The sequence below is a fragment of the Telluria sp. ZB2R32 genome (assembly GCF_059685715.1).
The window spans coordinates 1-57,671 of sequence record NZ_JCASIG010000010.1 but is presented as its reverse complement, the minus strand read 5'-3'; the positions used below and the strand labels follow the sequence as shown (position 1 = coordinate 57,671).

Annotated in this window: 47 protein-coding genes and 1 rRNA gene (1 of these 48 running past the window's edge); 25 read left to right on the top strand and 23 right to left on the bottom strand. The window is 65.3% G+C overall.

Annotated elements, in window-relative coordinates:
- The 5 genes in view from AC56LG_RS23145 to AC56LG_RS23125 are tightly spaced (at most 3 nt apart) and all read right to left on the bottom strand, a layout consistent with a single transcriptional unit that may run on beyond the window.
- Nucleotides 1–1,753, bottom strand: partial view of a T6SS phospholipase effector Tle1-like catalytic domain-containing protein gene (locus AC56LG_RS23145; protein ID WP_497168384.1) — the 5' portion only. It extends 362 nt beyond the left edge of the window; only the first 1,753 of its 2,115 coding nucleotides appear in the window; the start codon lies at nt 1,751–1,753; the stop codon falls past the left edge of the window.
- The gene (locus tag AC56LG_RS23140) at nt 1,750–2,511 is read right to left on the bottom strand and encodes a DUF3304 domain-containing protein (RefSeq protein ID WP_497168383.1); all 762 of its coding nucleotides are present in this window, start codon (nt 2,509–2,511) and stop codon (nt 1,750–1,752) included. Before AC56LG_RS23140 ends, AC56LG_RS23145 begins: the two co-directional genes overlap by 4 nt.
- Nucleotides 2,486–3,331, bottom strand: a complete 846-nt coding sequence (locus AC56LG_RS23135; RefSeq protein WP_497168382.1) for a DUF4123 domain-containing protein — start codon at nt 3,329–3,331, stop codon at nt 2,486–2,488. The genes AC56LG_RS23140 and AC56LG_RS23135 overlap by 26 nt, the downstream gene beginning before the upstream one ends.
- 3 nt (nt 3,332–3,334) lie before the next feature.
- On the bottom strand, nt 3,335–6,205 hold the full coding sequence (locus AC56LG_RS23130) for a type VI secretion system Vgr family protein (RefSeq protein ID WP_497168381.1): 2,871 nt from the start codon (nt 6,203–6,205) through the stop codon (nt 3,335–3,337).
- Between the two features lie 2 nt (nt 6,206–6,207).
- The gene (locus AC56LG_RS23125) at nt 6,208–7,029 is read right to left on the bottom strand and encodes a hypothetical protein (RefSeq protein WP_497168380.1); all 822 of its coding nucleotides are present in this window, start codon (nt 7,027–7,029) and stop codon (nt 6,208–6,210) included.
- Between the two features lie 187 nt (nt 7,030–7,216).
- Here AC56LG_RS23125 and AC56LG_RS23120 point away from each other — a divergent pair, with 187 nt between their 5' ends.
- From AC56LG_RS23120 to AC56LG_RS23040, 17 genes are all read left to right on the top strand, one after another.
- Entirely contained in the window at nt 7,217–8,059 is an 843-nt protein-coding gene (locus AC56LG_RS23120; protein WP_497168379.1) for a M15 family metallopeptidase, read from the top strand.
- Nucleotides 8,060–8,103: 44 nt separating this feature from the next.
- Nucleotides 8,104–8,367 (top strand): PAAR domain-containing protein, encoded by a 264-nt coding sequence (locus AC56LG_RS23115; RefSeq protein ID WP_497168378.1) that lies wholly within the window; start codon nt 8,104–8,106, stop codon nt 8,365–8,367.
- Between the two features lie 39 nt (nt 8,368–8,406).
- A complete protein-coding gene (locus tag AC56LG_RS23110) occupies nt 8,407–9,795 on the top strand; it encodes a hypothetical protein (RefSeq protein WP_497168377.1) in 1,389 nt (462 codons plus the stop codon).
- 20 nt (nt 9,796–9,815) lie between these two features.
- Entirely contained in the window at nt 9,816–13,577 is a 3,762-nt protein-coding gene (tssM, locus tag AC56LG_RS23105) for a type VI secretion system membrane subunit TssM (protein ID WP_497168376.1), read from the top strand.
- An 8-nt stretch (nt 13,578–13,585) separates the two neighbouring features.
- Nucleotides 13,586–14,569, top strand: a complete 984-nt coding sequence (gene tagF, locus AC56LG_RS23100) for a type VI secretion system-associated protein TagF (RefSeq protein WP_497168375.1) — start codon at nt 13,586–13,588, stop codon at nt 14,567–14,569.
- Nucleotides 14,569–15,339, top strand: a complete 771-nt coding sequence (locus tag AC56LG_RS23095) for an OmpA family protein (protein ID WP_497168374.1) — start codon at nt 14,569–14,571, stop codon at nt 15,337–15,339. The genes tagF and AC56LG_RS23095 overlap by 1 nt, the downstream gene beginning before the upstream one ends.
- A 43-nt stretch (nt 15,340–15,382) precedes the next feature.
- Nucleotides 15,383–16,402 (top strand): type VI secretion system protein TssA, encoded by a 1,020-nt coding sequence (gene tssA, locus AC56LG_RS23090; protein WP_497168373.1) that lies wholly within the window; start codon nt 15,383–15,385, stop codon nt 16,400–16,402.
- Between the two features lie 126 nt (nt 16,403–16,528).
- Nucleotides 16,529–19,573 carry a type VI secretion system Vgr family protein gene (locus AC56LG_RS23085; RefSeq protein WP_497168372.1) on the top strand — a complete coding sequence of 1,015 codons (3,045 nt, stop codon included), beginning with the start codon at nt 16,529–16,531 and terminating at the stop codon, nt 19,571–19,573.
- A complete protein-coding gene (locus AC56LG_RS23080; protein WP_497168371.1) occupies nt 19,570–21,150 on the top strand; it encodes a hypothetical protein in 1,581 nt (526 codons plus the stop codon). The genes AC56LG_RS23085 and AC56LG_RS23080 overlap by 4 nt, the downstream gene beginning before the upstream one ends.
- Before the next feature lie 14 nt (nt 21,151–21,164).
- A complete protein-coding gene (locus AC56LG_RS23075) occupies nt 21,165–22,145 on the top strand; it encodes a PoNe immunity protein domain-containing protein (RefSeq protein WP_497168370.1) in 981 nt (326 codons plus the stop codon).
- A 147-nt stretch (nt 22,146–22,292) separates the two neighbouring features.
- Nucleotides 22,293–23,273: a PoNe immunity protein domain-containing protein gene (locus AC56LG_RS23070; RefSeq protein ID WP_497168369.1), complete on the top strand. Its 981-nt coding sequence runs from the start codon at nt 22,293–22,295 to the stop codon at nt 23,271–23,273.
- A gap of 79 nt (nt 23,274–23,352) precedes the next feature.
- Nucleotides 23,353–23,832 carry a PoNe immunity protein domain-containing protein gene (locus AC56LG_RS23065; protein WP_497168368.1) on the top strand — a complete coding sequence of 160 codons (480 nt, stop codon included), beginning with the start codon at nt 23,353–23,355 and terminating at the stop codon, nt 23,830–23,832.
- Entirely contained in the window at nt 23,829–24,347 is a 519-nt protein-coding gene (locus AC56LG_RS23060; RefSeq protein WP_497168367.1) for a PoNe immunity protein domain-containing protein, read from the top strand. Before AC56LG_RS23065 ends, AC56LG_RS23060 begins: the two co-directional genes overlap by 4 nt.
- Nucleotides 24,348–24,382: 35 nt before the next feature.
- On the top strand, nt 24,383–24,748 hold the full coding sequence (locus tag AC56LG_RS23055) for a hypothetical protein (protein WP_497168366.1): 366 nt from the start codon (nt 24,383–24,385) through the stop codon (nt 24,746–24,748).
- Between the two features lie 164 nt (nt 24,749–24,912).
- A complete protein-coding gene (locus tag AC56LG_RS23050) occupies nt 24,913–25,179 on the top strand; it encodes a hypothetical protein (RefSeq protein WP_497168365.1) in 267 nt (88 codons plus the stop codon).
- 248 nt (nt 25,180–25,427) lie between these two features.
- Entirely contained in the window at nt 25,428–26,147 is a 720-nt protein-coding gene (locus AC56LG_RS23045) for a PoNe immunity protein domain-containing protein (RefSeq protein ID WP_497168364.1), read from the top strand.
- Nucleotides 26,135–26,878 (top strand): SH3 domain-containing protein, encoded by a 744-nt coding sequence (locus AC56LG_RS23040; protein WP_497168363.1) that lies wholly within the window; start codon nt 26,135–26,137, stop codon nt 26,876–26,878. The genes AC56LG_RS23045 and AC56LG_RS23040 overlap by 13 nt, the downstream gene beginning before the upstream one ends.
- On the opposite strand, the gene tssH is transcribed toward AC56LG_RS23040, so the two are convergent.
- The 8 genes from tssH to AC56LG_RS23000 form a co-directional block, all read right to left on the bottom strand.
- Nucleotides 26,859–29,510, bottom strand: a complete 2,652-nt coding sequence (gene tssH / locus AC56LG_RS23035; protein ID WP_497168362.1) for a type VI secretion system ATPase TssH — start codon at nt 29,508–29,510, stop codon at nt 26,859–26,861. The genes AC56LG_RS23040 and tssH overlap by 20 nt on opposite strands.
- Before the next feature lie 62 nt (nt 29,511–29,572).
- The gene (gene tssG / locus AC56LG_RS23030; RefSeq protein ID WP_497168361.1) at nt 29,573–30,661 is read right to left on the bottom strand and encodes a type VI secretion system baseplate subunit TssG; all 1,089 of its coding nucleotides are present in this window, start codon (nt 30,659–30,661) and stop codon (nt 29,573–29,575) included.
- A complete protein-coding gene (gene tssF, locus AC56LG_RS23025) occupies nt 30,625–32,469 on the bottom strand; it encodes a type VI secretion system baseplate subunit TssF (RefSeq protein ID WP_497168360.1) in 1,845 nt (614 codons plus the stop codon). Before tssF ends, tssG begins: the two co-directional genes overlap by 37 nt.
- A gap of 1 nt (nt 32,470) precedes the next feature.
- A complete protein-coding gene (tssE, locus tag AC56LG_RS23020) occupies nt 32,471–32,962 on the bottom strand; it encodes a type VI secretion system baseplate subunit TssE (protein ID WP_497168359.1) in 492 nt (163 codons plus the stop codon).
- Nucleotides 32,963–32,991: 29 nt separating this feature from the next.
- Nucleotides 32,992–33,483 (bottom strand): Hcp family type VI secretion system effector, encoded by a 492-nt coding sequence (locus AC56LG_RS23015; protein WP_497168358.1) that lies wholly within the window; start codon nt 33,481–33,483, stop codon nt 32,992–32,994.
- A 24-nt stretch (nt 33,484–33,507) separates the two neighbouring features.
- Nucleotides 33,508–35,001: a type VI secretion system contractile sheath large subunit gene (gene tssC / locus AC56LG_RS23010; protein ID WP_497168357.1), complete on the bottom strand. Its 1,494-nt coding sequence runs from the start codon at nt 34,999–35,001 to the stop codon at nt 33,508–33,510.
- 2 nt (nt 35,002–35,003) lie between these two features.
- Nucleotides 35,004–35,513, bottom strand: a complete 510-nt coding sequence (gene tssB / locus AC56LG_RS23005) for a type VI secretion system contractile sheath small subunit (RefSeq protein WP_497168356.1) — start codon at nt 35,511–35,513, stop codon at nt 35,004–35,006.
- A 40-nt stretch (nt 35,514–35,553) separates the two neighbouring features.
- Entirely contained in the window at nt 35,554–36,147 is a 594-nt protein-coding gene (locus AC56LG_RS23000) for a hypothetical protein (protein WP_497168355.1), read from the bottom strand.
- Nucleotides 36,148–36,390: 243 nt separating this feature from the next.
- On the opposite strand from AC56LG_RS23000, the gene tssK reads away from it, so the two are divergent.
- Genes tssK through AC56LG_RS22970 form a run of 6 tightly spaced genes read left to right on the top strand, consistent with a single transcriptional unit; the run spans nt 36,391 to nt 44,414 of the window.
- Entirely contained in the window at nt 36,391–37,731 is a 1,341-nt protein-coding gene (tssK, locus tag AC56LG_RS22995; protein ID WP_497168354.1) for a type VI secretion system baseplate subunit TssK, read from the top strand.
- Nucleotides 37,732–37,756: 25 nt separating this feature from the next.
- Entirely contained in the window at nt 37,757–38,524 is a 768-nt protein-coding gene (gene icmH / locus AC56LG_RS22990) for a type IVB secretion system protein IcmH/DotU (protein WP_497168353.1), read from the top strand.
- On the top strand, nt 38,524–41,514 hold the full coding sequence (locus AC56LG_RS22985) for a type VI secretion system Vgr family protein (RefSeq protein WP_497168352.1): 2,991 nt from the start codon (nt 38,524–38,526) through the stop codon (nt 41,512–41,514). The genes icmH and AC56LG_RS22985 overlap by 1 nt, the downstream gene beginning before the upstream one ends.
- 1 nt (nt 41,515) lies before the next feature.
- The gene (locus AC56LG_RS22980) at nt 41,516–42,061 is read left to right on the top strand and encodes a hypothetical protein (protein ID WP_497168351.1); all 546 of its coding nucleotides are present in this window, start codon (nt 41,516–41,518) and stop codon (nt 42,059–42,061) included.
- A 14-nt stretch (nt 42,062–42,075) separates the two neighbouring features.
- Nucleotides 42,076–43,752, top strand: coding sequence for a LysM peptidoglycan-binding domain-containing protein (locus tag AC56LG_RS22975; protein ID WP_497168350.1), 1,677 nt, complete (start codon nt 42,076–42,078; stop codon nt 43,750–43,752).
- 44 nt (nt 43,753–43,796) lie between these two features.
- The gene (locus AC56LG_RS22970; RefSeq protein WP_497168467.1) at nt 43,797–44,414 is read left to right on the top strand and encodes a M949_RS01915 family surface polysaccharide biosynthesis protein; all 618 of its coding nucleotides are present in this window, start codon (nt 43,797–43,799) and stop codon (nt 44,412–44,414) included.
- A 15-nt stretch (nt 44,415–44,429) separates the two neighbouring features.
- Here the strand turns inward: AC56LG_RS22970 and AC56LG_RS22965 are convergent, their stop codons facing one another.
- The 9 genes from AC56LG_RS22965 to AC56LG_RS22925 all read right to left on the bottom strand — a co-directional run bounded on the left by AC56LG_RS22965 (nt 44,430) and on the right by AC56LG_RS22925 (nt 55,084).
- Nucleotides 44,430–45,389, bottom strand: coding sequence for a glycoside hydrolase family 43 protein (locus AC56LG_RS22965; protein WP_497168349.1), 960 nt, complete (start codon nt 45,387–45,389; stop codon nt 44,430–44,432).
- A 60-nt stretch (nt 45,390–45,449) separates the two neighbouring features.
- The gene (locus AC56LG_RS22960) at nt 45,450–48,212 is read right to left on the bottom strand and encodes a TonB-dependent receptor (protein ID WP_497168348.1); all 2,763 of its coding nucleotides are present in this window, start codon (nt 48,210–48,212) and stop codon (nt 45,450–45,452) included.
- Between the two features lie 146 nt (nt 48,213–48,358).
- On the bottom strand, nt 48,359–49,513 hold the full coding sequence (locus tag AC56LG_RS22955; RefSeq protein WP_497168347.1) for an ABC transporter ATP-binding protein: 1,155 nt from the start codon (nt 49,511–49,513) through the stop codon (nt 48,359–48,361).
- A gap of 19 nt (nt 49,514–49,532) precedes the next feature.
- Nucleotides 49,533–50,366: a carbohydrate ABC transporter permease gene (locus tag AC56LG_RS22950; RefSeq protein WP_497168346.1), complete on the bottom strand. Its 834-nt coding sequence runs from the start codon at nt 50,364–50,366 to the stop codon at nt 49,533–49,535.
- Complete coding sequence (locus AC56LG_RS22945) at nt 50,363–51,274, bottom strand: carbohydrate ABC transporter permease (protein WP_497168345.1); 912 nt, start codon at nt 51,272–51,274, stop codon at nt 50,363–50,365. Before AC56LG_RS22945 ends, AC56LG_RS22950 begins: the two co-directional genes overlap by 4 nt.
- A 23-nt stretch (nt 51,275–51,297) precedes the next feature.
- Nucleotides 51,298–52,602: an extracellular solute-binding protein gene (locus AC56LG_RS22940; RefSeq protein WP_497168344.1), complete on the bottom strand. Its 1,305-nt coding sequence runs from the start codon at nt 52,600–52,602 to the stop codon at nt 51,298–51,300.
- 66 nt (nt 52,603–52,668) lie between these two features.
- The gene (locus tag AC56LG_RS22935) at nt 52,669–53,637 is read right to left on the bottom strand and encodes a glycoside hydrolase family 43 protein (protein WP_497168343.1); all 969 of its coding nucleotides are present in this window, start codon (nt 53,635–53,637) and stop codon (nt 52,669–52,671) included.
- Nucleotides 53,638–53,760: 123 nt separating this feature from the next.
- Nucleotides 53,761–54,708: a LysR substrate-binding domain-containing protein gene (locus AC56LG_RS22930; RefSeq protein WP_497168342.1), complete on the bottom strand. Its 948-nt coding sequence runs from the start codon at nt 54,706–54,708 to the stop codon at nt 53,761–53,763.
- 160 nt (nt 54,709–54,868) lie between these two features.
- The gene (locus AC56LG_RS22925) at nt 54,869–55,084 is read right to left on the bottom strand and encodes a hypothetical protein (protein ID WP_497168341.1); all 216 of its coding nucleotides are present in this window, start codon (nt 55,082–55,084) and stop codon (nt 54,869–54,871) included.
- 229 nt (nt 55,085–55,313) lie between these two features.
- Between AC56LG_RS22925 and AC56LG_RS22920 the strand changes: the two genes are divergently transcribed.
- Both AC56LG_RS22920 and eutC read left to right on the top strand, forming a co-directional pair.
- On the top strand, nt 55,314–56,705 hold the full coding sequence (locus AC56LG_RS22920; RefSeq protein ID WP_497168340.1) for an ethanolamine ammonia-lyase subunit EutB: 1,392 nt from the start codon (nt 55,314–55,316) through the stop codon (nt 56,703–56,705).
- A gap of 9 nt (nt 56,706–56,714) precedes the next feature.
- Entirely contained in the window at nt 56,715–57,527 is an 813-nt protein-coding gene (gene eutC, locus AC56LG_RS22915; RefSeq protein WP_497168339.1) for an ethanolamine ammonia-lyase subunit EutC, read from the top strand.
- A gap of 58 nt (nt 57,528–57,585) precedes the next feature.
- On the opposite strand, the gene rrf is transcribed toward eutC, so the two are convergent.
- Nucleotides 57,586–57,671 (bottom strand): 5S ribosomal RNA (gene rrf / locus AC56LG_RS22910); the annotation flags it as partial.

Genomic DNA, 57,671 nt, shown 5'->3' with positions numbered 1-57,671 from the left:
CGAGCGCTTTGGCCTCGCTATCGTCTCCGGTCAATTTGAACCCTGACCTCGAGTCGTGAACGTATTCATCGAAGAAATGTGCTACGACCGGGTCCGGTTGGGCCAGGGGCCAGTAGGTCGCAATCTCTTCCCATTCGTTCTCTACCTTGTTGTCAAAGCCGGCATTCTGCCGCCGAGCTAGGCGCTCGCGTTTCGCCATGGCTTTTTCGAAATCGTGGAGTTCACCGTTGAACTCCTTGTTTGCCGATTCGAGATCGTTCTTGTCGAAGTTGGTCGCTCGCAAAAAACTGGGTATGCCGTGCAGCGGTGCCGGTCCGCGGTCACGGCGCGCGTAGCGCCATGACATCTGCAGGATTGCTTGTTCCCTCACGATGTCGGTAAGTGAACCGGACGTTTTGGTACACCTCGAAAGATAAGCATTGAAGTCAGCAATGGTTTTCGATGCTATCGAAAATTTGCTCTGCACGGCTCCACTGGCCAGTTCAAGTTTGAGCGGCACACCCGCGAGCCGCGCTTGCTTGTACATGTAGAGCAAAGGCACCCGCGACAACATATCCGCGCCGGAGGCGTCAAGGCCTTTGCCTTGCTGCATTGGCCCATAGCCGCCACCAACGTCGGAATGAACTCCGGGAAAGACAATCTCTTGCGTGCGCTCAGGAAGCGTAAAACCCACGGCAATGGAATCGCACGGGAAGCTGCGCCGCAATTCGTGACCAGCAACGAGATGCACGCATGAATTGATGCAACTCGGAATTCGCAAACTATCTTCGGCATCTGCCCAAGCGCCATGACCGTCCGCCGCACGCAACAAGGGAAAATTACCCAGTGTGTTGCCTAGCCCAACCGAAGCGACAGTATCGAAAAGACCGAGAAAATCGAATTCGACCGGAAATCCACCGAGGCTGCTGCTACCTTCGCCTCGTATGCGCGCATCGAGCCGGCAAAGCGAGTCGAGCCAATTGGCAAAGGCACGTGCCTGAGTCGCGCCGCGGGAAAAGCCAAACGTAGAGATATAGATCTTCTCGACGATTCCTGGCTCAATCTTGGCGAGCCGGGCGCCATTTTTCGACCAGTGTTGCGCTACATTCGCGTGCAGGCGCCTCAACAATTTCTCGAACTCGATGCGCGGGACGCTCCAGCTACCGGCGCCATAATGCTGGGCGGCGCCCGGTTGCGTCATAATCCGCCGGGCTTCCCGCGACAGGTCGATTCGCTCGCTTAGTGCCGTCGCTTCGCTCGAAGAGATCAGCGGTTGCTGATGGAAATACCGGTTCACATTGTTGATGGCCTGGATGAGCGCCCAGACAATCCGTTCGCAGCCTTTCTTGCCTGCGGCGGCGCCGAACGTCTCGTCCCATCCGGCACCGCTGTCGTTTACTTCCTTGAAGGTTGACGCTACACCAGGAATATATACGCGGAAGAAATGTGTAAAACGTCCCGGGTTGTACTTCCAGTCTGTCTCGACAGGCAGCACACCGGGCACCGCCTGCCCCGGAAAAAGATCGTAAAGACGGGCTACATTCGATTGTTCGCCTGTTTTCGCTGCTTTTTCGTAATTGTTACGAGTGCCGTCGAAAAAAAATCCGAAGAATAGATTCGTTTTACATGAATCGCCAGGAATACCGACACGTGGTTGCTCACGTAGTTCTAATGTTTCAATCCGGGCCTGATCTTCTCGGCGATCAAAGAACTTATCAAGAGTCACCGCCTGCTCGAACGAAGCCGGCAGTGTCGGGCATAAGACAGTACTCAAGGCTTCTCCTTTATTAATCGATCGAGCTTCGCTTGCGAACGTTTCAACCCGTCGGTATATCGCGCTTTTAAGTAATTCGCGTAAGCAGGGTCGTCTGCGCCTGTAAACCTTCGAACTTCATCGCGACTATATTTTTTATCGTATTCCCAAGCCGACATCAGGCGCTTCTTTGGATCCTCGTTCAGCTCGCTTAACAGTACCTGGTATGTCTCAACATTCCCTTTCGCCAGCTTCCGATACAACTCCCACCGCTCACGCTGATATGCCAACGACGGCACAGGCCAACCTTTCACTTTGCCCGGCCATTGCGGGTGATTCGGTTGCAGGTCGCTCGATACAAGATCGATCCCGCCTTCAGCGGTACGCAATACCCACAACTCTCCGGCTTTGCCGTCCGGATACGGAGGCACATCGACCGTGTGTACTTTTTTCACTTCGGTCAGCTGGCCAGCAGGATCCTCGGGTAGCCAATGTGTGGAGCGAATCTCCACTTTCATTCCTGGAGACCATTTTTTTGGCAGTGTAAAACAGCACATGATGCCGCCCGCGGCAAATGGCTCGATGTGCTCGCCACCAGCCTCGTTGGTCGGGTCTTTCGGGTCCACGATCGCATACCGGAACGGCTCGGCGGTATAGTTGACGCCGTGGACGTTGACCGAAACACCGTTTTTCGACGGCGATGCCACCGTGTCGGTCCAGATCGAGCATCCGGTGAGAAAAACAGCCGACGCGCTAAGCAGTCCGAGGTAACGCTTCATTATCTTTCCTCATTTTTTCTTGAGTCCATGCAACCAACCGCTCTTGCAACGTTTGCGCATCGCGGGCATCCGGCGCCCTGATGCAATCGCTGCACCAGCGCAGTTTCAGCATTTCATCCAGCCCTTCCGCCTCGGCCGACAGCAACGCGTTCGCAAGCAGGGTGTGCCGCTGTGAAGGTAACAGCGGCGATACCAGTCCTCTATCCTGCAGCCGCAGCCAGATCCCATCGGCTTCGCTGTCAGCGACGAGCCGACCGAATTGGTCGTCGTCGAGCGCGGCTTTTTCGCTGACCGGAACATCTGCCGCGCCTCCTTCGAGCGGCAAGCGATACCATGCTCCGTCGCGCCCGATGTACTGCCATTCAAGCGCCCCGCCGGCGAACTCAGCGCGCTGTTGCCGCGTCAGCGCATCGAAGATTCCGGGCAGCCGGCGCGTATCTGGAAACCGGAAATTGAAGCGCTGCCCGTCCACCTCGACGATGCACCAGGCCGCCAGCCGGGCCGCAAACTGCGCGGTACTTTCAAACGTCGTGACCGCACTCACCATCGGCCAGCCGTTGCAGGCATCGAGTACCCGCATGAGCGCGCGATTGTCCGGATCGAACGCGACGACAAAGGGCGAGACGTCGCGCGTGGCTTCGGAACAGCCGGGGAGCGATTCGAACAGCAGTACCGGCGGGCAGGTGCCGGCGAGCTTGCGAAACAGTCCCGGCACGAAGGCGCCGTCGATCAGCAGCAAGCGCTGCGCATCCGGCGGTAAATCCGCATGGCTGCGGGTCAGCTCATGCAGCCAGCCGGGGTGGAATGGATCGATCAGCATGCGCTACTCCACGGAAGTAAAAGCCGGCGCCGCTTCCAGCGACTTCTTCAGGCAGGCGACGCAAATCGTGCGCGGCAGCGCCGGCAGCGGATAGCTCAGCCGCTCGCGCGGCAGGAAACTCTTCTTCCCCGCATGAATCGTGATCTTCCCCGGACACTGGACCGTGATGTTCCCGCCCTCGATGGTGATGTTCGCCCCGTCCGCCGTCGACAGGCTGATGCTTTTGGCCGCCGCCCAGTCCACGTGGGCGCTGGCGCTGACCACGTCCACCGCGTCGCGCGCCTGCACGGCCAGGATATCGGCCTGCGCCTGCACGTCGATCGCATCCTTCGCCGCGATCGCCTGCATGCCGATGCCGCCCGCGCCCGCCGCCACCGCGCCGGCCAGCATGCCGATTGCCTGGCCGCTGTGCACGCGCAGCTGGCCGCCGGTGACGAACTGGCTGTCCTGGCCGCTCATCAGGGTGACGGTTTCGCCGTTCGACAGCTGCATGGCCTGCGCGGCCGTGACCGCGAGGCCGGCCTTCGCCGCGATGGCGATCACCGGGTCGGTCGTGTGCGGCAGCTTGCCGTCCTGCGGCGCGGTCTGTTTGTCCGCCGCGTCGGCGCGAGCGGCATCGACGCTGTCGGCGCCGACCATGCCCGAGACGGCCGTCAGCATCGCCTGCAGCGGCGCGGCCTTGTCGTCGAGGACGCTGGCGTTTGGTTTTGCTGCGCCCAGGTGCGCGGCCAGGCCCACGGTCCGGTGCGCGACAGCGGCGTCGCTGAAGCTTTCGCCCAGCTTGACCGCCTGCTTCAGGAGTGCGATGCCGGCCGCGTTGTCGCCGGCCGGGTCGCGCGCGCCCGCGTCGTGCGCCAGGGCGTAGCTCGACACCAGCAGGCCGGCGCCGGCGCGCACGGCGCCGTAGGCATCGGTGCGCAGTTCGACGCCCTGGCCGCGCAGGCTGCCGCGGAAGTTGTCGGCGCCGTGCACCAGGTGGCCGAGATTGAGTTCGGTCGCCGCGTACGTAGTGCGCAGCTGCACGCGCCCCTGGGCGTCGGTGTCGTCGAACAGCAGCTGGCTGTAGCCGGCGCCGCCGAATTCCTTGCTGCGCACGCCCCACTGGGCGGCGCCGTTGCAGTGGCCGGCACTGTCGGCCGAAGCCCCATGCCATACGGGGCTGTGGCCGCCGGCCAGGTTGCCCTGGGCCGAGGGCGCATGGTCGTGCGCGGGTGCGAACGGCGCTTGCTTGCCTGCGTCGTGCGCCTGGCCGCCCGGGGTCGGCGCCACGCCGCCTTCGCCCTGGCCGTTGTAGAGCGCGCCGATCACGATCGGGCGGTCGATGTCGTTTTCGATGAACTGGACGACGACTTCCTGGCCGATGCGCGGCAGGAACTGGCTGCCGCTGCCACCGCCGGCCAGGCGCTGGGCCACGCGTACCCAGCAGGTGGCGTCGCCGCTGTCCTGCCAGTGGTAGCGGATGCGCACCCGGCCGAGCGCGTCGCAATACAGTTCGTCGGCGCCGTTCGGCACGTCGGCGCCGTCGGGGCCGATCACGATCGCACTCTGGGCGCCGTGCGCGGTCGGCTTCGGATGCGCACTGTCGTTGCCGCCGTCGCTGCCGGCCAGTTGCGGGCGCCACACCACCTCGCTGGCGACGGCCTCGAAGCAGTTCGCGTAACCGCCCTTCCTGGCCTGCTCGACGGCGAGGGCGAAGTCCGCCGGCAAGGCAACCCGCACCACTTCCCGTAACAATTCGGGAATCGGGCCGAACAGTTCGGCCAGCGCTTCCGCAGCTTTCGACGGCAGGTTGTTGACGCCGACGCTGGTCACGCGCAGCACCGTGTAGCCGGCTGCCTCGCCCAGGCGCTGCAGCGGCGCGCCGCTGATCGTCAGGCGCGTGCCGGCGCGCAGCGTGCGTACGGTGGAGCGCCCGCGCCACAACTGGCTGCGCGCCTCGCGCGCTTCCATCCGCAGGTCGGCCTGGCGCTGCGCCTGGGCGCTGTCGGCAAACGCATACTGGCCGGGCGCGTCGTAGGATTCGAGCGGCGGCAGCCTGGCGCCATTCGACAGGCGCGCCGGCGACGTGGCGGCCACCGCCTTTTTCGCCTTGTAGTCGTAGCTGAGCAGCGTGCTGCTGGAAGAAACGACGCTGCGCGTCGCCGCCAGCGCCTGCACCGTATCGCTCTGCTCGCGCGCGTGGGCGCGGTGGAAGCGTACGGCGCCGCCGGCACTGCCGGCATCCTCGGGTACGCCGGACAGGCTGCTGCTGTCGGCGAACAACACCATCGCCGGACCGTCGTCCAGTTGCTCGAAGCGCCAGGCCAGGCCCTCCTCGGCCAACAGGCGCAGCACGAAATCGAGGTCGCTCTCGCGGTACTGGCAGCAGTAGCTGCGCGCCGGCGCCTCGTTCATGAAGGGCATGACTTCGTCGCTCCAGCGCCAGCGCGCCACCGGGGCGTAGGCGCCGAAGACGGCGTCGACGATGTCGGTCACGCCCTGGTCTTGCCACACGCGGCTGTTGCGCACGTGGGCCAGGCGCCAGATCCAGTGTGAGATACGCACCCGGTAGCGCGCCAGGCCGCCTTCGCTGCCGAGCAGCGCCGCTTCGCTGATCTCGCCGGCGAAATGCGTGCGCGTGCCGTCGGCCAGACTGACCGCGAGGCTGGCCGGCTGACCCAGCAAGGCTGCCAGGTCGACGTGGGCGCTGGTCGACACGGCAATCACGTCGCGCGCGCCCACGCCCTGCACGCGGTCGTCGGCGACAAAGGCTTCGACCAGCAGGCCGCCGGAACCGAGGTCGGCGCTGCCGTCGCCTAGATCCAGTGCATACAGGCGGGTCGCGCTGGCGAACTGCGCCAGCGCATGACTTGCGGCAGCGACCAGGTCATCCATGCTCAATCCGACGCCTTGGCCACCCGCGGTGGCTTGCATTCGGGCGCGGCCTTGGCCTCGCCGCCACAGACGCGCGCGCGGCATTGATCCACTTCGGCGGCATTGCCCAGCGCGGCGCAGCGTTTCAGTTCGCGCGCCGCCTTGCCGCTGACGGGCGCCGGGGCTTTCTTGTTATGAGCCAGCAAGGCGGCCAGCAGCGCCACGTCGGTATCGACCGGAGGTGCAGCCTTCGCGGGCGGCTTCTTGGCGGCGGCGGCGCGTGCCTTTTCCTTGTCCTTGGCCGGCAGCTTGTCCTTGCGTGCCGGTTTGTCAGCTTGCGCCAGCTTGACTTTCTCGCGCGCGGGTTTTTCGGCCCCTTTCGCAGCGGTTTTTGGTGGCGTATCGAGCAAGGTGAGCAGTTCGTCCTTGTCGCCCCTGCCTGGAGCGCGTGCAGGTTCGGATAGATGCGGCGTGTCTTCGAGGATGGCGGCGACGCTCGCATGCGCTTCGGGCGCCGGTGCAGGGACGGATACCGGGACAGCCACAGGAGCGGAAACAGGTACCGGCTGTGCAGGTGCGGGTACGGCAGCGGCGACGGTTGCAGGCGGTTCCGGGGCCAGGTCGCCATCGGCCGCCATCCAGGCCAGGCCAGCGCCGGCCACGAGCAGCAGCGCGACCAGGCCGGCGGCGCGGCGCGGCCGGCGCCGTGCGGGCACAGGACGGGGTCCGCCCGCGGCCGGCCGGCCGTCAAGTTTGCTCAGGATGCCATGGCTGCCGCCCGGCGGCGGCTGCTCCGACAGCAGACTGGGCCGGCCGGCGCGGCGGGGCTGATCGCTTTCCTGCAAGATGGGCTCCCTGTTGTTCCTAGCATAACTTTACGTCATTTATAAAAGGTCCGCAGGGAAATTGTTGCAACCGTGCGCGGCCGTACAGAGACGCTTTCAATCGTGCGGACGCATTAACATTAGATTAAGTTATACTTTGAAGCAATGCTTCTTACGAGCCATTGTTTTCCGCAAGGACGATCCTACCGTGCTGTTCGCCGCCGTCGCCCTGTACTTCCTGCTCGCTTGCCTGGTCAGCTGGCTGGTGCTGTTTCCGGCCGGGCGCTCGCTGGTACTGGCACTGCTCGCCGGCACCGGCGAGCGGGTGCGGCGCGGCTGGCGCGCCGCCGCCCAGCGCGAAAGCCTGCGCCTGGCCGGCATCGGCAGCGCGAGCGGCGCATCGCTGCGCGAAGCGGGCAGTTTCGTCCGGCGTCACGCCCTGCTCTGCATCGGCGGCGTGCTGCTGCTCGGGACGCCGCCGCTGCTGGCGTTGTTCGGCAGCGACGGGACCAGCCTGAACGGGTTCGAGGAGTCGCAGCGCGAAGTCAACGTGCAGGTGGCGTCCCTGCTCGAGGGCGAACAGCTGGTGCCGCCGCCGGCGCTGCCGCCGCCGGCCTTTGCCAGCGAAGAGGTGCGGAAGGAACGGCCGATGATCGCCAGCGCCAGCCGCAACTGGGACCTGCTCGATCCGGCCTACCGCCAGCGCCTGCTGCACGCGTTTCGCATCATGAAGGAAAAGTACGGCTACGAGATGGCGATCCTGGAGGGCTACCGCAGCCCGCAGCGCCAGAACATGCTGGCCGCAATGGGGCCGAACGTGACGAATGCCGCCGCCTTCCAGAGCTGGCACCAGTACGGGCTGGCCGCCGACTGCGCCTTCGTGCGCAACGGCCGCATCGTGATCTCGGAAAAGGATCCATGGGCGATGCGCGGCTACGAATTGTATGGCGAGGTTGCCGAATCGCTCGGCCTGACCTGGGGCGGGCGCTGGAAGATGATGGATTTCGGGCACACCGAACTGCGCCTGCGCGGCGTGATGAAGCGGCAGTAGCGGTAGCGGCAACCGGCGCTGCCGCAACGACTGGGAGAACGGAGATGGCGGGACCTGTAATCAGGCTGGGCGACAAGACCTCGCACGGCGGCACCGTGGTCGAGGCCTCGGCCATGAGCGACAGCGGCGGAATCGGCATCGCCCGCCTCGGCGACATGACTGCGTGCCCGCTGCACGGCGCCGTGCCGATCGTCACCGGCGACATGAGCTGGATCGTCGACGGCAAACCGGTGGCGCGCCATGGCGACAAGACCGGCTGCGGCGCGACGCTGGTCGCCGGCCAGCAAGCAACGATCGACCGGGTTTGACATGGTCTATTTCCGTCCACGCTCGCGAGGAGAAAGCTGATGCGCCTGTGGCTCAAGGGCATCCTGCTGGCGCTGGCCGCCTTCGGCCTGTGCTGGGCCGGCGCGGTCGGCTACTGGCAGGCGACCAACCGCATGCCCTCGATCTCGGATTTGCTGGTCTGGCTGCTGGCAGTGCCGCTGGCCCTGCTGGCTCTCATCCAGTTCGGGCGCAGGCTGCTGGCAAAACGCGCCGCCACCGCGGCAGCCGCGCCGGCAGTCGCCGTTGCCGCCGGCGCGCCCGCGGCGCCCGCAGCCGGCCCGGCGCTGGCCATCCTGGCCGCATCGGTGCAGACGCCGCACGGGCGCTCGCCGCAGGAACTGGCCGCGGCGCTGGCGGCAGGGCCGCTACGCGCCGGCCTCGATCCGGAATTGCTGGACGACGAAGGCTACCCGGTGATGAGCGCACGCGTGTCCGGCGCCGGCGACGCGCTGCTGCGTGACGAGTTCACGCAGTGGCTGCAAGTGCAGGCGCAAACACAATCGCTGGCCGACCCGCAATTCGCCGACGAACACTGGCGCGCGCTCGACCTGGGCGCGGCTGTGGTGGCCGAGCTGGCGCATGTGGCCGCTGGACATCCGCATGCGCACCACGTCGAAGATGCGCTGTCGGCGCAGCCGCTTGCGCCACCCCTGCGCCTGATCCTGCTGGCGGGAACGGCGTGGAGCGAGACCCGGCGCGCCGCCGCTGCCGCCTGGCTGGCGCAGATCGCCGCCGGCGCCGGCTGGCCGCGCGAGCGCATCGCCGCCAGCGCCGTTTCGGCCGAGGGCGCTGCCGTCTCGACACTGGCCGCCTTGAACCGCGAAGCCGGCCCCCTGCTGGCCATCGTACTTGCCTTTGACTCGGCCATCGGCACGGACAGCGTCGAGCGCATGGCCGCCGATGGCAGCCTGTTCGGCGCCGCCCGGCCGCAAGGCAGCATTCCCGGCGAGGGTGCGGCCGGCCTGCTGCTGGCCGATCCGGCCACCGCGCAGCCGATGCAGTCCGATGCGCCCCTGCTGCATGCCTTGCACGCCGCGCGCGAAGGCAGCGCCGATGCCGCGCGCCGGCCCGATGCCGCCACGCTGCGCACGCTCGCCGAGGCGGTGCTGGCGCGCGGCGCGCTCGAGGCGCCGGCCGTGGCGATGGTGCTCGCCGATGCCGACCACCGCACCAGCCGGGTCATGGAGCTGATGGCGCTGGCCGGCAGCCTGCCGCACCTCGACGCCGGCCTGGACGTCAAGGCAACCGGCGGCGCCTGCGGCAACTGCGGCGCCGTGCCCTTCATCACCGCGCTGGCGCTGGCGGCGCACCACACGCAGGAGCTCCGCGCAGCGACCCTCTGCGTCGGGCTGGACGATCCCCTTCACCGCGGCGCCGTGCTGGTTCGTCCGGCCGCCGCACACAACTGACACCGTCACCGAGCTCCCTCATGATCGACACACTCCGTCAATTCCTCACCAAGCGCAGCACCCTGGCCGCGATCGGCTTTCTCGCCCTGGCCGCGCTGCTGTGGATCGCCACCCGGCTGCTCGGCCTCCACGTGCCCTGGGCCTGGGGCCTGTTCGCCGCGGCGCTGCTGGCCGGCGCCGGGTTCTGGCTGTGGCGCCGCCGGCACGGGCGCCAGGCGGCCGCCCAGCTGGGCGACATGCTCGAGCGCCAGGCCGCCGCCACGCCGAAAGCCAGCCCGGCCCACCAGCAGGAGCAGGAAGCGATCAAGAAGCGCATGCTCGACGCGATCGCCACCATCAAGGGTTCCAAGCTGGGCCACGCCTCGGGCGACGCCGCCCTCTACGAGCTGCCCTGGTACATGGTCATCGGGAATCCGGCCGCCGGCAAGAGCACGGCGATCGCCAGTTCCGGCCTGCAGTTCCCCTTCGCCGACAGCAAGATCGTGCAGGGCGTCGGCGGTACCCGCAACTGCGACTGGTTCTTCACCACCGACGGCATCCTGATCGACACCGCGGGCCGCTATTCGGTCGCCGACGAAGACCGCGCCGAATGGTTCGGCTTCCTGTCGCTGCTGAAGAAATACCGCAAGAAGGCGCCGATCAACGGCGTGATCATTGCCGCCAGCGTGGCCGAGCTGACCGGCAACCGGCCCGAATTCGCCATCAACCTGGCCAAGAACCTGCGCCAGCGCGTGCAGGAACTGACCGAGAAGCTGGAAGTGCATGCGCCGGTCTACGTGGTCTTCACCAAGGCCGACCTGATCACCGGCTTCAGCGAATTCTTCGAGAGCGCCGACAGCCACGAGCGCGACCGCGTCTGGGGCGCCACCCTGCCCTACGGCCAGAACGTCAGCGGCAACCAGGTGCTCGACCAGTTCGACGCCCGCTTCGACGAACTCTACGAAGGCTTGAAGGACATGAGCGCGGCCAACATGGCGCTGGCGACCAACAAGCGCATGCCGCCCGGCGTGTTCACCTTCCCGCTCGAGTTCTCGAACATCCGCGCGCCGCTGCGCTCCTTCATCGCCACCCTGTTCGAGGAAAACCCGTTCCAGTTCAAGCCGGTCTTCCGCGGCTTTTACTTTACCAGCGCCCTGCAGGAAGGCGAACCGGTATCGGCCTCCTCGCGCCGGGTCGCGCAGCGCTTCGACATCAAGCTGCAGCCCGGCCAGCACGAGGAAGCGCACCAGCAGCAGGGTTACTTCCTGCTCAACCTGTTCCGCAACGTGATCTTCGCCGACAAGGACCTGGTCGCCCAGTACGCCAGCCCGGCCAAGACGCGCATGCGCTACGCCGCCTTCCTGGCGGCCACCGCGATCGCCGGCCTGGCGCTGGGCGGCTGGAGCTGGTCGTACGTGAACAACCGCCAGCTGGTCGCCAACGTCGAGGCCGACCTGGCGCAGGCGGTGCGCCTGCAGGACAAGCGGCTCGACCTGCAATCGCGCTTCGAGGCGCTGCAGATCCTGCAGGACCGCATCGAACAGCTGGAAAGCTACCGCGACGACCGTCCGCTGGCGCTCGGCCTGGGGCTGTACCAGGGCGCCTACCTGGAGCGCAAGCTGCGCGAGGAATACTTCAGCGGCGTGCGCGAAGTGATGCTCAAGCCGGTCGGCGAATCGCTGGAAGGCTTTCTCACCGAGGTCAACCGCAACGCGGCGCAACTGCAGCCGGCGGCGCGCACGCCCGCCGTGGCAGGTGCGGACGTGCAGGCGAGCGCGCAGCAGTTCAAGGATTCGTCGCCGACCAGCAGCGAGGACGCCTACAACGCCCTGAAAACCTACCTGATGCTGGCCGACCCGGCACGTGCCGAGGGCGCGCACCTGAACGACCAGCTGACCCGCTTCTGGCGCGGCTGGCTCGACGCCAACCGCGGCGCCATGCCGCGCGAGCAGATGATCCGCGGCGCCGAGCGCATCATCACCTTCTACCTGTCGCAGATCCAGGACACCTCCTGGCCGCGCCTGGAGCCGAAGCTGGCGCTGGTCGACCAGACGCGCGACAACCTGCGCCGCGTGGTGCGCGGCATGCCGGCGCGCGAACGGGTGTATGCCGACGTCAAGGCGCGCGCCGCGACGCGCTTCCCGACCATGACGGTGGCGCGCATCGTCGGAGAACAGGACAAGGAACTGGTGCTGGGCAGCTATGCCATCCCCGGCACCTTCACCCGCCAGGCCTGGGAAGGTTTTGTCCGCGACGCCTTCCGCGACGCCGCCAACCGCGAACTGCAAAGCGCCGACTGGGTGCTGAAAACCGCGTCCAAGGACGACCTCACGCTCGAGGGCAGCCCCGAACAGATCCAGAAGGCCCTGGTCGAACTCTACAAGAACGACTACGCCAAAGAGTGGCAGAAGTTCCTGCAGGGCGTGACGATCCGCGACCTGGGCAGTTTCGACGCCGCCGCGACCGCCATGAACCGCCTCGGCGACCCGCAGATCTCGCCGATCGGCAAGCTGGTGACCACGGTCTACGAACAGACCTCGTGGGACAACCCGACCCTGGTCGACGCCGGCATGCAGCGCGCCCAGCACGGCCTGTCGGCCTGGTTCCGCGAAACGGTCATGCGCCAGAAGCCGTCGCAGGTGAACATCAACATGCCGGCCCAGGGGGGCGTCCAGAACGCCGCCCTGCCGCTCGGGCCGGTGGGGCGCGAATTCGCCGGCGTAGCGCGCATGGTGGTCGCCAAGGACAACGACGCTTCGCTGATGCGCGGCTACATGACGCAACTGTCGAAGCTGCGCGGGCGCTTCAACACCATCAAGAACCAGGGCGACCCGGGTCCGGGCGCCAAGCAGCTGATGCAGCAAACCCTGGACGGCAACGGCTCCGAACTGGCCGAGGCGCTGAAATACGTCGACGAGCAGATGCTGACCGGGATGAGCGACGCCCAGAAGGCGGCCCTGCGCCCGCTGCTGGTGCGCCCGCTGATGCAGAGCTTTGCCGTCATCGTCAAGCCGACCGAGGCCGAGATCGACAAGGTGTGGGCGGCGCAGGTATTGACGCCCTTCCGCCAGACCCTGCTGCCGAAGTATCCGTTCTCGACTGAATCGCGCCAGGAAGCGAGCGACGCCGAGATCGGCCAGGTGTTCGGCCCGCAAGGCGCGATCGCCAAGTTCTTCGACACCACCATCGGCCCGCTGGTGGTGCGCCGCGGCGACGCCCTCGCCGCCAGGACCTGGGCCAACATGGGCGTCAACCTGGCGCCGCAGGTGGTTGCCAGCTTCCCCGGCTGGGTGGCGCCGCTGGCCGCGAACGGCGTGGCCAATACGGCCGCCGCCAGCGGCGGAGAAGCGCAAACCCGCTTCGACCTGCAGGCGCTGGGCGCGACCGGCGCCAGCGAATTCACGATCGAGATCGACGGCCAGGCGCTGCGCTGGCGCGGCCAGCCGCAGCCCTGGGTGCAGATGGTCTGGCCCAACCCGCAGGGCACGCCGGGCGCGCGCGTCACCGCGATTACGGCGCAGGGCAACAGCGTGGTGCTGCTCAACGAAGCCGGCCACTTCGGCTTGAAGAAGATGGTGGAATCGGCGCGCCGCAAACGCAAGGACGGCGGCGTGTTCGAACTCAGTTGGGACAATGGCGGCGTCACCGTCACCGCCAACCTGAAGATTGTCGGCACCACCCAGCCGGCGGCGCGTCCGGCCGCGGCCGCGGCGCCGGGCCAGGGCTTCAAGCGCCTGCGCCTGCCGGAGTCGATCGTTGCCCCTGGCGCCTCCGTGGTGGCAGCGGCGGGAGCGGCCCAATGAGCCGCGCCATGAGTGCGCCGACCGCCGCGACGGTGGGCTATTTCGGCAAGATCCCGAGCCGCGCCGACTTCGTCAAGGGCAGCGACAACCCGGCCCTGATCAAGCTGCTCGACGACTGGCTGGCCGAGGCGATGGAGCTGATGAGCGGCGACGCGCGCTGGAAGCTCAGCTACGATGCCGCCGCTCCGCTCAACTTCGCCATCGTCGGCCCGCGCCGGCGCAACGCGGTGGCCGGCCACATCGTCGCCAGCGCCGACCAGTCGAACCGGCGCTATCCCTTCTTGATGATGAGCGCGCTGGAGGTGGCCGAGCCGGCCGCCTTCGTGCAGGACGCGCCGCTGGTGCTGAACCGCCTGTGGAGCCGCCTCGAATCGCTCAGCAGCGGCGTGCTCGGCGCCGGCGACGCCGGTGCGCAGTTGCAGGCGGCCGCCGGCCAGGTGGTGGAACTCGACCTGCGCAGCGCCGCCTATGGCGCCGCCTTCGCCGACTTCCTCGACCTGCAGGACATCGGCTCGCTGCAGGCGCAGCTGGCCCAGGGCGGCTTTCACGGCTCGGTGCGGCAAGTGCTGCTGGCGATCGGCATGCTGATGCAGCCGGTGCTGGCCAGCAGTTCGAGCCGGCTCGATAAAAGCCTGCTGCTGCCGCTGCCGCGCGACCCGATGTACCGCAACCTGGTGGCGGCGTTCTGGATGCACCTGATCACGCCGTTTCTCGCGCGCGCCGACTTCGAGCTGGCGCTGTTCATCACCCGCATCGACGAACGCCCGGCGCTGGTGCTCGGCTTTTCGGGGGCGTCGGCGCACACGCTGCAGGCGATCATCGACCCGCGCGCGGCGGCGGAGCGCCACATCACCTTCGACGAACTCGACTGGGTGGAAGACCAGGTCGACGACGACTATGCCGTCAAGAAGCTCTCCGCCTACCTGGCGCAACCAGGCCTGTCACTCAAGTCCGCGCTCGATTCGCTGTGCACGGCATTTATTGGAAGCTGATGATGCAACGACTGCTCTCCCTCACCTTTCTGCTTGCGCTGGCCGGCAGCGCCCAGGCCCAGACCGCGGCGCCCGAACCCGGCCAGGTGCTGGCCGCCGGCACCGTGCCCGACGAAGCGACCAAGGCCGCCGTGCTGGCGCGCCTGCGCGATATCTACGGTGCCGAGCGCGTGGTCGACCAGATCGCCATCGGCCAGGTGGCCATGCCGGCCAACTGGAACACCTATGTGCAAAAAATCCTGACGCCCGACCTGAAACAGGTCACGCGCGGCCAATTGAAGATCGACGGCACCACCGTCAGCCTGCGCGGCGAAGTGGCGAACGAGGCGCAGCGCCAGAAGATCGCGAGCGACGTCGCCACCAGCCTCAATCCCACTTACACGGTGAACAACGGCCTGCGCGTCTCCAGCAGCGACCAGAGCGTGCTCGACAACACGCTGGCGAACCGCACGGTGGAGTTCGAGAGCGGCAAGGCCGCGCTGACGCCGGCCGGCCGGGCGATCCTCGACGAGATGATCGCGGCCATGAAAAAGATCAGCCAGCGCAAGGTCGAAATCATCGGCCACACCGATAACCAGGGCCTGCGCGCCACCAACCAGGGCCTGAGCCAGGCGCGCGCGGAAGCGGTCAAGGCCTACATGTCCTCGCGCGGCATCGACGGCGACCTGCTTACCGCCTCCGGCCAGGGTGCCGACCGGCCGGTGGCCAGCAACGACACCCCGGCCGGGCGCGCGCGCAACCGGCGCATCGAATTCCGGATCGCGCAGTAAGTTCGCAGTAAGTTCGCAGTAAGTTCGTTTATCAGGAACCGCCATGTTTTCAGCCGAACAGCTACTCAACCCGATCAGCCCCGAACACCCGTCCGGCGCCGACCTCGCCTTTTCGCCCGAACTCGACGCCATCGCCCGCGCCCGCACCTTCGACGACCCTTCGCTGGCCCAGGGCGAATGGATCACCGAGCTGAAGGAAGCCGACTGGGACTTCGTCGTGCGCCGCTGCGCCGCCCTGCTGGAAACGACCAGCAAGGACTTGCGCCTGGCCGCCTGGCTTTCCGAGGCGGCCGCGCGCGAACACGGCCTGCGCGGGCTGGCCGAAGGATTGCGCGTGCTGGCCGGCCTGTTCGAGCGCTTCTGGGACGACGGCCTGTATCCGGAAGCGGACGACGGCGACCAGGAACAGCGCATCGGCAACCTCGGCTGGCTGCTGTCGCGCATCCCGGCGCTGCTGCGCGAAGTGCCGGTCACCGACGGCAACGGCAGCGCCTGGTCCTCGCTCGACTTCGACGTGGCGCGCAAGGCCGGCGACGAGCGCCGCCTGGCCGACATGGACGCGGCGCGGCGGGCAAACAGCGGCGCCTTCCGCAGCGCCTTTGCCGCCGACGCCCAGGCCTGCCTGGAAGCGCTGGCGGCGCTGGAACGGGCGGCCGACGCGCGCCTGGGCAACGACGCGCCGGGCTTCGTCGGCGCACGCGACGCCGTCGAGAACATGCTGCGCCTGATGCCTGCACCAGCCACCGATGCCGAGGCGGCGGCGCCGCAGTCCATCGATCCAGGCCAGGCGCTGGCGCCGCCGGCGCACGACAGCCTGGCGCCGGCACCGGCACCCGGCGCGACGGGACAGATCGCCTCGCGCGCCCAGGCGATCGCGCAACTGCGCACGATCGCCGAGTTCTTCCGCCGAACCGAGCCGCACAGTCCGGTATCGTATTTCGCCGAAAAGGCGGCCGCCGCCGGCGAACAGGATCTGCATACCTGGCTGCGCTCGGTGATCAAGGATTCCGGTTCGCTGGCGCATATCGAGGAAATGCTGGGTGTCCAGCAGGGGCAAGACTAGATCCGCGCGATAATTGCTTGGCAGAAATGGGCTTGTTTAGAATCATTAACTACGGTGTAATATCGGCTGATTCCTGATCAGGTCGGCATCTTCATCGCTTCATCGTTACGTGGGAATGCAGAACGCATGGTTGCACCGGTCGATACGCCCTCCGTCCAGTCCTTGTGGTCGTCGCTGCAGCGGTTTTCGCAGGACAGCCGCATGCTGCGCCTGCATACGCCGCTCGGGCGCGACGTGCTGCTGGCCGAGTCGCTGCATGGCGAGGAAGGCATCGACAGCGGCTTCCGGCTGCAGGTGTCGGCGCTGTCGCCCGACGCTTCGCTGCCGCTCAAATCGCTGCTCGGCCAGCCGGTGCTGCTCGAACTGCTGGCCGATGCGCGCGGCAACTTGCGTCCCTTCCACGGCCATGTGACGGCGGCCGAACTGTGCGGCGCGGACGGCGGCCTGGCGCGCTACCGCCTGACGATCTCGCCCTGGAGCGACTTCCTGGCGCTGGGGCGCGACAGCCGCGTGTTCCAGGGCATGTCGGTACCCGACATCATCGACGCCGTGTTTGCGGCCTGGGACGGCAAGGGGAAATTGGCGCCGCTGTGGCGCATCGACGCCGACCGGTCGCTGTATCCCGTGCGCAGCCTTACCACCCAATACCAGGAAAGCGACCTCGCTTTTGTACAGCGCCTGATGAGCGAAGAAGGCCTGTTCGGCTTTTTCGAGCACCGCGGCGACGCCGGCGGTGCGCAGCTGGGCAGCCATACCTTCGTCATCGCCGACAGCAACGACGCCTTCCGGCCCAATCCCCACGCCACGGTGCGTTTCACCCAGCCGGGCGCGGTGATGACGGCCGACAGCATCGACCGCTGGCGCACCGAGACGCGGCTGCACACCAATGCACTTGATCTGCGCAGCTGGGATTACCGCAGCCGCGACCTGCGCACAGTTAGCGCCTCGGCAGCCGGCGAGGTCGAACTGCGCAGCAGCGACATCCCCGGCGTCTACGCGTACACCACGCGCGAGCACGGCGAACGGCTGGCCGAACGCCAGCTGCAGGCGCTGGAAGCGGACAAGGTCGTCCACATCGGCGCCGGCACCGTGCGCAGCTTCGCGCCCGGCACCACCTTCTCGCTGCGCGAACACAGCAAATACGATGGCGCCGACAGCAACTTCCTGATCGTGCGCGTGCGCCACTTGGCGCACAACAACCTCGACGCCAATACCGTCTCCGCACTGGCCCAGCGCCTGGGCGACGATCCGGTCGGCGCGCTCAACCTGCGCGAACTGGAACACAGCCTGCACGCCAGCGGCAAGCGCATCGCCGAGCGCCCGGTGTACCGCAACAGCATCGAGGCGATCGACGCCGCGCTGCCCTACCGTAGCAGTACGCAAGACGGCCATGGCCGCCTGCTGCATCCGCGTCCGACCGTGCAGGGGCAGCAGACCGCGATCGTGGTCGGACCGCCCGGCGCCCCGGTCCACACCGACCGCGACCACCGCATCAAGGTGCAGTTCCACTGGCAGCGCGGCAGCGCCAGCCACAGCCGCCTGGAACATCCGGCGCCCGATGGCCACAGCGGCGCGCCGGCCGACGACGGCGCCGGCACCTGGGTGCGCGTGGCGACGCCGCTCGCGCCAACCGCCGGCGCCAACTGGGGCAGCCACGCCCTGCCCCGCATCGGCCAGGAAGTGCTGGTCGATTTCCTGGACGGGAACATCGACCGCCCGGTGGTGATCGGCGCCGTCTACAACGGCCAGGGCCAGGCCGACGCCCAGGGCAATGCCGTCGGCGCTGGCGCCGGCGCCGCCACCGGCAACGCGGCGGCCTGGTTCCCCGGCGCGAGCGGCGCCCACGCCCACCCGGCGGTCCTGGCGGGCATCAAGAGCCAGGCCATGCGCGACAGCGCCGACGGCGCCGGCGCCTACAGCCAGCTGGTGTTCGACGACAGCGCGGGCGAGGCGCGCATCGCCCTGCAGCAGCATGCCAGGGCGCATGGCGGCACTGCGGAACTGAACCTCGGGCACCTGCGCCACCAGAGCGACAACGAGCTCCTGGGTATGGCCGGCTTCGGCGCCGAACTGAAGACCGAACACGCGCTCGCGCTGCGCGCCGGCAGCGGCCTGCTGGTCACGACCGACCCGGCTTCAACCGGCGCCGGCGCCCTCGAGGCCGGTCCGGCGCAGAGGCAGGTGGAGGCCAGCCATGCGCTGCACCTGTCGCTGGCCGAGACGGCGCAGAAGCACAACGCGCGCCTGCTGGAAGAAGCCGCCCCGGACAAGCTGGCGGCGATCGCCGCCGTCGCCCATGCGGCGGAGGTGATTGGCGCCTCCACACACGGCAACGGCGGCAGCGCGGGCGGCGATGGCGCCACGGCCGCCTTCAGCGAAGCCCAGCTGCAACTGTCGACGCCGTCGGGCATCGCCGCCCTCACCCCGACCAGCGCCGTGGTAACCGCCGGCGCCAGCACCGCCATCGGCGCCGGCCAGGACATCAACTTCAGCGCCCAGGGCAGCGCGTACCACACGGTAAAGGGCGGCATCAGCCTGTTCACCTACGGCAAAGCCAGCGCGCCGGACAAGCCGAACGGGGAAACCGGCATCCGCCTGCACGCCGCCAGCGGCAAGTTCAGCAGCCAGAGCCAGAGCGGGCCGACGCGTCTGACGGCCGACAAGGGAATCACTGTTGCCAGCGTGACCAGCAGCGTGACGGTGGCGGCGAAGGAGCATGTGCTGCTGACGGCGCAGGGGGCCTATATCAGGCTCGAGGGCGGAAATATCGCGGTGCATGGGCCGGGGACGATGCGCTTCAAGGCGTCGATGAAGGAGCTCACCGGGCCAGAGAGCGTTGCGCCCGAACTACCGGCCCTGCCCCATCCGGCCAACGTCGGCAACGACATCGAACTGAACTTCCAGTACGACGACCTCGATGCCGTACCCAACGCTCCCTACATCGTCACCTTCGCCAACGGCGCGGTACGCAAAGGTACGCTCGACAACAAAGGGCATGCGGTACTGACCAATGTGCCGCCGGGCGAATACGCCGTCGAATTCGGGGAAGACCCGCGCGACTGGTCGCCACCGCCGGAACCCGAGCCGGAGTACAAGAAGCCCGAAATACGGGAACAGGCCGAGCGGGCCATTCGAGAGGCGCGCGCAGCCTATGAACGGGGACAAGCATGAGTATCGTCGACGACGGTGTGAAATTCCTGGAAGACCTGATCCTCGGCGATTTCAACGAACAGCAGATGGTGTCGGCGCAAGTCGTCGCCGGGCTGGTCTCGCTGATTCCAGGCATCGACCAGGTCATGGACTTGCGTGACGTATCCGGTTGCCTCTACCGCATCAACAAACACGGCGGTTTGGCAAAGGCGACGCTGGAACAGAAGATCGATCTCGGTTTCGCCGCCTTTGGCGTCGTCCCGAGCGTTGGCAGTGCCTTCAAGACCGTTTTCAAGCCGCTGTACAAGCAGCGCAAGGCAGCCCGTGGACTCGTCAATGGCGGCGTCGCCATGATCGAACGCATGCTGGGCCACAAGAAAGGCGGCGCGGTGCGCTGGGTACGCTCGTTGAACTGGGCGGGGGAAACCCAGGCCGCCATCCTCAAGGCGAACCTGGCGCTGGATAGCTGTATTGCGATGCTCGATTATCTGGGACAGTCGCGCTGGTGGTGCCCGAACCGCATCGAGCAGCTCGCGCGCGACGTCGCGCCAGCGTTGAAGTCGATGCGCGGCAAACTGGCGGCGCCTATTCGCGAGGCTGCCACGGAGATCCGGCAATTCCTCGAAGAGCTGCTGGGGGAGCATGCGGCCGCAGTGGCGCTCGCTGTCGCAACGTCAGGTCCCATGGTCCGACGCTCGCCTCAGACGGCGCGGCCATCGCGCACGGCGCGCGCGGCCGCAGGCCCGGCACACAAAACGGTCGGGAGCACACCGCGTACCCAGGCGCGCGGTGCGCAGGGAAGAACGACCAACGTCGTGCAGCAGACCGCTTTCGACATTTATGCCGGGCTCGACTTCGCAGCAAAAGGCTTGATGGGCGAGCATATCGTTGAACATTATGTGATCGAGAAAAAGAATTGGGGCTTGCAGTGGAACCGGCATGATATGAGTGGGCCTGCACGAGGAGGCAAACGAGCCGGATGGCAGACCGAATACAAGAAGATCAATGACGGGACTATCCCTACTTATCTATGCACACCAAAAACGAACGTATTAACTAATGGTATCGACTCGCTTTGGCATACAAACCGCGCACGGCCCAACCAATATGCGGTTGTCGAAGCTAAGGCCAGTATGAATCCAAAGGCGGAACTCTACCAATTACTAGGTGAGGCGCAAAGCCGAGCGGGCGGTCCTGGAGGGAATCGTAGCGCGGGTCGCCGCCGCGCTGCAAACCAAGGTAGAACAGCGACTAACAACACACGCCGCATGTCGACAACAATGGTTATGCAGATGAGCGACCGATGGATTCAGGATCGAATAGAGGCCAGCTTCGGCACTATCAGCCATCTCATCATCAATAATTATTCAAGGCACGTATTTTTGGTGTCGCCACTTCAGGCGTCTGAACACGTTCATGCGATGTCTGAAATTATTCAAAAGAGTTACGTTAACAAGCCAGCGGAGGCTCAAGAATTTGCCGACAAGCATGCTAAACACGACATCGAAATTGAGTTCCGCGAAGCGCATCTTGATATCGCTGAAAAGAAATATGAAGCAACCGGAAAATATAGGCGGCCGCAGAACAGGCGCCGTTAAGGAGCAGAACAACCATGGATAGTTTTAACAGCAAACGCCGTCAAATATTTCTCGGAGCCGTTGCTTTTCAGAACACGATTGCTCATTATGCGCAAGTCGAGGAAGAATTCGCAGAGCTCTTGCGCATGCCTGAAAACCAACGAGGGAGCCATGCGGCGCTCCTCAGGATCAAGGCGTCGAACCTTTGGTCGACCCTGCAAATTCGTTATACGGGCGGCGAAGATCCGGCCCAACTCGCACCTTTGCTAGGAGAAGTAGTCGAGAGATATCAACAGTACGTCGATAAAAATAACGAGGCTTTGGACGAAGACTACGTTCCACCGTTCCGCATGCTGGACATGATGGACACCTATATTACGTATCTCCATCTCATCTGCGCTTGCATCCTGCTTCACCGCGAGGACTTGTTACCGACTATTTTCGCATGGAACGAAGGAACGGATTACGAAGGTGTGGACGCTGTCTTGGAAGAGCTGTTCAAGTTCTATATTCCAGATCGACCCGAGCTGGACGAATGGTTGTGGGAGCAGCCATATCGGTTGCTTCTCGACGCAATCGACGAACCAGCCCCCGTAGAGCAAGCGAAGTTGATGAAGAAGTATGTCAAGAAGTGGTATCCGGCAATGAAAGGCAAAGCAAGTTTCTGGGGTAGGCATGAAGGGATCGAACCATACGCTTCCCCCTATGTGGGTTACTGGGCTATGTGTGCCGCTGCGTTTACATATCTTTACGATATCGATGACAGATCTTATCGTGATGAGCTGGTGTACCCCAAAGACCTGGTCGACTACGCCCGCAGCATCCCTCGTCGGCCAGTATCGATGGAAAACGGCGAAACCGTACTTCGCGTCCTGGGCGGCCAAACATGTCCTCGGGACGGAAACTGGTTCAGCCCTGCACAAGCAGATAGCCTCAAGCGCTTCCAAGCCGGGGAGATCATGCCGACATTCGACTTCTCTGAATATGGAACGACCATATGGCAATGGGCTCCATAACGTTAAATCGTCAAGCCTGCCTGATGCGTTTACGTGTCTCCCTGGTGCCGGGAACAGCCTGTCCTCTTTCATATTTCCGGACGTTTGGAAGAACGGACAATACAACTGCTCTTCATCAAACGGACGTCGACCAAAAAGAAAATGAGTATGCAGAAATTCGACAAGCAGCGTCGTCAAAAATTCATTTCGGAAGAGGCTTACCGAAGCACGCTTGATCACTACGCAACCGTCGAATCGGAGTACCCTGCTCTATTGGAAATACCTGAAAGCATTCCTGGAACACATGTCGGTTTACTGCTTTTTAGAGCAGACGACCTTTGGCGGACGTTTCAACTGCGATACACTTCTGGTGAAGATTTGTCGGAACTTGCAAAGTTGCTTGGCGAAGTAGTCGATCGTTACCAGCACTACGTGGACAGAAACAATGCGGCGGTAGACGAGGAATACGTGCCGCCGTTTCGCATGCTGGACATGATCGACACGTACGCCGACTATCTTCATCTTGTGAGCGCCTGTATCTTGCTCCACCGCGAGGACTTGTTACCGATCATACTTGCATGGAACGACGGGACCGATTACGAAGGCGTCGATGCTGTTCTGGAAGAGTTATTCAAGTTTTATTTTCCAGACCGTCCAGAACTGGATGAATGGCTGTGGGAGCACCCCTACCGGTTGCTGCTGGACGCTATTGATGAACCCGACTCCGCAGAACAAGCGAAGTTGATGAAGAAGTACGTAAAAAAGTGGTATCCGGCGATGAAGGGCACGGCAAGCTTTTACGGCAAGCATGAAGAAATTGCGACGAACTTCTCGCCATATGTCGGTTATTGGGCGATGTGCGCCGCTGCATTTACATATCTCTACGATATCGACGACAGCTCCTATCGGGACGAGTTGGTGTATCCCAAAGACCTGGTGGACTACGCCCGCGGCATTCCCCGTCGGCCAGTGTCGTTGAATAATGGCGAAACCGTACTTCGAGTCCTGGGCGGCCAAACATGTCCTCGGGACGGAAACTGGTTCAGTCCTGCAAAAGCAGATAGCTCCAAGAGCTTCAAAGCCGGGGACATCATGCCGTCGTTTGACTTCTCTGAGTATGGAACAACCATATGGCAGTGGGCTCCATAAGTCGTAAAGGCTGTCTGATGCGTTTACGTGTCCCATGCCGGCGGAACAGCCTGTCCTCTTTGGTATTTTTGGACGTTAAATGATTACGCTGCTTTCAGAAGCCGCATTCGCCCGCACACGCGACCGCCTGCTCGACTATCAGGCCTATTACGACGAAGCTGAAGACCTGATCAGGCGACTGCCGAACGCGGCGAAAAAGCTTGGTGATCCAGTCTGGCTCGACGGTCGGGACGAAGCTGCGCTGGGACGCCTCACCTATGCACGGGCCGAATATGCGATTGATCTGCTGTCGCTAAGTTACTCAGCCGGCACTGATGTCAAATTGTTACGCGAATTTTTCGCCGCGCTGCTTGCCTATTTCGAGGAGTACGCCTTGTATTCCGAAGCGTTCAATCGGACGCCTGAGGGAGTGATCACGCAAGGGTCCCATATTGCCCTGCACGACCTTGCTTTTCAGGAAGCCAACCGTCTGCTGTCTTTCGCTATCCTGCTCGGCTGGCCAGAATATGTCCCACGGATAATGGCAATCATCGACTACAACAATCGCGCGACGGCATGATCGAGCGACTCGCAGCAATGTATATGGAGCGGCCGCAACCCTTGCCGTCGGAGTGCCTGCGCCACCTTCCCTACCACAAGACGCTGGCGATCTTCGATGCACCTGCCGCTGAGCGTCCAGGCCTGATGCAGGACTATCTCGACGACTGGTACCAGGCCAGCCGCCGCGAGCCGTACTACGACTCTCACTCAAAGGGTAATCAGTTCCTGGGCTACTGGTCGCGGGAAGCGGCTGCAATTACCACAGCGCTCGGGATCGACGACGCTCTTTATCGCGATCACGAGTTTTACCCACGCGACATGGCCGATCTCGGCAAGCAGAAAGGCGGCGCGGGCATTCCAGGTAGCGCACTTACGCTCGGAACCCGCGCGAAAGCTGGAGACGCTTGCCCCGTTGCGGGAACGTGGGAGTCGATTGGCATTCCGACCCAGCATGCGGAGTATGCAAAAGACGCGAAAATGCAGGATCTCGGTTCGCCGTATGGCTTGACGGTATGGCGGCTTCTTCAGAACTGATCGGGGCGGCCGGTGGCGCTGTCCATGAGCACGGAATGAACATCCTGATTCCAGAGGCCGAATTCAAACGCCGCAAACGCGACCGCCTCCTCGACTACCAGGCGTACCGGACCAGGGCTGAAGACCTGATCAGGCGCATTCCGAACGCCGGGATTTGCCAGGCGCATCAGTGCGACAACACCACCATGGATTTGCTGTTCGATCCAGCGCACAAGCGCATGGTCGGACAACTGCTCGACAGCTGTACCAAGCGGAGGTTGGGCAGGCCCAATGCAGAAGAAATGGCGGCGCTCGAACAGCGCCACCGCGAACGCTTTCCCGCCACCGAAACGGCATGCAAGGACGGGCAGGCGCCGGCGCCTGGTTCGCGTCAGGGCATGCACCGCAGCGAACCGGATTGAGGACAATGCAATGCTTGAACTGATGCCGGAAACAGAATTCGCGGCAGCCAGGCGCGATCCACTGCTGGGCTACCGCGAATACCAAACAGAAGCTGCGGACCTGATCGCCCGCATTCCGCGCGCCGCAATGAAACTTGGCGACCCGGCTTGGCGCGCAGGCAGGGATGAAGCAGCCCTCATGCGGCTCACTTGTGCGCGCCTTTTACGCGCTCGATCTCCTCGCATTGAGTTATTCGGCCGGAACGCCCGTAGCTGCCTTGCGGGACTTTTATCCGGCATTACTCGGCTATTACGAAGAATACGCGCTGTATTCCGAGGCCTACAATGCCACGCCGCAGGGCGCCCGCCGGCCCGGCGCTCACCTTCCGCTGGGCGACGCCGGATTTAACCGCGCAAATCGCCTGCTTTGTTTCGCCATCCTTCTCGGCTAAGCGCGATATTCCCAGAGTAATGGCCGTTATCGATTACAACAATCCGGTACGGGATGGCATGCTGGAGCGGATCGCCGCGATCCATATGCAGCGTCCAGCCCCGCTACCGAGCGACTGCACCCGCCACCTGCCTTACTGTAAGACGCTCGCGATTGTCGATGCGTCCCCAGCCGATCGGCCGGAACGGATGCGCGAATACCTCGACCATTGGTACGAGGCAGGTACGGCCCGGCGACCATGCGCAATTCATGGAGAATCGTGCATCCGACCTCTGGCGCACGCTTCAGCTCAGATATACGGGCGGTGAAGAACCGGCTGTTCTGGCAGTACTGCTGGACAGGGTTGTGGAAGCGTACCAGGAATATGTAGACAAGAAAAACGAAGCCGACCGGCTCTACACGCCAACTTTCCTGATGTCACAGTTCGTGGATGTCTACGTAAATTACCTGCACCTGGTATGTGCAGCGATCCTGTTACGCCGCGAAGATCTCCTGCCGACCATCCTCGACTGGAACACAGGCACCGACTTCGATGGCGCCGACGCAGTCCTGGAAGAACTGTTCACATTTTATTTCGCCGACCGCCCGGAATTGGACGAATGGTTTTGGGACAGGCCATACCGGCTGCTTCTGGCTGTGGTGGATGCGGAAGATCCGGCCGAACGGCCCGGCTTGATGAAAAAATATTTGAAGAACTGGTATTCCGCCTTCAAGGGGCAGGCACATTTCTGGGGCATGCACGAAGAAATCAAGCCGGAATTTTCCTCTTATGTCGGCTATTGGGCGATGTGCGCCGCAGCATTCACTTACCTCTACGATATCGATGACAGCAGCTATCGCGACGAACTGGTGTACCCGAAGGACCTGGTCGATTATGAGCGCAGCAAAACGCGCCTCGATGCGGCCCATTCTACCGCTGGTTCTCATGCAGACGGCACGACAACGGAACAGCCGCAATGTCGGCGCTAAACGCAAAATCGCCCCATCAGGAACCGGAAATTGCAGCGCCGCTGCGCTGTCTTGTACCCTTGCTGCTCGCCGGCGCCCTGGCCGTACCAGGTAGCGCGATGGCGCAGGCGCGCTCGGCGGCCGATGAGGTTTTCGACAACCCTTTCGTGGCCATCGGCGTCAATCCAGCCAGCGGCATCGTGACCGGCTACCTGTCAGCCTTGTACACCGCGCCCGGCAGGACGGAGGTATGCAAGTTCGTCTTTCATGGGCACGTGACGCCCGCAAGCACGGCCAAGCTGGCGATCCAGGATGCGGTCAGCGACAACGACAACTGGCCGCCCAGCGCGGGACGCGCGTTCACGCTATTGACGTCCGCAAAAGGCAAGCTCAGGATCGACCTGCCGGCCGCGCTGGCGCCCGGCGAGTGCGAATGGATCATCGGGATGCTGGCGGGACCGAACGTCGCCCCGGTAAAGGATGCTTACGTGGTGACGGTCGACACGGGGCCGCCGGGCGACTGGATCGCGGTCGCCACGATCGCTGTAAAACGCGCTTTCTTCCACGATGCGCCGGACGCGAACCGAGTGCGCAAGGCCTACCTCGTCGCGGGCGACGTCGCCTACGTGCTGGAGGAACGGCCCGGCTGGTACCGGGTCAGGTACACCCACGCAAAGCGGGAGAGCACCGGATGGATCAGGCGCGCCGATACCTTCCAGTGGCGGCAGGATCTTATTCGATCACATAACTGAACTGCCCCTCCTCGCTCGCCGACACCGCAATCGACGCGATCGCCGCCCCTTCCGCCATCTTCGCCAGCACCGACTGCGCCACCTCCGGCAGCAGCGTGCCGTTCAGGATGTTGTCGACGTTGCGTGCGCCCGAGTCGACCTCGGTGCAGCGCGCCAGCACTGCTTCGACCAGCGCTTCGTCGTAGTGGAAGGCGGCCTTGTGGTTGACGGCGATGCGCTGGGCGATCTTGCGCAGTTTCAGTTCGATGATGTTGACCAGCACGTCGTCCGACAGCGGGTAATACGGCACCACCTTCAGGCGGCCGAGGAAGGCCGGCTTGAACTGCTTCATCAGTTGTGGGCGGATCAGCGATTCGAGTTCGTCCGGCGCCGGCAGCTCTTGCTCCGGTTTGTTCAGGCAAGCACCCATCAGCGTCGACGAGGCCACGTTCGAGGTCAGGATGATGATCGTGTTCTTGAAGTCGATCTCGCGGCCTTCGGCGTCGTCCATCACGCCCTTGTCGAAGACCTGGAAAAACAGTTCGAGCACGTCCGGGTGGGCCTTTTCGACCTCGTCGAGCAGCACCACGCTGTACGGGTTCCTGCGCACCGCCTCGGTCAGCACGCCACCCTCGCCATAGCCGACGTAACCGGGCGGCGAGCCTTTCAGGCCCGAAACGCTGTGCGCTTCCTGGTATTCGCTCATGTTGATGGTGACCAGCTTGCGCTCGCCACCATACAGCACGTCGGCCAGCGCCAGCGCCGTCTCGGTCTTGCCGATGCCGGACGGGCCGACGAACAGGAACACGCCCTTCGGCTTGTTCGGGTCGTCCAGGTTGGCGCGCGCCGTGCGCACGCGCTGCGCGACGGCTTCGATCGCGTGCGGCTGGCCCAGCACCCGCTCTTCCAGCAAGTCCTTCAGGTTGAGCACCGTCCTGATTTCGTCCTTGACCATCTTCCCGAGCGGGATGCCGGTCCAGCCGGCGACGATCTCGGCCACCACGTGGCCATCGACCTGCACCGGCACCATCGGCGTTTCGCCCTGCAGCGCGCGCAGCTCGATCATCAGCGCCTGCACGTCGCGGCTGCCGGTACCGTCACCTGCGTCACCACCCTCCTCCAATGCGCGCCGCCCTTCCATGATCTGCTCGGTCAGCGCCTTTTCCTGTTCCCAGCGCGCGCTCAAGCCGCTTTGTTCTTCCTCGGCGGCGCCGCGCGCCGTTTCCAGTTCGGCGATGCGCGCCGCGTGCGACGAGCCGGCGCTCTGCTCGCGCTGCAAGGACGCCAGCTCGGCCTCGATGCGTTCGCGCTTGCGCGCCAGGCTCTCGATCAGCGCCGGCGTCGCGTTCTGGCCCAGCGCGACCTTGGCGCAGGCGGTGTCGAGCACGCTGATGGCTTTATCCGGCAGCTGGCGGCCGGCGATGTAGCGGTGCGACAGGCGCACCGCCTCGGTGATCGCTTCGTCGTAGACGCGCACGCCGAAATGCTGTTCCATCAGCGGCGCCATCCCGCGCAGCATGGCGCAGGCCAGTTCCTCGCTCGGCTCCTCGACCTTGATCACCTGGAAGCGCCGCGCCAGCGCCGCATCCTTCTCGAAATATTTTTTATATTCGCTCCAGGTGGTGGCGGCGATGGTGCGCAGTTCGCCGCGCGCCAGCGCGGGTTTCAACAGGTTCGCCGCATCGTTCTGGCCGGCCTGGCCACCGGCGCCGATCATGGTGTGCGCTTCGTCGATGAAGAGGATGATCGCATGCGGGCTTTTTTTCACCTCGTCGATCACGTTTTTCAGGCGGTTCTCGAACTCGCCTTTCACCGAGGCGCCGGCCTGCAGCAAGCCCATGTCGAGCGTATGGATTTCGACGCCTTTCAGCACGTCGGGCACGTCGCCACCCGCCACGCGCAGGGCCAGTCCTTCGACCACGGCGGTCTTGCCGACGCCGGCCTCGCCGGTCAGGATGGGGTTGTTCTGACGCCGGCGCATGAGGATGTCGATGGCCTGGCGGATCTCGACGTCGCGCCCGATCACCGGGTCGACCTTGCCGTCGCGCGCGCGCGCCGTCAGGTTGGTGGTGAACTGGTCGAGCGCCGGCGTCTTCGACTGCGCGGACTGCGCCAGCTCGCCCACCGGATCGCTGCCGCCCTGCTGTACCGGTGCGGCCGCCTGCACGGCTTCCTGCGAGCCGGCGGCGATCTTGTCGAGGTTATGCTTGATCTGGTCGACGTCGAACTTGTCGAACAGTTTGGAGCCGCGGTAGGCCAGTTGCGACAGCTCGGGGTCGGTCAGCAGTGACTGCAGCAGGTGGCCGCTGCGGATCTCGGCCGGGCGCCCGTCGGGGATGTCGAGCGAGGCGATCAGCCAGGCGTGCTCGAACAGTTTCGGCAGGCGCGCCGAGAACACCGGCGTGCGCGCATTGCCGGTCTTGAAGCGCCCCACCTCGGCCTGCAGGTCGGCCTCGAGCATGCCCGGGCTGATGCCGCTCTGGCGCGCGATGACGGCGAAGTCGCTTTTCGGCTGCTCCAGCAGCGCCAGGAACAGGTGTTCGAGATCGACTTCGAACTGGCCCAGCGACACGCACAAACCCGCCGCGCGGGTGGCTGCGGTGCGGCAGGTGTCGTTCAACTTGCCGATCAGGGTCTTGAGGTTGAGGCTCATGCAGGTTTCCCTAGTAAGGTTGAAGAAGTCGATCTCATGGCGAATGAAGCTTTACTGCCGCCTTACTGCAGCGCGTGGATGGCGTAACGGACGTCGCCGCGGTCCCGCGCCTCGCCGCCGGTGACGAGGAAACTGTCCCAGCCCAGCCGCCCGCCGCTACGCTCTTCGATCAGGGACAGTCCCGCCACGTCCTGCGCGCACAGCACCAGCTGCACCTCGTATTCGAGCGTGACGCCGGTCATCATCGACAGCATGCTGGCCAGCGCGCGCGCCGCTTTCCCGCCGGGGAGAAACGCATCGAAGCGCTCGCGCCGCAAGGGGCCGATGACGATGCGCAGGCGCAGGTCGCGCTGCCATACGCGCGCGCCGGCCATGGCGCCCGCGCCCAACATGGCGTTCGCATGGCCGAGCCGGCTTTGCTGCACCACCGGCACGTCGTACCACTGGCCGACGAACTGCTCGGTCCTGACCTCGGCCGCGAAATACTCGGACAGCACGCGCGCGATCTGCACCGCCGATGCCGGCCGGTGGCGCATGGCGGTGGCGAAATAGGCCACCGATTCGTCCAGCAGTTCGCCGTGGGTGTCGTCGGCGAAGCGGCGCCGCAGCGACGGCTGGCCGACGCCGGCCAGCGACAGCAGCAGCGGCAGGAAGCTGTCGCGGCCATGCAGTTCATAGCGGAGCTCGAGACGGTATTTGCGCCAGGCGTCGTAGAACAGCGCCAGCGAGCGGTTCGAAAACAGGTCGAGAAAGGCGCGCGGCCCCTCGTCGCGCGTCTGCAGCGCATGCGCGGCGATGCGTTCGGTGTCGTGCGCCGGCAGCGCGCCGGCCCCGCCCAACAGGCCCATGAAAGCCGGCGTGATGCGCACGTAGCGCAGCGTCCCTTCTCGCAGCGCAGCGTGCAGCGCATCGCGATCGGTGCCGATCTCGCGCGGCTCAAGACCCATCGCCTCGAGTTCGCTGGCCGGAAAGCCGAGCGAGGTCGAGTTCTGGAAGCGCAGGAAGTTGGCGACCGCGCCGTCCTGCGCGCGCCCGTGGCGCTTGAGCCATAGCTCGAGCAGCCGCACCGCCTGGAAGTAGGCGAAGCGGTGCGGCTGCGCGAACAGGCGCTCGATTACAGCAGGCTCAAATCGCCGCTGCGTGGCTTGCATTTGAATAGCTCTTCTCCGGTTTTGGTCGACACGATCACCAGCTGGGCGAAACTGTTGGCGTGCACGTAGAGGCCCAGGAAGCGTTCGATCACGTGGGCGAAGGCGTGGATGCCGCTGCCGACAAAGGCTTCTTCGTCGATGGTGAGGCGCACTTCCATGCCGCGCACCAGGCAGGCGAACGGGTTACCGGGCAGCCAGGCGTTGGCCGCCTTGTGCGCCACCGCGGCAATGCCGCCGATCTGGCGCTGCGAAGCGGGCGAGCGCGGCAGGTCGTACATGGCCAGCATCTCGCGGAAGGCTTCGACGCCGCCATCCGACAGCGACAGGTGGTTCAGCGACAGGTGCGAAATCAGGCGCCAGTGGGCGCCGGCGCCGCGCTCGAAGTGCTGCGACGGCGTCGGTTTGCGTAGAAAAGCGATCGCATCCACGCGCGAGCCGCCGGTCATGAACAGGTCGCCGCCACGCTGGCTGTAGGTGAGCGCGGCCGGCAGGTCGCGGTTGGTGCAGGTCAGTTCCAGGCTCAGGGTGTCGGTTTCGATCTCGGCCGGATCGAAGTCGATGTCGACGATCGAGATCTGGGTCTCGAAGCCGGGACTCTTCTCGGCCAGCAGCGCATCGCGCCGCATGACCCAGTAATGGCCGTTCCTTTCCGGCGTCTGCCCGTGGCGCAGCGAATAAAAGGCGCGGAACTCGGTCACCGATTCGCCCTGCGGCGTCTGCCGCACCAGCTTGACCGAATCGATGCCGTAGACCTCGTAGGCGAAGGCGCGCCGTACGTCGGCCAGCACCGGATAGCTGGCCTTGGTCTGGGTCAGGCGGATCGGCTCGCCGCGCTTGGCGAACAGGTTGACCACCGGCGTGCAGCCCAGCAGCAGGTTGGTATTCGACAGCGTGCCGAGCATGCGCGCCGTGTTCGAGTCGCTGCGCAGGTTCGACAGCGCCAGGTGCAGCTTGACCGAACGGGCGCCATGCGGCAGCACCGCACCGATGGCATCGAGGTCGATGTCGACGAAATTGAATTTTTCGGGGAAGCAGAAGTATTCGGTGAGCAGGCGATAGGCCGAGTGCGAGCGCGCCGGGAAGGCGATCAGGGCGTCTTCCTCGTCGAAGCCGGCGGGCGCCAGCGGCACGGCGGGCAGCAAGGTCCAGCGCCCGCTCGCTCCCTCTTCCACGTAAGCGGCCAGGGTGCGCATGAACAGGGCGTCGCGCAGCGCGGCGCAGAAGGACGGCTCGCCGTCGATGAAGACGCGCAGCTTGCCCAGTTTGAGCTGGCCGAGCGTGACCTGGGCCGCCGTGCCGGCAATCGTGATGCTGATGCTGGAGGTGACCCCGGCCGGCAGGCGCACCGCGTCGGGGGCGTCGATGATCGGCGCGAAGTGGGCGCTGGTGAGGGCCACCGGTGCGATCGTCACCGGATACACGGTGCGGAAGGTGCAGGCCACGCCGCGCACCTTGCGCGTGGTGAGCGCGGTGCCGCGTGCGATCTCGGACACCGTGGTCAGCTGCGAGGCGCCGGACGAATAATCCATGCGCGCGATCGAACACGAGGGGAACGGGCGCAGGTAGTGCGGATACAGCACCTCGAACAGCGCCTCGGTGAACTGCGGGTAGTCGTCGTCGAGGCGCTTGGCGATGCGCGAATTGAGCAGCGCAAACGCCTGGATCATGCGCTCGATGTGCGGGTCTTCGCAGACCTCGCCGCCGACCAGCAGGCGGCCGGCGATCTTCGGATAGCGTTCGGAGAATTCGCGCGAATAGCGGCGCAGGAAACCCAGTTCGCGTTCGTAATACGGTAATAACTGTTCCAACTCAGGCTCCTGCCGGCGCGGCGCGGCGTGACTTGCTGATCGTGTACTGCTGGCTGGTCGGCTGCAGGATGGCGTCGAAATTGACCGGTTCCTGGGCCGCGTCGACGACCAGCAAGGCGGTGATGGCGAAATTGAGACAGTTGATCGCGCCTTCGCGCAGTTCCAGCGAAGCGCGCACGTTGCGCAGGCGCGGTTCGTGGCGCGCGATGGCCTGTTCGAGGCAGGCGCAGATGTGCGCGCGGTCGTCGAAGCTCGACAGCGAACGGCCGGCGAAATCCTGCAGGCCGTAGGTGGCCAGCGAACGCCGGCATTCGGGAAAGCCGCCCAACAGCGGATCGGTCGGCCCGATGCGCGTGTTGAGCAGCGACTCGAGGTCGCGCGCGACGGTTTCCTTGAGCTCGTCGATCGAGAGCCGGGTCACCGTCGCGCTCGAAGCGCCATGGACCGGCACGTCCATCAGCCGGTCGAACAATCCTGGGATATAACCTTGCATGGGCGCCCGTGGCTAACTGTATCGAGCGATCAGGCGGTCTTGTTGGCCGACAGGTCCCAGCCGCCCGAGGTGTTGCCGCCGCTGCCGCCGCCGACTTTCTGCTGGGTGTATTTCCATTTCACCTTCGAATACTTGAGCTTGACGTCCTCGGTCAGGATGTCGCCCGGTTCGACCGATGGCGCGACGCTGCTGATCAGGACGTTCTCGAGTTCGATCTCGAAGTACTTGACGCGCTCGCCCTGGCCGTCGGCGCGCAGGAATTCGAGCTTGGCCTTGGGCAGGGTCTTGCCCGACGAGCAGTTTTGCAGCAGCAGCGGCGTCGACAGGTCGGCCAGCTTGGAGAGCACGATGTCGCGGTGTTCGGTGCGCTCGGCGGTATGGCCGCCGCCGGTGGAAGCGGTCGCCGATTTCGGCTGCAGCACTTCCCAGTTGACGGATTTCACCTCGATCCAGTCCTTGTGGCTGGAGTCGGCAGATTCGCCTTTGATGCCGTCGATTTGGAGGTAGACGTCGATTGCCATATTGTTCCTTTCGATTGGTTATGGTTACGATTTGGTCGATGGAAGCTCCGCGACCAGTCGGAGTGAGACGGAAAGTTCGTCGAGCTGGAAGTGCGGGCGCAGGAACGACACCGCGCGATACACTCCGGGGCGGCCGGGAACTTCCGATACCTGCACCGACGCTTCGCGCAGCGGGAACTGGGCCTTCTGTTCCTGACTGGCGTTGTCATCGAGCAAAACGTATTGGGACAGCCAACGATTGAGGAAATCCTCGACGTTGGAGGCGGCGGCAAAGCTGCCGATCTTGTCGCGCATCATCGCCTTCATGTAATGGGCGATGCGCGAGACGGCGAAGATGTACTGCAGCTGCGAGGACAGCACGCTGTTGGCATTGGCCGCATCCGACGAGTACTTGCGCGCCTTCTGGGTCGACTGGGCGCCGAAGAAGGCGGCGTAGTCGGTGTTCTTGCAATGCACCAGCGAGATGAAGCCGAGGTCCGACAGCTCTTTTTCGCGGCGGTCGGTGATGGCGATCTCGGTCGGGCACTTGAGCGCGACTTCGCCTTCGTCGGTCTTGAAGGTATGGGTCGGCAGGTCTTCGACCAGGCCGCCGCCCTCGACGCCGCGGATCGCCGCGCACCAGCCGTAGTTTTCGAAAGCGCCGGTCAGCTTGCTGGCGAAAGCGTAGGCGGCGTTGCACCACAGGTACTTGTGGTGGTCGGTGCCGTCGACGTCCTCGACATAATTGAAACCTTCGGTGGTGGCGCCGTCGGCCGGGTTGTACGGCAGGCGCCCCAGGAAGCGCGGCAGCGTCAGGCCGACGTAGCGGGCGTCATCCGATTCGCGGAACGATTTCCACTTGGCGTATTCGACCGTGTCGAACACCTTGGCCAGGTCGCGCGGTTTACCGAGGTCGCTGTAGCTCTCGAGGCCGAACAGTTCGGGCGAGGCGGCGCTGATGAAGGGCGCGTGCGCGGCGGCCGCCACGTGCGACATCTGCTCGACGAAATACATGTCTTCGGGCTGGCGCGTGATTTCGTAGTCGCCGATCAGGGCGCCGAAGGGCGCGCCGCCGAAGGTGCCGAATTCTTCTTCGTAGACCTTCTTGAACATCGTGCTCTGGTCGAATTCGAGCGCGCTCTGGAAGTCTTTCACGAGCTCCCTGCGGGTGGCGTTGAGCATCTTGATCTTGATGTTCTGGCCGGTGGCGCTGTTTTTCACCAGGTAGTTCAGGCCGGTCCAGCTGGACTCGATCTTCTGGAACTGCGGCGCGTGCATCACGGCCGAGAGCTGTTCCGAGATCATGGCGTCGAGCTCGGCCACGCGCGCGTCGATGGTGGCGGCCAGGTTGTCCGACACCACCACGGTGCCGTCCATGACCTGGTTCACCAGTTCGGAAATCAGGTCCTTGGCGCGGGCGTGCTCGGTGCTCGACTTGGCGACCTTGCTCTGCTCGACGATCTGGTCGAGCAGCGCGGCATCATGGGACACGGAAGGGTTGGCAACGTCGGCGCCGCCTGCGTTCATTTGAGCGGACATGGTCACTCTTTCCTGGCGTTGGTTTCCTGGCCCAGTTCGGCCAGCTTCTCGGTGCTGTTCAACACGTCGTTGAGCAGGTCTTCCAGCTTGTCGTTGCCGGCCAGCTTGTTGCGCAGGTCGGCCAGCTTGGTGCGCGCTTCGAGCAGCTTGCGCAGCGGTTCGACCTGCTGCACCACCGCCTCGGGACGGAAGTCGTCCATCGACCTGAACTTCAGGTCCACCGCGAAGCTGCTGGCGTCGCCGGCCAGCGTGTTGGGCACCTGGTAGGTGGCGCGCGGCTCGACACCCTTCATGACCTCGTCGAAATTGTCGCGGTCGACGCTGACGAACTTGCGTTCCTTCAGGCGCTTCTGCTCGACTTCCGAATTGCCGCCGAAGTCGCCGACCACACCCATGACGAACGGCAGTTCCTTGCTTTCGATCGCATCGCCGATTTCGACGTCATAGGTCATCTGCACCCGCGGTGCCCGCACCTTTTGCAGGCGCTTTTGTACGCTTTCCGATTTGGACATGAAGGTTCCTCTGGTTGGTGAAGTCTGGTACAAGCGAGATTTACTGGAGCGCCTGGAAAGGATTGGCGTTCGAGCTTTCCGTTTTCGCCGCACCCTGCTTGCGCGTAGTGCGCGCCGGCGCTTTCTCACGTTCGCGCTCGCGCTCGCGCGCCGCCACTGCGGGCGGCGGTACCAGCACCGTTTCGCCCAGGCTCTCGCGCAACAGCTTGGCCAGGTCCTGCGATTCGGTCCGGATCGAGCCCGACAGGTTGTTCTGGCGGCTCAGGTCGCCCAGCGCGCGGGTCGACAGGCGCAGGCCGCTGATCGCGACGATGCTGTTGGCGAGCTTGTCGTTGGGGTCGCGCACCAGCACCTCGAGCGCGGCCTGGATGGCGTCGCCGTACTGGCCGGCCTCGTAGCGCGTCTGGGCGATGTGGCTCCATGGCGTCTTGTCGGCCGGATAAATGGCGGCGCCCTGGCGCCACAGCGCGACGGCGCCTTCCTTGTTGCCGCCGGCGGCGGCCTGGCTGGCCTGCGCCAGCAAGTCCTGCAGCGGCGGTTTGGCCGGCACCGGCGGCGTGCTGGCGCAGGCCGCGAGCACGGCCGCCATGGTGGCGGCGCTGGCGATACGCGTCAGTTGGTGACTGATGGTCATGCTATACCTCAACGATGTAACTAAAAGTAATTGTGCAAAGTTTAACGTGGTGCTGTTTTTTTGAACGATATCAGAAAACAATAAATGGCAAAATTCAATTGAATGTCACACATTCTCACTTTCTGCTACGCCTGCACGATTGAAATAGCAGGCGAACCCGACTGGGGCTAGAATCTTGGTAGACCGTTAATTTAATGATCTGCATCAATACGCCAAAATCTACCTTGACTGGATGACGACAGGATGACGAGCAAAGTCTTATGGGGCGAAGGACTGTTTCTGCGTCCGCAGCATTTCCAGCAGCAGGACCAGTACCATGAGCAGCGCCTGCACCACAGCCTGCGCGCCGTCCACCCGTATGCCTGGGGCGTGCATGCCCTGCGCATCGATACCGATGCGCTGGCCAACAATGTGCTGCGCGTACTCGAACTGTCGCTGCGTTTCCAGGACGGCGAGCTGGTCGAGGCGCCGAACGCCGACGCCCTGCCACCCAGCATCGACCTCTCGACCCTGCTGCAGAACCAGCAGGGCGTGACCTTTTATGCCGCCCTGCCCGCCTTTAAACCGTTCGGCGGCAATTTCACGCCGCCGGGCGGGGGGCCCGACAGCGTGCGCTACGTGCAGGACAACCGCGACACGCCCGACCTGTACACGCAGGCGGCACAGGCCCAGCTCACTTACCTGAAGAAATCGGTGCGGCTGGTGTCCGAATTCGAGCCGCGCGACTCCTACACCAGCTTCCCGCTGCTGCGCCTGCGCCGCCTGGCCACCGGCGGCTTCGAGCTCGACCCGGACTTCGTGCCGCCCAGCCTGTCGGTGCATAGCGCGCCGCCGCTGGCGCAGCAGTTGCGGCGCCTGCTCGACGCGCTGCAAGCCAAGGTGAGCGCCTTGTATGGCCACCACCGCGAACCGAGCCGCAACGTGATCGAATACCGCTCGGGCGACATGTCCTCGTTCTGGCTGCTGCACACGGCCAGTTCCGCCTATGCTTCGCTGACCCACTACTTCCACCACCCCGCGCTGCATCCGGAGCGGCTGTTCGAGCAGTTGCTGGGGCTGGCCGGGGCGCTGATGACCTTCTCGCGCAACTGGACACTGGCCGACCTGCCGGCCTACCAGCACCACGAGCCGGGGCCGGGCTTTGCGAAACTGCACACGATCATCCGCGAGCTGATCGACACCGTGATCTCGTCCAAATACTTCGCCATCGCGCTGGCCGAGGAACGCCCGTCGTATTACATGGGCAAGCTCGACTCGGGCAAGATCGACGACAAGACCGCGTTCTACCTGGCGGCATCGGCGGCGATGCCGATGGTCGAACTGATCGATGCGGTGCCGCTGCGCTTCAAGGTCGGCGCGCCGGACGACGTCGACAAGTTCGTGCTGTCGGCGATGCCGGGCGTGCGCCTGCAGCATGCGCCGCAGGTGCCGGCCGCGATTCCGGTGCGTCCCGACACGGCCTACTTTTCGCTCGAGGCCAAGGGACAGCTGTACGAACGCATGCTCAAGGCGCAGTCGATCTCGATCTACGTCCCGATCGGCATGCACGAACTGCGGCTGGAACTGGTGGCCGTGACTTCCTGAACCGAATGGACCGAATGGACCCTAAATGACGACGATGACTGCTCCCTCCCTGATCGGCGCCGCCCCCATCCAGGCGAATGCCGCCACCGGCCCGCAAAGCCTGCTCGACCTGATGTACGACGGCTTCTACGCGCTGTTCATGCTCAAGAATGGCAACGCGCCGCAGAACGACGCCGATTTCGCCGCGCGCATGGTCCAGTTCCTCGACGAGTTCGGGCGCAACGCGAAGAAACAGGGCGCTTCCGCCGACGACATCGACGCCGCCAAATACGCCTTTTGCGCGGCGGTCGACGAAATCATCCTGCGCAGCAGCTTTTCGATCCGCGACAACTGGGCCAGGAAGCCGCTGCAGCTGGTGCTGTTCGGCGACCAGCTGGCCGGCGAGAATTTCTACAACCGCCTGGAAACCCTGCGCACGCGCGGCAGCGCCCACATCGAGGCGCTCGAAGTGTTCCACATGTGCCTGCTGCTGGGCTTCCAGGGCCGCTACATCCTCGAAGGCACGGAAAAGCTGAATTACTTCACCTCGCGCCTGGGCGACGAAATCGCGCACATGAAGGGCAAGCGCGGCGGCTTCGCGCCGCATGCCGAGCGGCCGGACAGCATTGTCCACAAACTGCGCAGCGACCTGCCGCTGTGGGTATTGGCGAGCATGTTTGCGCTGATCTGCGCGCTCGGCTACATCGCCCTGCGCACCTCGCTCGGCAGCAGCACCGAGGAACGCATGACGGCGTACAACGACGTCGTCAAGATGGCGCCGCGCGCCGCCAACCTCACCATCACCCTGCCCTGATGGAGCCGCTGCCGGCACTGGCGTCCCTCGGCCGCTTTGGCACCGGACTGGCGCAGCGCGCGCGCCTGGTCACGCTCGCCAGCGCCCAGGACGGCACCCTGCCGGAAGCGCTGATGGCCGAACGCCTGTACGGGCGCGAAGCGGTCAACGAAGCCTATCTGTTCGAGGTCGACGCGCTCAGCACCTCGACCGACATCGATCTCGACCTGTTCATCGGCGAAGAGCTGACCGTGACCCTGCTGCAGCCGGACGACAGCCGCCGCGCCTGGCACGGCATCTGCACGGCGGCCGAATGGCTGGGCGCCGACGGCGGCGTGGCGCGCTACCGCCTGCGCCTGGAACCGGCGCTGGCCCTGCTGCGCCTGCGCCGCGACAGCTATATTTTCCAGGACAAGCACGCGCTCGAGATCGCCGCCGAACTGTTCGCCGACTACCCGCAGCTGCGTTTCGAATTCGACGTGACGCAGGACCTGGCCCCACGACCGATCTGCACCCAGTACCGCGAGAGCGATTACGATTTTTTCGTGCGCCTGATGGCTTCCGAGGGCTTGTCCTGGCGTTTCGAACACGACCAGGCCGACGAAGGCGAAGACGGGCAGGCGCGCCACAAGTTGGTGATCTTCGACAGCCAGGCCGCCGCGCCCGCCACGCCGGGCAACGCCACGATCCGCTTTCACGGCGTGCGCGCCAGCGACGTCGATGACGCCATCGACCAGTTCGGTGCGCGGCGTCGGGTGGCGGCGAACGCGGTGTCGATCAGCAGCTGGGACCCGGCGCAGTTGCTGGCCCCGGCCGCCGAACAGCAATCCGCGCTCGATGCCGGCGAGTTGCCGCCGCTGCCGATCTACGACGGCAGCGGCGAACGCATCGCCAGCGATGCGGCCGAAACCCACAGCCGCCTGATGCTGCAGGCGCTCGAACTCGACAACAAGCTGTTCGAAGGCCAGGGCGCGGTGCGGCGCCTGGCGCCCGGTCACGCCTTCGACCTGGCCGGGCACGCGCGCTTTTCCAGTGGCGAAAACGCCTTCAAGGTGCTGTGGGTCGAGCACGAAGCACGCAACAACTTCGACGCCCGGATCGCCGCCGGCGCGGGCGGCGTCGAGCGTGGTACCTATCGCAACCGCTTCGCCTGCGTGCGCGAGACGGTCGCCATCGTGCCGCGCGCGAGCGCCCTGCCCCACGCCCACACGGCGCTCGGGCCGCAGACGGCGATCGTCGTCGGTGTGCCGGACGCCGTGGCGACGACCCGGCGCGACCACCAGGTGCGGGTGCAGTTCGCCTGGCAGCGCGGCGCCAACGCCAATCCGGGCGGCCTGGCACACGACCTCGACCCCGAAGGCAATGCGCCGGGCGACGACCGCTCGGGCACCTGGGTGCGCGTGGCAGAAGCGCTGGCCGGCCCCAACTGGGGCACGCAATTCACGCCGCGCATCGGCACCGAGGTGCTGGTCGACTTCATCGACAACGACGTCGACCGCCCGCTGGTCGTGGCCCAACTCTACACCGGCATCGATGCGCCGCCTTTCGCCGCCGGCGTCGATTCAAACGTGAACCATGGCGGCGCCATCTCCGGCATCCACACGCGCAGCTTCGACGGCGGCGGCTTCAACCAGTGGCAACTGGACGACACGCAGGGTCAACTGCGCATGCGCCTGGCCACCAGCAGCGCGGCGACACAGCTGAACCTGGGCTACCTGGTGGCGCAATCGCCCGGCTCGGCCCAGCGCGGCAACTACCGCGGCAGCGGCTTCGAACTGCGCACCGACGCCTGGGGCGTGGTGCGCGGCGGCGAAGGCGTGTTCCTGACCACCTGCCTGCGCGCCGGCCAGGGTGCGAGCGTTGCTTCGACCCAGATGGATACAGCCGAATCGGTCGCGTTGCTGAAAGCGGCGCAGGCGCTCGACAAGCGCTTGCTGGAAGCCGCAAAGGCGCAGCAGGCGCTGACCAGCCAGGCTTCGGTGCTGGCCCAGAAAGAGGCGCTGGCGCAGATCGATCCGCAAGACAAGGGCAAGTTCGCCGGCCCCCTCAATGGCCAGGACGCGTTCAAGGCCAAACCCGGCACGCGCGATCTCGACAGCGGCGCGCCGGTCGAACGGTTCGCCTCGCCCCTGGTGCTGATGGATGCGCAGGCCGGCATCAACTGGGCCACGCCGGCGTCGACCATCCTGTTCGCGGGCCAGCAGCTGCACTGGACCACGCAGTCGGACCTGCACATGACGGCTGCGCACACCGTGTCGTCGGTGGCCGCCAATGCCACCGCCCTGTACGCGCACGAGGGCGGCATCCAGGCCTTTGCCGGCAACGGGCCGGTGTCGCTGGGGGCGCATACCGACGCGCTGGAGATTTTGGCGGACAAGGAAGTCGTCGTGGTGTCGGTCAACGACAGCATCGAGGTCAAGGCGAAGCAGAAGATCGTGCTGCAGGCGGGGCAGTCGTCGATCACGCTGGAGGGCGGGAATATCACGTTTGCCTGTCCGGGGGAGTTTACGGTGAAGGGTGGGCAGCATGTGTTCGAGGGCGGAAGCAGCGCGGCCCCGCTGCTGGACGACCTGCCCGACGCTTTGCAGGCGGTACCGGCGGCGTTCATGGCCGATATGGGCCCGCACAGCCTGCGCTTTGCCTGGGCGGGGTCGGACGCACTTGCGGCACGCTCCGGACTGGCCGACCAGCCTTTCAAGATCATCGACAGCAGCGGCAAAACGCAGGCCGAGGGCGTGGTTCCGGAAAGCGGCCGGCTGCCGCGGATCGACCTGCCGCAAGCGGATGCGCTCACGCTGGTGATCGGCAAGGACGAATGGCTGCCCGTCGTGAGTACGCCCGACAGCCCGCCCGATAGCGCAGCCGCGCCCGATGAAGAAGAAGAAGCGCAAATCGCCGCGGTGGACGCCATCGACAAGCTGCCGTATCGGGTTGGCGAGGACGAAGCCGACTTCCTGAGTGCCGACACGATCGCGCTCCTGATGGATATTCCAACACAGCAAGAGGATTGACATGCCCTTTGTCAGATTATGTATCCGGATCCTGTTTCTCAGCCTGCTCAGCACGCCGCTATGGGCCGCCGAAAAGTTCCCGTTGAAGCAAGGGCTGCACGAATGGCCGGCGCTGGGTGGAAAACTGTTCCTGGTGGTGGGTACCTACCAGGACACCGTCAGCTACAGGCGCACCTATAACTTCTTTTTCAAGGAAGCGAAAGCCGAGGAATGGAACCAGGTGCCGGTACTGGGCAGCAAGGGCAACCAGCAATTCACCTGGCAAAGCGCCGTTGGTGGCGAGGTGACGATTGCCGATGGCACCATCGTGGCGCGCCAGGACGGTGCGGTGTATTTCGTCGTCGCCGACAAGCGCATCGGGCATAGCTACTACGATAAGGGGACGATTACGACCACCTGGTACAAGTTGACGGAGTCCGGCGACGACCAGCCCGACGCGCCGGCTTACCAGCTCAAGCCGGTGTTCAGCCGTGATTATCCGAACTCGAAGCGCACCGTGGAAGACATCCTGGCGCAGGAAGTCGTCCTGCAACCCAGGAAGCAATAAGCCGGCCGGTTCGTATGGAATACCTGAGCGCGAAGTACAACGCCGATCTCCTGACCGTCGATTATCTTGCCGGCGACGGCAGCCATTTGCTGCGCACCGGCGGCACCGCTGCGTGGCGCTTCAATAACCCAGGCAATTTGCGGCCCGGCCGGGGCGGGAAAATCCTGTACGGCGCCATCGGCATCGCGAAAACGAAAACCAACAACAGTTTCCTGATTTTCTCCAGCTACGAGGAAGGACGAAAACAGAAAAAATTGCTGCTGCGCCGGAAATATAACGGCCGCACCATTTACACGATGCTTGCCGGTATCGAAGACGACGACGGCAACCTGCACGACGGCTATGCACCGCAGAGCGACAACAACGATCCGGGCGCATATGCCGCCGCCATCGCCACGCATATCGGCAAACCGGTCGAGACCCGGCTGTCCGATCTGACGGACGCCGAGCTTGACAGCATGATGGATGCGATGGAAAAGAAGGAGGGATACCACGGCAAGCGCGATACGCGCCAGGAGCGCGTGGTGCCCAGCACTGCCATCACGCTGTCGGACGGGGCACGCCCCCAGGCCGACGTGCCGGCCCGGCTCAAGGTCGGCGACAAGGAAACCATCGCGCGCACGGACAAGGAAGGCAGGCTGCCTCCGGTTCCCCATGTTTCTTCCGGCAGCGTCCTGAGTGTATCGGTGCCCGACCTCGAGGGTCAGTGGAAGACAATCTACGAAGGCGTGCTCGGCGCGAAGTCGCAGGTATTGGCATTATTTAATACGCTCGATGTCTTCAGCGCCCCGACCGCGCCGCGCAAGCCGCCAGCGGCAGCGCGGAAACCGAAGCGCGTGCCGGTGCGCTACGTCGTCGAACTGGACGACACGCTCGGGAAAATCGCCGAGCGCTTCACGACGACGGTGGCCGAGATCAAGCGCGACAATCCACAGATCAAGGACGTTGCGAAGATTTACCCGGGTCAGGTCCTGTCGATCTACGGCCAGGGCGCTGCCGCTGCGCCGAGGAAAAAACCGCCGGCAGCACCTGCGCGCGCCCCAGCCAAGGCACGGCCCGCCGCCCCGCCCCCGGCAGCGCGTCCGGCCGCGCCTGCCCGCAGCAAGGAAGGAAGCGGCGCCCCGCTCGCCATCGTCGCGCCCGACCAGAAACTGGCCCCGTGGATGCTGGTCGCCGTGGCCGAGGCCAAGAAATGGGGCGGCAAGACCGAGGGCGATATCACCAAGACCAGCAATTATCACAAGCTGAACGGGACGACCTTCCTTCCCTCGCTGGTCGGAACGAGCAACGCCTGGTGCGCGTCGTTCGTCAATTACTGTTTGCGGACCGCCGCCACGCCCTACAAGACCTGGAAAAATTCGTTCCGGGCGCGCGCCGTCGCGCTCGATGCCAACTTTATCGAGATCGAGAAACCTGTTTTCGGCGCCGTCATGCTCGTTGGCACCCACCACGTCGCATTGGTCTATGCGAAGAGCGGCAGCGGCGTCGTTTCCCTCGGCGGCAATCAATCGGACCAGATCAATTTTTCGCCATTTTCGAAGAACCTGCGCTTTTTTGTTCCCCTTGCCTACCATCGCTTCGCCGAGCAGGAAATCGCACGCGGCGCGGTCTTGCCAACACATACAGCCGACGAATTGAATGCGGCGTTTGGCATCAACGTGAAAAAGAAGAAAGGCAATGCAACCCGATGAGTACCCGTGTTCAACAGATTTTCAATGTCGGTATCGCGGCCTGCATGCTGCTGAGCATGTCGGGATGCCAGGGCGCGACGGCCATCGGCAAACCGGCGCCCCTCGACGCGCGCCAGCTTGCCGCCGAGGCGATCGGCTTCGACGGCAAGCTGGTGGCGGCGTACCGCATCGGCGACGCCGGCGGCGAGCACATCCTGGTGCTCAGCCGCAAGGCCGGCGCCTCGCCTGCGCAACCGCGCTCCGGCCGCATCGAACGCATCGATCTCTTCGCCACCTACCACAAGCGTATCGGGACGAAACAATGGCAGCAGGAGTGGTCGATCCGCGATCTGACCGATTGCCCGGGCCTCGACGCCGACGCCGATTTCTTTGCAACGAGCGTCAGCTTCAGCGACGTGAACAAGGACGGCAAGGCCGAGGTGACCGTGCCCTACCGCCTCTTTTGCGGCGGCGGCGTCGATCCCTCCACCATCAAGATCATCCTGCGCGAGGGATCGACGAAGCTGGCGATCCGCGGCGAATCGCTGGTCCGCTATCCGGGCCAGGAACCTTTCGGTGGCGAGCACCAGTACGACAAGGCGCTGCTGGCGCCGGAACGCGCCGCCTACAAGCAGCACCTCGACGCGGTATGGAAGAAGGTTTCCGTCGATATTCGCAAGTAGTGCGCAGACGCCGGTTCAGGCCTTCGGCGCCGCCTGCCGCTCGCTGCTCGGCCCAGCCGTCACCGGACGCCCCTCTCGCCACTCCAGCCGGTCGATGCACATGCGCCGCGCGGTCTGCGCCACGTCCCAGGCGTGGTACACGATCCAGGTCTCGCTGCCGTCCGGCGAGGTGGTGAACGAATTGTGGCCGGGGCCGATGACCACGCCCGGACGGCTGCGCATGAGCAGCGCTTCGTGTCCGCCTTCCGGGAGGAAGTACGGGCCCAGCGGATGCTCGCCCACTACATAGCTCACGCCATAGTTCTCGCGCTCCCAGGCGCCGCCGCTGTAGAAACAGTAGACCTTCCCCTCGTGCACCTGCACGAAGGCGCCTTCCACCGTGTGCCAGTCGAAAACGCGCCCGTACATCGGACGCTCCTTGCGGAACACGTGCCAGTCCTGGTGCGGACGCACCACCACGCGCGGCTCGCCTGCCAGCGTGCGCATGTCGAGCAGGCGGTCGACCACGATGCCGGTGCCGACGCGGTGCTCGCCCTCGGCCTCGAGGAAGTCGACGCAGTAGAACAGGTACCACTGGCCATCCGTGTGCCGGTACGGATGGGCGTCGATCGAGAACGGTTGATCGGGCACCAGGATGCCGCCGCTGTCGGCGAAGGGGCCGGCGGGATCGTCGCTGACGGCCACGCGCAATTGCTGGTCGGTGCCTTCCGGCGCCGAGCCGGACGAGTAGTACATGTAGAAGCGGCCCTCGTGGAAGGCCACTTCGGGCGCCCAGTAGTGTTCGGCGCCGTTCGGCAGCAGCGCGTGGCCGAGCGGTTCCCAGTCGACCAGGTCGGTCGAGCGCAGCACCGGGATCTGGCGGCCGTCGGCGCCGCCCGGCGCGGTGCCGTAGGCGTAATAGGCGCCCTCGTGTTTCAGCACGAAGGGATCGGCCATGGTGTCCGGGTAGACCGGGTTCTGGTAGGTGCGCTGCATTGTCTCTCCTGAAAAACGAAAACCGCCCGCGCGTGCGGGCGGCCGGGTCAAGCACCTGCCTTACATTTTATAGCGCAGGCTCAGACCGTAGGTGCTCTGGTTGTAGCGGATATCGCGCGGCTGGTATGGTCCCAGCGCGCTTTCGAACCGCTCGCGCGTCAGGTTGATCCCGTCGAAGTGGATCGACAGCTGCGGCGTGATCTCGTAGCCGATCGACAGGTCGACGAAGGTCGCGGCCTTGACCACGCGGTCTTGCGCGAACGGCGGTTCCAGGATCTCTTCGACGAAGTCGCCGCGGCGGGTCGCCGCCAGGCGGCCGGTGATGCCATGGCCTTCGTAGAGCAGCGCCAGGTTGACGTTTTGCTTTGCCACGTTGATCAGCGCCGTGTCGGTATAGGTATCGCCGCCGAAGGTCGTCTTGCTCTGGTTCTTGCCGTCGATCCAGGTGTAATTGAACTGGGCGCCGAAATTGCTCCACGGGCCAGGCAGGAAGTCGAAGAACTTCTGGATGCTGAATTCGGCGCCTTTCAGCGAGCCCTTGCCCGAGTTCTGCGGACGGTTCACACGGTAGACCTGGCCGCCGATGCTTTCGTCCTGGGTGAAGTTCTGCAGGTAGCCGTCGATGTCGCGGTGGAACAGCGCCAGCTGGGCGTAGCCATTTTTCGGGAAGTAGTATTCCAGCGTGGCGTCGAGGTTGGTCGACTTGGTCGGCTCCAGGTTCGGATTGCCGGCGCCGCCGCTGCCGGGCGCATTGACGGTCGGAGGGACCAGCGACAGCGCCGGGTTCAGCATGCCGAACTCGGGACGGGTAATGGTCTTGCCGGCGCTGAAGTGCGATTGCCACTGTTCTGTCCAGCCAACCACCGCCGAGGCGCTCGGCAGGACGTTGGTTTCCGAGGTCGACAGGTCGACGTTCGTGACGACGTCGCCGATGCGGTTCTGGCCGCGCAGCTTGCGGTTGACGCGGATGACGCGCGCGCCGGCGTCGCCGCTGACGTCGACGCCGGCGATCTTCGTGCTCCAGCGGCCCGACAGGTAGAACGTTGCGCTGCGTTCGCGCTGGTCGAACAGGCGCGTCGGATCGTCCGGCACGCGGCCGCTCGGGGCGCCATAGGCATTGCGCACCTGGTCGGCGTTATCGATCAGGAAGTCGGCCGAGGGCGTGGCCCAGGGGCCGCCGAGGCGGTCCAGGCCCGGCACGATCTGCTCGAACGCGGGGCCGAACAGGCCGACCGGCGTCGGCCGCGTGCCGCTGAAGTCGGAATGGCCTTCGGCGCTGTGATAGCCCGCCTTGCGCGCCGACAGGCGCACGCCGGCCAGCAGCGTCGTGAACAGGCCGTCGCCGCCCAGGCGGTAGATGCCGTCCGAGCGCCACTGGAACTGGTTGCCGCTGTCCTCGCGCCAGTTCTGCACCAGGCCGCGCAGCACGAACTGGCTCGGGTCGCGCAAGGCATTCGGGCTGGTCGGCGTGCTGACCGACGAATAGCCGCCATGGCCGTCGCTGCCGTAGGCATACACGTGCGAGCTGGCGCCCGGGATCTGCTGGTCGACGATGATGGTGTCGTTGACGAACTTGGAGCGGGTGTAGCCCAGCTGCGAGTTGACGGTCAGCGGGCCGTTGACGTATTTCAGGCCGAGGCTGAGGTAATGGGTGGTGGTGCGCTCGTTCTGGCCCCAGGTACTGGTTGCAGTGTAAGGGTCGTAGTCGTAGGGGCCGACGTCGAACTTGGCGGCCGGCGCGTAGGCCGACAGGATCGGGCAGATCGCCCCCATCGGCGTGTTGCAGTGGTTGCCCTGGGGCGCCAGCACGACGTTGGTCAGGCGCGGCGCCCAGGTGACGATGTCGAGGATGTAGTTGACCGCGTTGCGTCCCTGGTAGCCCATGCCGACGTACTGGGCGGTCGCCTCGAGGTTGCGGTTGACCTTCCAGGCAAAGGCGCCGTGTACGCTCTGGCGTTCGCGTTCGCCGCTGTTGTAGATGCCGCCGATATTGGGCAGCTGGCCCAGCACCTCGCCGGGAGCGGTGGTGAACGGCGCCCTGTCGCCCAGGCGGGTCGCGGTGCCGTCGGGGCGTACCGCGAACACGTTGGTCGGGCGGTCGACCCACTGCACCGGGAACGACCAGTTCTCGCGGTTGACGTTGACGTCGAACAGCGCGCCCATTTCGCCCATGCCGGTGTTCCAGCGGTTGCTGACGGAGAAGCCGCCACCGGGGTTGTGCTTGTCCTTGGTGGCGCTGCTGCCGTTTGCCTTGTTGAGGCGGTCCTCGATATAGCCGCTGGCGGCAAAGCCTTTCGCATCGAAGGGCGAACGCAGGCGGATGTTCACCGCACCGGCCATGCCGCCCTCGAACTGGTTGGCGCTGGCCGACTTGTAGACTTCCATGCCGGCGATCGACTGCACGGGCATGTCCTGATAGGCCAGGCGGCGCCCGGCGGCGGTGAAGATCTCGTTGCCGTCGAAGGTGGTGGCGACGTCGGGCAAGCCGCGGATGATGACGGTGCTGGTCTGGCCGCGGTCGCGCTGGACCTGCACGCCGGCCACGCGCTGGAGGGCGTCGCCGGCCTGGCGGTCGGGGAATTTGCCGATGTCCTCGGCATTGATGGCGTCGACCACCTGCAGCGCATCGCGCTTGATCTGCTCGGCCGAACGCAGGGCCTGGCGTATGCCGGTGACCTGCACCACGGCGGGCGCCTGGGCGGCGTCGGCAGCGGTCGCTGTCGCTGTCGCTGCGTCGGTCGTGGTCTGGGCGAACGCCGGCGCCCCGTAGGCCGTCATCAGCATGATGGCGGCGCAGATCGGCTTGACTTTCAGTCGTGTCATGCATGTCTCCTGGGTTTTATATGAAGGTGGTCACCCGCCTGCCGGTCAATGCCGGCTTGGGCCGTTACACATATTAAGAGAGCAACAGATCCGTCACCAATAACGAAATGCGCAAGAGCTATCCGAAATCGTCATGGCATCGGGGATCACACTTGCGAGAGCGGCGTCGCCGTGCTCTCGACCCAACCCGGCGCGAATACCTGTCCCTCCGCGTCGAACAGGAAGGCGCGCGTGGCCGGGAACACCAGCTCGACCCGGCTGCCCGGACGCGGCGGCGCAGTATCGGCGTCGCATTTCACCGCCACCATCTCGCCGGCTTCGGCGCCCGCTTGGGCACCATCGACGTGGGCATACACCAGGGTCACGTCGCCCAGGTATTCGACCAGGGCGACGGTCGCGCCGATGGCGCCATCGTGGCCGCCGGCGCGGCCGATCTGCAGGTGTTCGGGCCGGATCCCGAGGGTGACGCGCGCACCGGCCTGGGCGCGCGCGACGTCGGCCGCCACTTGCACGCGCGCGCCGCCGGCCAGCTGCACGGCCGCACTGCGCCCCGCCGGCCCGGCCATCGTGGCTTCGAAAAAGTTCATGCGCGGCGAACCGAGGAAGCCGGCGACGAACTTGTTGGCCGGGCGTTCGTACAGGTCGAAGGGTGTGCCGACCTGCTCGATGCGCCCGCCATTCAGGACCACGATCCTCGTACCCAGGGTCATCGCCTCGACCTGGTCGTGGGTCACGTAGATCATGGTGCTTTTCAGTTCGCGGTGCAGGCGCGCCAGCTCGACGCGGGTCTGGCCGCGCAGGGCGGCGTCCAGGTTCGACAGGGGCTCGTCGAACAGGAAGACTTCGGGTTTACGCACGATGGCGCGCCCGATCGCCACGCGCTGGCGCTGGCCGCCGGACAGCGCCTTTGGTTTGCGGTCGAGCAGGTGCCCGATCTGCAGGATCCCGGCCGCGCGCTCGACGCGCTCGGCGATTTCCGCTTTCGGCACCTTGGCCAGCTTCAGCGCGAAACCCATGTTCTCGGCGACGCTCATGTGCGGATACAGCGCATAGCTCTGGAACACCATGGCGATGCCGCGCCGCGCCGGTTCGATCGTGTTGCTGACACGGCCGCCGATTTCGAGCGTGCCGTCGGTGATGTCTTCGAGGCCGGCGATGATGCGCAGCAGGGTCGACTTGCCGCAGCCCGAGGGGCCGACGAAGACCACGAATTCGCCGTCGGCGATGTCGAGGTCGATGCCCTTGAGGACGCTGTTGTTTTCGTACTGCTTCTTGATGCCGCGAAGGCTGACCGATGCCATGTATCTTGCTCCTGAATAGTTAGCCTTTAAGTCCGCTCGCGGCGAGGAAACCTTGCGTCACGCGGCGCTGGAACACCACGTAGGCCAGGCCCACCGGCAGCGCGCCGATCAGCGCCGCCGCCATCAGCTGGGCATAGCGCACGCCAAAGGCGTCGTAGGTTTGCGTGAGACCGAGCGGGATCGTCATCATGTCGTTCGAGGTGACGATGATGAAGGGCCAGAGGAAGTTGTTCCAGGCCCCGATGAAAGTCACGATCGCCATCGCCCACACGATGTTGCCCGACAAGGGCAGGTAGACGCTCCACAGCACCCGCAGCGGATTGGCGCCGTCCATCACCGCCGCTTCGCGGAAGTCGGCCGGGACCTGGTCGAAGAACTGCTTGAAGACGTAGATCACGACCGGCGACACCACCTGCGGCAGCACCAGCCCGGCGTAGCTGTTGATCATGCCGAGTTGGTGCATGGTGCGAAACAGCGGCACCAGCAAGGCCTCGAACGGCAGCAGGAAGGCGAGCATGGCGATGGCGAACAGCACGCCGCGCCCGCGAAAGCGCAGCTGCGAAAACGCATAGGCCGCGCCCAGGCTGATCGCCATCGTCACCACGGTCACCAGCAGCGACACCAGCGCACTGTTGAGCAGCCAGCGCGGCAGGTTGCCGGCGCTGAGCGTCTTGCGAAAGGCATCCAGGGTCCAGACCTGGGGCAGCCAGTGGAAGGTGGCCGACACGGTCTCGTGTTCCGGCCGCAGTGCGGTCGACACCGCCCACAGCAGCGGGAAGGCCCACAGGGCCGCCAGCAGCACGGCGCAGGAGATGGCGGCGATGCTCCACCAGAGTTGAGAACGATTCTTCATGCGGACCTCTTTGCCACCAGGCGCGCCAGCAAGGTCAGTGCAATGACGACGAACATGAAGGCCATCGCGACCGCGGCCGCGTAGCCGGCGTCGCTCTGGGTGAACGCGGTTTCGTACATGTAGTGCAGCGTGACGCGGCTGGTGTTATACGGGCCGCCGCTGGTGAGGATATAGGTCTGCCCGAACACCTTCAGGGAGGCGATCAGCTGCAGCAGCAGCGCGGTGCCGAACACCGGTTTCAGGGCCGGCCAGGTGATCGCGCGGAACAGCGTGAAGCCGCGCGCGCCGTCGAGCGCCGCCGCCTCGTACTGTTCGGCCGGGATGTTGCGCAGCCCGGCCAGCAGCATCAGCATGTTGAAGCCGACGGTCCACCATACGGTGCCGATGGCGACCACCGGCAGCGCCCAGTGCACGTCGGACAGCCAGGCCCGCTGGCCGCCGACCAGGTGGTTGATGACGCCCGACGACGGCTGCAGCATCCAGTCGGCGATCAGGGTCATGACGGAAATCGGCAGGACGTAGGGCAGGAAGAAGGCGCCCTGCAGCCAGGATTGCGCGCGCACGAAGCGGTGCACCAGCAGCGCCATCACCAGCCCGATGCCCGTCAGCGGGATCACGGTCAGCAAGGCGAAATAAAAGGTATTCCCGAGCGAAGCCCAGAACGACGGGTCCTGCACCAGGGTCGCGTAATTGGCCAGGCCGACAAAGGCGCTGGTGCGGGTCAGGCTGCTTTCGGTCAGGCTCAGGTACAGGGTTTGCAGCGCCGGCCCCAGGAAGAACAGCAAAAAGGCGAGCACGAAAGGCGCCAGCAGAAGGATGGCGGGCAAGCCTTCGGCACGCGCCGAACTACGCGCCGGCGCCGGCAGCGGTAATGCGGTGGGATTCAAGGTCGCGGTTCCTCTCGACATCGGCATCTCCTTCATTTGCACAGTCAGTAGCGTGGCGGGCGTTTGCGCAGCAGGCGCAAGGCTTCTTTTTCGAACATCCCGAGCGCCTCGGCCGGGGTCAGCTGGCCGGACAGCGCGCCCGGCATGAATTTCGACGCCATCGATTCGACCGGACCGGCGGCGCCCATGTACCAGCCGTCCGGGTCGTACACGACGTTCTGCGCCGCCGATGCATACCGGGCGTTGGGCATCAGCGCGCGCGCCGCGGCCGACTCGGCCACCGGACGGTAGGCCGGCACGTGGCCGCCCTCGGCCCAGCCCATCGAATGGCGGCTGACGTAGGCCATGAAGGCGAGCACGGCGCGCACCCGCTCGGGCGGCATCGGTTTGCCCTCGTTGGCCGGAATCGCGAACGCGTGCGAATCGGTCCAGACGCTGGCGTCCTGGTACAGGCGCGGCAGCGGCACGATGCCGTACTCGAAGCCGAGCGTGCCCCCTTTCGTGGCGCGCACCAGTTCCGGCACTTCCCATACGCCGTTGATCATGAAGCCGGCGCCGCCGCCCATGAACTGGCTGGTCGAGGCCGGGTAGTCGAGGCCGGCCGGCGCGTAGCCCTTGGTGAACCAGGTGCTGACCCTGGCCAGTTCCTCGACGCCGGCGCGGCCATAGGCGAACTGCCCATTCTCGATCAGCGGCGCCTTGCGCTGGGCCAGCAGCGACAGCCACAGGCGCCAGATCGCATACGAGCCCTGCCCCGATTCCATCGCCAGGCCGGCCTTGCCGGTGCGTGCGCGCACGCCCTTGAACGCGGCAGTGAGGGCCTCGTAGCCGACGATCGGTTTGAGCAGGTCGCTGCCATCAAGGAGGCCGGCCTGGCGCGCCAGGTGCTTGTTGTAGTACAGGACCAGCGGATGCAGGTCGAGCGGGATCGCGTAGTTGGCGCCGCCGTAGTGCGACTTTTCCCACTGGCGCGGAAAATAATCGCTGCCCTTCAGGCCGGACGCGGCCAGTTCGGGCGCGCCGATCGGCCGCAGCACGCCGCCGCCGGCCAGGTTGGGCAGGCGCGACAGGTGTACGGTGGCGATGTCGGGACCGGCCCCGACCACCGCAGAGGTAATCAGCTTGGTATAGAACGGTTCGCCCCATTTGAGCGTGGTGCTGACCACGCGCACGCCGGCCTGGCTGGCGTTGAATTCGTCGATCAGGGCGCGCATGCGGGCGCCGTCGCCGCCGCTCAGCAGCGTCCACAGCCGGAGTTCGATCGGCGTCTGCCTTAGCGTCTGCGCCCGCGCCGGCAGCACGCCCAGCGCACCGAGGGCCGAGGCTGCGACAAATCTTCTGCGTTGCACCACATTGTCTCCAACTCGTCTTGATCGGCAGGCCTGTTCCGGCCCGTCCCGTCACTATTATGGCGGTTACCGCACCAGGGTCGTGCCCTGTACCACCGGCTTGCCGTCCACCCACGCGAGGCGGTCGATATACAGGAAGCGCCGGTCGGCGCGCTTGCCGTCGGGTTTCAGCTCCCAGGCGTGGTAGGCGATGTAGTCCTGCCCGTTGGCCTGGAACACGGCCTGGTGGCCGGGCCCGAACAGCCTGGCCTCGGCGCTGGTTTTCAGGAAGGGCGCGTCGCCGGCCGGTTCGCACGGTCCCATCGGACCGGCGCAGCTGGCATAGCCGGCGGCATAGGTGCCGTCGCCGAAATCGTTGGCCGAGTACAGCAAGGTGTACTTGCCGTCGCGCTTGACCATGGTCGGCGCCTCGATCACCTTGCCTTCCCAGGTGCGGCCATTGGTCAGCAGGCGGCTCGGCTGGCCGGTCACCTGCAAACCGTCGGGCTGCAATTCCTGGGCAAAGATGTGGGTCGGCTGATTGCAGCAATTGCCGTCGCTCTTGAAGTAGAGGTAGAGGCGGCCGCCGTCGAGGAAAGGACTGGCGTCGATGGTGCCGCCGAGCTCGGCCTGGCAGACCAGCGGCTTCGTCGCATTGTCGACGAAGGGTCCAGCGGCCGCGCTCGATACGGCAGCGCCGACGCACTGGCGGTCGGAGGCGATGTCGTGCGCCGTGTAGTACAGCACGTAGCGCTCGCCCAGCTTGATGACCTCGGGCGCCCAGACGTGCGGCACTTCCTTGCGCACCCAGGGGGCGAGTGACGGCATGGCGTCCGGCAGCACGCGCCAGGCCTTCAGGTCGTTCGAGTGCAGCAGTTGCACGTGCTTGTCGTTGGCATTGGTCGCGTAGGCGTAGTAGCCGCCGTCGTCGGCCAGTACGAAGGGATCGGGGAAGTCGCCGATCGGATGGGCAGGCTGGTGCGCGCAGCTTGTGATCAACAAGGTCGTCGCGCACAAGGCGGACAGTCGGACAATGCCAGGCAGGTGGTGGTTCATGGACAGCGGTCTCCTTGGGCGCTCATTGATTGTGATCGGCGCATGGTTGCCTGAGATCATACTGACCGCAGCCCGTGCTTTCCAATAACCAAATTCGCCGGAGATATTCCAAATCCGTATTCATCAGGTGCGTGCCGGCGCCAGGCCGGCCGCTTCGCGCAGGGCCGCGAGCATCGCTTCGGCCGAGGGAGACAGGTGATGGCGCTTGCGCGTGACGATGCCGTAGACGTCGGTGCGCAGTCCGATGTCGAAGGGCAGCACGGCGAGGGTACCGGCGTCGAGTGCCGGTTGCACCAGTTCGCGCGCCAGGGCGACGATGCGGTCGCTGTCGACCAGCAGGCGCGGCACCAGCGGCAGAGAAACGGTTTCGATGATGTCGAACGGACGCTCCAGTCCCCTGGCGATGAACAGGGCCATCAACTGGTCGCGCACGCGCCCGCCCGCAGGCATGATCCAGGCGGCGCCGGCAAGGTCGTCGAGGGCAAGGTCGGCGCGTTGGCGCCAGGGATGGCCGGCGCGTACGATCAGGCTTTGCGGCTCGTCGGCGAGCGGTTCGAAATCGAGTTCGGCGGCGGCCGACGGGTCGGAGATGCGGCCGATCACGATGTCGAGCTCGCCGGCGCGCAGCTGCTCGACCATGGTGCGGCTGGTGTCGACCGCGACCGCGACCTGGGTGCGCGGGCTGCGCTCCTTGAGCAGCTTGATCGCCTGCGGCAGCAGCGAGGTCGCCGGCGTCAGCACGCTGCCGACCGAGACGCGCCCACCGAAGCCGGCCACGCCTTCCATGATTTCCTGGTGCGCCGCATCCATCTCGGCCAGCGCGGCGCCGGCGCGCCGGATCAGCACTTCGCCGTACCAGGTCGGCACCACCCCGCGCGGCAGGCGCTCGAACAGCGCGACACCGAGCGCGTGCTCCAGTTCCCCGATCAGCTTGGACGCGCCGGGCTGGGTCAGCCCCGCAGCCTCGGCGGCGTGCACGATCGAGGCATGGCGCCCGAGTTCAACCAGCAACACCAAATGGCGTGTCTTGAGGTGAAAGCGGATGAACCGGGTCGAGGAGGAATCGCGCATACCACATTGTGAAATTTCTATTAGTAAATCATAAAGCATGGCTGACGTATACGTCAAACAGGCGTTAAATCGGATGCGCTTTCGTATCACCATTCGGCAACGCTGGCGCACGCAAACAAGCCCGCCGAGGCGGGCCGTGGAGGAACCGGAAACGGGTCTCCTATTTGTAGGTGACGCCGATGTCGCCCTTGAAGATCGCCAGCGCGAGCTGGAAGTCGTCGACCACGCCGCCGGGCCGGCCGTTGACCAGCACGGCGATGGCGCGGCCGCCCTGTATCAGCTGCATTTCGGCGTGCGAGAGCGAACGGACGGCGCCGCCCTCTTCGCGGATCGCAACCTGGGTCGTGGCCAGGTCCTCGATGACGAGGGTTTTCATGAGAGTACTCCTCGATGGATTGCTGCGACGGGATGCGCCTTGTATGCGCTCGCCATCCGCGATGCATGAGACGTGCCATGCGGCCGCCCCCCGGACCCGCGCTGTGATCGTCGTCAGCGCACCAACTCCTCCGCGCTGACCGTTGGACTTCACCCAACTATGCGTGAACGGGGCATGAAAGTGTGGCAGGATCGGGACTGACGCCGACTTCGCGCGGAAGGAGAAAGCCATGAGCCGGATCACCCATCTTGTCGGCAGCCGCAGCTACAGCTTTGCCGACCTGCGCGACCTGCTGGCCAAGGCCTCGCCGGCGCGCTCGGGCGACCACCTGGCCGGCGTCGCGGCCGGCAGCGCCGAAGAACGCGTCGCGGCGCAGATGGCGCTGGCCGACCTGCCTTTGACGACCTTCCTGAACGAGGTCGTCGTGCCCTACGAGCTTGACGAGGTCACGCGCCTGATCGTCGACAGCCACGATGCGGCCGCCTTTACGCCGATCCGCCACCTCACCGTCGGCGGGTTGCGCGACTGGCTGCTGGGCGATGCGGCCGACGCGGCCATGCTGGCCCGGGTTGCCGCCGGCATCACGCCGGAGATGGCGGCCGCGGTGGCGAAGATCATGCGCATCCAGGACCTGGTGCTGGTCGCCCGCAAGTGCCGCGTCGTCACGCGCTTTCGCAGTACCATCGGCCTGCCGGGCACGCTGTCGACCCGCCTGCAGCCGAACCATCCGACCGACGATGCATCCGGCATCGCCGCCAGCCTGTTCGACGGCCTGATGTACGGCAGCGGCGACGCCGTCATCGGCATCAATCCGGCCACCGACAACGTGGCGCAGGTGGTCAAGCTCCTCCGGATGCTCGACGACGTCATCGAGCGCTACGCGATCCCGACCCAATCCTGCGTGCTGACCCATGTGACCAATACTTTGGCCGCGATCGAACGCGGCGCGCCGGTCGACCTCGTGTTCCAGTCGATTGCCGGCACCCAGGCGGCGAACGCCAGCTTCGGCATCGACCTCGCCCTGCTGCGGGAAGCGCGCGCGGCCGCCTTGTCGCTGAAACGCGGCACCCTGGGCGAAAACCTGATGTACTTCGAAACCGGCCAGGGCAGCGCCCTGTCGGCCAACGCCAATCACGGACTCGACCAGCAGACCTGCGAAGCGCGGGCCTACGCGGTGGCACGCGCCTTCGAGCCGCTGCTGGTCAATTCGGTGGTCGGCTTCATGGGGCCGGAATACCTGTACGACGGCAAGCAGATCATCCGCGCCGGACTGGAAGACCATTTCTGCGCCAAGCTGCTCGGCCTGCCGATGGGCGTGGACGTGTGCTACACGAACCACGCCGAAGCCGACCAGGACGACATGGATGTGCTGCTGACCATGCTCGGCGCCGCCGGCTGCAGTTTCGTGATGGGCGTTCCCGGCGCCGACGACATCATGCTGAACTACCAGACGACCTCGTTCCACGATGCCTTGTATGCGCGCCGCGTGCTCGGTCTGCGCCCGGCGCCGGAGTTCGAGGCCTGGCTGCGCGATATGGGCATTTTTACTGACGATGCGCAGTTTGCGCCAGGCCGCGCGATCCCTGCGCCCTTCGAGCGCGCGCTGCTGCACCTTTCCTGAGGAGGCGACATGACCGACATAGTCGACGCGGGCGCCGGGAGTCCCGACCCCTGGCAAGCCTTGCGCCGCTTTACGGCTGCCCGCATCGCGCTCGGGCATACCGGGGTGAGTCAACCGACCCATGCCCAGCTCGACTTCCAGCTGGCCCATGCGCGTGCGCGCGATGCCGTGCACCAGGAATTCGAGGTGGAGGGCGTGGCGCATTCGCTGGCGACGGCCTGGCCGGAATTGCCGCCGCCCCTGTTGCTGCACAGCGCGGCGGAGAATCGGAACATCTACCTGCAGCGGCCGGATCTCGGGCGCAGGCTGGACACGCCGTCGCGTGCACTGCTCACCTCCGGCCGCGCAGGCGACCCACACGACCTGGCGATCGTGGTCGCCGATGGATTGTCGGCGCTTGCGGTCACGCAGAATGCGCCGCCGCTGCTGGCAGCCTTGCGTGCGCGGCTGGCTACGCAGACGTGGACGCTGGCGCCGCTGACGATCGTGGCGCAAGGGCGGGTGGCGATAGGCGACGACATCGGCGCACTGCTGGGGGCGAAGCTTGTCGTTGTCCTGATCGGCGAACGGCCGGGTCTGAGTTCGCCCGACAGCATGGGCCTGTACATCACCTGGGCGCCGCGCGTCGGCCTGACCGACGAACGGCGCAACTGCATCTCGAACGTCAGGCCGGCCGGCCTGGACGCCGGGAACGCAGCGGACAAATTGCATTATCTGCTGACCGAGGCGCGCCAGCGGCAACTGACAGGTGTCGGATTGAAGGATGAGACGGGCAGCGCGCAGCGCTCAATGGGCGGCGATGGACGCCGGTTCCTGCTGTAAGCGCAGAGACGAAAAAAAACCCGCTCGGATCTCCGAGCGGGTTTTTCTCTTATAACTAGCCTGACGATAACCTACTTTCACACTGGTTGCAGCACTATCATCGGCGCAAAGTCGTTTCACGGTCCTGTTCGGGATGGGAAGGGG

Bases quoted from the DNA above. Each gene is read 5' to 3' on its own strand.
- AC56LG_RS23140 (WP_497168383.1), bottom strand. From the start codon at position 2,511: ATGAAGCGTTACCTCGGACTGCTTAGCGCGTCGGCTGTTTTTCTCACC.
- AC56LG_RS23135 (WP_497168382.1), bottom strand. From the start codon at position 3,331: ATGCTGATCGATCCATTCCACCCCGGCTGGCTGCATGAGCTGACCCGC.
- AC56LG_RS23130 (WP_497168381.1), bottom strand. From the start codon at position 6,205: ATGGATGACCTGGTCGCTGCCGCAAGTCATGCGCTGGCGCAGTTCGCC.
- AC56LG_RS23115 (WP_497168378.1), top strand. From the start codon at position 8,104: ATGGCGGGACCTGTAATCAGGCTGGGCGACAAGACCTCGCACGGCGGC.
- AC56LG_RS23110 (WP_497168377.1), top strand. From the start codon at position 8,407: ATGCGCCTGTGGCTCAAGGGCATCCTGCTGGCGCTGGCCGCCTTCGGC.
- tssM (WP_497168376.1), top strand. From the start codon at position 9,816: ATGATCGACACACTCCGTCAATTCCTCACCAAGCGCAGCACCCTGGCC.
- tagF (WP_497168375.1), top strand. From the start codon at position 13,586: ATGAGTGCGCCGACCGCCGCGACGGTGGGCTATTTCGGCAAGATCCCG.
- AC56LG_RS23095 (WP_497168374.1), top strand. From the start codon at position 14,569: ATGATGCAACGACTGCTCTCCCTCACCTTTCTGCTTGCGCTGGCCGGC.
- tssA (WP_497168373.1), top strand. From the start codon at position 15,383: ATGTTTTCAGCCGAACAGCTACTCAACCCGATCAGCCCCGAACACCCG.
- AC56LG_RS23085 (WP_497168372.1), top strand. From the start codon at position 16,529: ATGGTTGCACCGGTCGATACGCCCTCCGTCCAGTCCTTGTGGTCGTCG.
- AC56LG_RS23080 (WP_497168371.1), top strand. From the start codon at position 19,570: ATGAGTATCGTCGACGACGGTGTGAAATTCCTGGAAGACCTGATCCTC.
- AC56LG_RS23075 (WP_497168370.1), top strand. From the start codon at position 21,165: ATGGATAGTTTTAACAGCAAACGCCGTCAAATATTTCTCGGAGCCGTT.
- AC56LG_RS23070 (WP_497168369.1), top strand. From the start codon at position 22,293: ATGCAGAAATTCGACAAGCAGCGTCGTCAAAAATTCATTTCGGAAGAG.
- AC56LG_RS23065 (WP_497168368.1), top strand. From the start codon at position 23,353: ATGATTACGCTGCTTTCAGAAGCCGCATTCGCCCGCACACGCGACCGC.
- AC56LG_RS23060 (WP_497168367.1), top strand. From the start codon at position 23,829: ATGATCGAGCGACTCGCAGCAATGTATATGGAGCGGCCGCAACCCTTG.
- AC56LG_RS23055 (WP_497168366.1), top strand. From the start codon at position 24,383: ATGAACATCCTGATTCCAGAGGCCGAATTCAAACGCCGCAAACGCGAC.
- AC56LG_RS23050 (WP_497168365.1), top strand. From the start codon at position 24,913: ATGAAGCAGCCCTCATGCGGCTCACTTGTGCGCGCCTTTTACGCGCTC.
- AC56LG_RS23045 (WP_497168364.1), top strand. From the start codon at position 25,428: ATGGAGAATCGTGCATCCGACCTCTGGCGCACGCTTCAGCTCAGATAT.
- AC56LG_RS23040 (WP_497168363.1), top strand. From the start codon at position 26,135: ATGTCGGCGCTAAACGCAAAATCGCCCCATCAGGAACCGGAAATTGCA.
- tssH (WP_497168362.1), bottom strand. From the start codon at position 29,510: ATGAGCCTCAACCTCAAGACCCTGATCGGCAAGTTGAACGACACCTGC.
- tssG (WP_497168361.1), bottom strand. From the start codon at position 30,661: ATGCAAGCCACGCAGCGGCGATTTGAGCCTGCTGTAATCGAGCGCCTG.
- tssE (WP_497168359.1), bottom strand. From the start codon at position 32,962: ATGCAAGGTTATATCCCAGGATTGTTCGACCGGCTGATGGACGTGCCG.
- AC56LG_RS23015 (WP_497168358.1), bottom strand. From the start codon at position 33,483: ATGGCAATCGACGTCTACCTCCAAATCGACGGCATCAAAGGCGAATCT.
- tssC (WP_497168357.1), bottom strand. From the start codon at position 35,001: ATGTCCGCTCAAATGAACGCAGGCGGCGCCGACGTTGCCAACCCTTCC.
- tssB (WP_497168356.1), bottom strand. From the start codon at position 35,513: ATGTCCAAATCGGAAAGCGTACAAAAGCGCCTGCAAAAGGTGCGGGCA.
- AC56LG_RS23000 (WP_497168355.1), bottom strand. From the start codon at position 36,147: ATGACCATCAGTCACCAACTGACGCGTATCGCCAGCGCCGCCACCATG.
- tssK (WP_497168354.1), top strand. From the start codon at position 36,391: ATGACGAGCAAAGTCTTATGGGGCGAAGGACTGTTTCTGCGTCCGCAG.
- icmH (WP_497168353.1), top strand. From the start codon at position 37,757: ATGACGACGATGACTGCTCCCTCCCTGATCGGCGCCGCCCCCATCCAG.
- AC56LG_RS22985 (WP_497168352.1), top strand. From the start codon at position 38,524: ATGGAGCCGCTGCCGGCACTGGCGTCCCTCGGCCGCTTTGGCACCGGA.
- AC56LG_RS22980 (WP_497168351.1), top strand. From the start codon at position 41,516: ATGCCCTTTGTCAGATTATGTATCCGGATCCTGTTTCTCAGCCTGCTC.
- AC56LG_RS22975 (WP_497168350.1), top strand. From the start codon at position 42,076: ATGGAATACCTGAGCGCGAAGTACAACGCCGATCTCCTGACCGTCGAT.
- AC56LG_RS22970 (WP_497168467.1), top strand. From the start codon at position 43,797: ATGCTGCTGAGCATGTCGGGATGCCAGGGCGCGACGGCCATCGGCAAA.
- AC56LG_RS22965 (WP_497168349.1), bottom strand. From the start codon at position 45,389: ATGCAGCGCACCTACCAGAACCCGGTCTACCCGGACACCATGGCCGAT.
- AC56LG_RS22960 (WP_497168348.1), bottom strand. From the start codon at position 48,212: ATGACACGACTGAAAGTCAAGCCGATCTGCGCCGCCATCATGCTGATG.
- AC56LG_RS22955 (WP_497168347.1), bottom strand. From the start codon at position 49,513: ATGGCATCGGTCAGCCTTCGCGGCATCAAGAAGCAGTACGAAAACAAC.
- AC56LG_RS22950 (WP_497168346.1), bottom strand. From the start codon at position 50,366: ATGAAGAATCGTTCTCAACTCTGGTGGAGCATCGCCGCCATCTCCTGC.
- AC56LG_RS22945 (WP_497168345.1), bottom strand. From the start codon at position 51,274: ATGTCGAGAGGAACCGCGACCTTGAATCCCACCGCATTACCGCTGCCG.
- AC56LG_RS22935 (WP_497168343.1), bottom strand. From the start codon at position 53,637: ATGAACCACCACCTGCCTGGCATTGTCCGACTGTCCGCCTTGTGCGCG.
- AC56LG_RS22930 (WP_497168342.1), bottom strand. From the start codon at position 54,708: ATGCGCGATTCCTCCTCGACCCGGTTCATCCGCTTTCACCTCAAGACA.
- AC56LG_RS22925 (WP_497168341.1), bottom strand. From the start codon at position 55,084: ATGAAAACCCTCGTCATCGAGGACCTGGCCACGACCCAGGTTGCGATC.
- AC56LG_RS22920 (WP_497168340.1), top strand. From the start codon at position 55,314: ATGAGCCGGATCACCCATCTTGTCGGCAGCCGCAGCTACAGCTTTGCC.
- eutC (WP_497168339.1), top strand. From the start codon at position 56,715: ATGACCGACATAGTCGACGCGGGCGCCGGGAGTCCCGACCCCTGGCAA.